Raw genomic sequence first — 57,671 nt, forward strand, 5'->3', positions numbered from 1 at the left:
AAGCAATACTCAGGCTGTACAGCCCGCCAATAAACAAAAGGAGGTGCAAATCCTTCTTCCCTCCCGCTTCACCCAACCATCTCTCTAAAATACCCATTGTTTTAACTCTCCTTTAAATTCCACTCTAGTGTTTGAAAAAACAAAAGAATTTATGTAAAAAAAGGTAAAGAAAACTCTTCGATTGGCGAGACAGGATGGCGAAGACAGAGAAGTAGTTGCCCTTATACTGTTTTCCTAAAAAGCTCTCTCTCGAATAAAATCAATAACAGTATAAAGAAAACTCTTCGATTGGCGAGACAGGATGGCGAAGACAGAGAAGTAGTTGCCCTTATACTGTTTTCCTAAAAAAAAGACCTCCTATTAATTCAGAAACAGTATAAAGAAAACTCTTCGATTGGCGAGACAGGATGGCGAAGACAGAGAAGTAGTTGCCCTTATACTGTTTCCTTAAAAGCCATTTATACAGAAACAAAAAAAGACGGGTTCCCCTGAAAAGGGCCCGTCTTTTGTTACTTATTTATATATTATTTTGCAGCGCTGTAACGTTTTGCAACTTCATCCCAGTTTACAACATTCCAGAAAGAATTGATGTATTCAGGACGGCGGTTTTGGTAGTTTAGGTAGTAAGCATGTTCCCAAACGTCCAATCCAAGAAGCGGTGTTTTTCCTTCTGATAATGGATTGTCTTGGTTCGGTGTACTTGTTACTTCCAACTCGCCATTGTTGACTGCAAGCCAAGCCCAGCCAGATCCAAAACGAGTAGTAGCCGCTTTAGCGAACTCTTCTTTAAAGCTGTCAAAGCTTCCGAATTTTGAAGTGATAGCATCCGCTAATTCACCAGTTGGTTGCCCGCCGCCGTTAGGTGAAAGGATTTCCCAGAATAAAGTGTGGTTAGCATGTCCGCCACCATTGTTGCGTACAGCTGTACGAACAGCTTCAGGTACTGCGTCAAGGTTAGCGACGATTTCTTCAACGCTTTTGCTTAGAAGTTCTTGGTTGCCTTCTAGAGCATTGTTCAGGTTTGTCACATATGTGTTGTGATGTTTAGTGTGATGAATGTTCATTGTTTCTTTGTCGATGTGTGGTTCTAATGCATCATATGCATACGGTAATTGTGGAAGTTCAAAAGCCATAATAAAATTCCTCCCTATGTAAGCTTTTTTTTTGAGGGCTTCAGTTCTCGAAAGATACCTAAAGCTCGCTAGCAATAGAGTATCAAATTTTTGTAACCGTTTCAAACCTTATGCCTCAATTTTTCATTTTTCGATTAAATTTCCTATGAGAATACCACGAATAGAAAATATCCAATCATCAGAAGTTGAATGATGCCTTTTGTGATGACGCTGCTTATAAAGCCTACAACGGAACCAAGGCCGATTTTGGAAGCAGTAACCGGGTCTTTTTTATGTACTAGGAGCTCTGCCAGGAATGCCCCGATGAATGGACCTATTAGTATTCCGACGAACGGAATCACGAATGGCCCGACCAGAAGCCCAATCGTACTGCCCCATATCCCTGCTTTCGTGCCGCCATACTTTTTGACCCCGACCATGTTCGCAATATAATCAGCTGCGAATAAAAGTATGACGAATAAAATTTGGACCGTCCAGAAAAACCAGCCAAATGTTTCAAAAGAATAAAATAGTCCATATAGCAATATTCCGCCGAAAATGAACAAAACACTTGGGATGATTGGAAAAATCAGACCGACAAATCCCATTATGAACATGAGGGTAATTATTATCCAAAATAGTGTATCCATAACTAAAACGCCCCTTTCTCATTTCATTTATAATTTGACTTTATCTCTCCATAATTACCTCATTACTGATGGTTAAAACCAATGAAGCAGAATACAGGTTGTTTTATTTTTCCCATATAGTTAAAATTGGTTAGGAATCTTATATAGTTAGGTGCTGAAAACATTGAACATATTCAAACAACTGTGGGTAAGCTTATATTCTCCTAAAGATATCGCTTCCTTTCAAAACCAAGGTATCGGGAAAACGATTTTATTCGTTTTCTTTATAAGTCTCATTGCCTTTCTCCCTTCAGCTTTTTATTTCGGGACAATGGTAGTTGACGGGATAGATGCCATGCACGAAACAGTATCCGAAGACTTACCGGCATTTGAAATCAAAAATGGCACGTTGACGACTGAACAAGATGAGCCATTTAGCCTGAATAAAAACGGATATCAAATATTTGTAGATGGCACGGGAGCCTTGACCCCGGAAGAAGTAGCTGCAAAAGCTGATGAGGCTGTCGCGCTTTTAAAGTCTGATCTGGTTTTCGTATCCGGAGGCAACGTGCAATCCTCTCCATATTCAGTTCTGGAGGGAGACAATCAGGAAATATCCACTTGGCTTGATTCAGTTGAATCTGTGCTTCCTATCATCCTTACATTGCTTCTAATTATATTATACCTGTTTACCGCTAGCGGAATCTTCATTAAAGTGACAATCCTTGCCGCTTTCGGTCTTTTTTTCAAAAATGCTCTTGGCCGTCCTCTTTCCTATAGGCATCTATGGAGAATCGGTGCTTACAGCATAACGCTTGCCACCGTATTCTTCACCATCATGGATGCTTTTCAAGCAATTGTACCATTCGCTTCCATCATTAGCTGGTTTGTGACACTGATGATGTTATATTTATCCATTAAAGAAACATCAGCCAATAAGATCACAAAATGACATTAAAAAAGATCCGGACTCAGACTGTAGGCAAACTCGATGAGAATCAAGTTTGCCTACAGTCTTTTAAGGATTTGTAAAATTCGAACGTTCTTTTGGAACGTAGGGCACTCACTCCAATCAACTTTGTTTTAAAATTCAGATGGAACTTTACTATGATTTCAGGACAAGATTCCTGGTTATTGACTGTCTTATTTAAACCCTCAATGGATTGAAGAAATTTGCGACACTCCTGCCGAATAACTGGCTAGCCGAGACACCGCAGGCGCTTGCGCGAGGAGGCATGGCAGACAGTCGGCGGCGGAAAGGGAGCGGATTTCTGAAATCAGCTGGAACGTTTTTAACTTGAGGGTTTGTAAAACTCAAACGTTCTTTTGGAACGTAGGGCACTCACTCCAATCGACTTTGTTTTAAAATTCAGATGGAACTTTACTATGATTTTAGGACAAGATTCCTGGTTATTGACTGTCTTATTTAAACCCTCAATGGATTGAAAAAATTTGCGACACTCCTGCCGAATAACTGGCTAGCCGAGACACCGCTGGCGCTTGCGCCGAGGAGGCTTGGCAGACAGTCGGCGGAAAGGGAGCGAATTTCTGAAATCAGCTGGAACGTTTTTTAACTTGAGGATTTGTAAAATTCGAACGTTGATTGGAACGTTGATTGGAGCGTAGGGCACTCGCTTTCCGGGACGGTCCGCACTCGGCGCTCTTTGCGCCTGCGGAGTCTCCATAGACGCGCTTTTCTAAACAGGAGTCTCGCACACCTGTTCCAATCAACTTGTTTAAAATTTAGATGAACCCCTTTTGTCTGCAAACTGAGATTCGACCACCTTGCTAAAGAATAAAATCGGGTATCCATGCCTTTGCAGCATATGACTATAGTCATCATTTTTTTATATCTACTTAATTCGACAAAATACTCACTAAGTTATTCCTATACTTATGGTTGAAATAGTATTTAAGAGGTGATAGACGTGAAGGAGAGTCATATTGATGTACAGTGGTTGTTACTCATAATGGAGGCAAAAAAGAGTGGTCTGACCCTAAAGGAAATTCGCTCCTTTCTTAGCACTAATTCAAATAATAAGAATGTTACTAAACTGAAATAGAAAATATGAATGGTCACTCTCACATTCCATTTGAAAAATCGCCCATTTTCAGGCATATTTTTTGACCCCTCCAAGTATAGATGAATTAAAGACAAGCTTGGGAGGATGGAAAATTGAAACGGCTACTGCTTTTTATCTCATTCTGTTTCACTTTATTTATTATTTATTTTGATATGACTACGGGTACCCTGCCGGCTTCCCATCCACCGGCCTCTACAGGCGAACCGGCCGTCCCGGCCAGCCAGCCTGCATCCGTACCATCTGCCGCTTATAAAGAAATTACCATGAAACCGGGTGATACCTTACTTTCCATCGTCGAAACGGAAAAAGGCGGATCCAATCAGCCAATCGAAACGATCATCTCTGACTTTCAAAGTTTGAATGAAGGATTGAAGCCCGAAGATATGCAGATTGGCAAATCATATAAGATTCCCGTTTATAAATAACCCCCTAATGGGAAACTGCCCCTTCACAAGAACCATTAAGGGGGATTTCCCCATACTGAGTATATCCAGAAAATAGGGAATGTCTCGTAATGAAAAAAGATTATGCGTCCTATTTCCTTGTCAAGCGGTATGTACATTGATACAATATTTCAGAGAAGCAAATTAAAAATCAAAACTGATTTTTTCCTAAAGGAGAGAATTCCACTTGAGTGAAATCATACATCGCACCAAGACGCGGCCAATCAAAGTCGGAAACTTAACGATTGGCGGCAATAATGAAGTTATAGTACAAAGCATGACAACGACAAAAACACATGATGTTGAAGCAACGGTTGCAGAGATCCTTCGCCTTGAAGAAGCGGGATGTCAAATCGTACGTGTCGCCTGTCCGGATGAAAGGGCAGCTGATGCAATCCCTGAGATAAAAAAACGGATAAACATCCCTCTTGTAGTCGATATTCATTTCGATTATAAACTTGCTTTGAAGGCAATCGAAGGCGGAGCGGATAAAATCAGAATAAATCCTGGTAACATCGGACGCCGTGAAAAGGTTGAAGCAGTCGTGAAAGCTGCGAAGGCTAAAGGAATCCCAATCCGCATCGGGGTCAATGCTGGTTCTCTAGAAAAGAAAATCATCGATAAATATGGCTTCCCGACTGCTGATGGAATGGTAGAAAGTGCTTTACACCATATCAAGATACTGGAAGATTTGGATTTTCATGACATTATCGTTTCCATGAAGGCATCCGATGTGAATTTAGCCATCGAGGCATATGAAAAAGCTTCTAAAGCATTCGATTATCCTTTACATCTTGGGATCACGGAATCAGGTACACTGTTCTCCGGAACCGTAAAAAGCGCGGCCGGACTAGGTGCCATCCTAAGTCAGGGTATTGGAAGCACGATGCGTGTTTCTTTAAGTGCCGATCCTGTCGAAGAGGTGAAGGTGGCAAGGGAGCTTCTAAAAGTATTTGGCCTTGCTTCCAACATGGCCACTTTAATTTCCTGCCCTACTTGCGGTCGAATCGAGATTGATTTGATTTCCATCGCCAATGAAGTTGAAGAGTACATCCAGACGGTTAAAGCACCAATCAAGGTATCAGTGCTTGGTTGTGCGGTAAACGGCCCTGGAGAAGCCCGGGAGGCTGATATTGGCATAGCCGGGGCCCGTGGTGAAGGTTTACTGTTTAGAAAAGGTCAAATTGTACGTAAAGTGCCTGAAGAAACGATGGTCGAGGAACTTAAAAAGGAAATTGACAAAATCGCTGAAGAGTACTATGAGAAACAAAGAGCCGAAGCAGCTGCAGCAGCTTTATTAAATAAATAAAACAAAGAATCCCGAATTTTCATCATCGGGATTTTTTGTTTTATGCCATTTGAAAAACCCTTTGATTCATTTTGAAAAATGACATCAAAGGGTTTAATGATGTTAAAAGAACGGCAGGATGAATATGCCAACGATGATGGAGATTGCACCAATGACGATGGCCCAAGTACCCAAGTTCGATCCCCTGCTTCTGGCCACTATCCCTACAATGATACCCACAATCCCTAAAATGAAAGGCATCATGAATAAAGATAAAATGGAGATGATCAAAGCTATGACACCAATCGCTTTCCCTCTTGATGCCACATCCCCAGAACCATCTGCACCTGCAGGCTCGTCATCCTTATAAGCCCTGATTCGCTGAGGCGGTGTTGAAATTTCGGCAGACGTTTCTTCCTGATACCGGTTATCCATATTGGTTATGGTTCCACGACTTTCATATCGTCTGTCATCTTCAGGTGTATCTTCATTATAATACCGCTCATGATGCTGATCATCCACAACGGTTGGTTCACTGCCCTCTTTCGCCAATTGCATTTCATCGTCAATACTGGAGTATTGATCTTTTTCCATTCGTGCATCCCTCACTTTCATTTGTGAAGCATTTATAGTGTATGTAAAAATTGCGGAACCCATCGTGAAAATGGTTTCATGTCTTGGAAAAAAATACGGGTTTTTACCAAAGCTATGATGGGATATGTTACACTATTACAAGTATTGAAAATGAGGGAGAGATTCATCATGAAAAAACGTTTTGGCATCGATATAGACGGGACTGTTACAAGACCTGACTCCATGGTCCCTTTTTTAAATAAAGCTTTTCAGCTGAATTTAGCTTATGAAGACATTACTGAATATGACTTATTACCCTTCGTGAATGTTCCAAAAGAGGATTTCACTAAATGGTTCATTGAGAGCGAGCCACTCATCTATTCCGAATCATTATTGGCTGAAGGTGCGAAAGATGTATTGGAAAAATGGACAGAACAAGCCAACCTTTATTTCATCAGTGCCAGGAGCAACCGTTTATTGGATGTAACCAAAAATTGGTTCACGGCGAATGAAGTCCTATATGATCATATTGAGCTTGTAGGTTCACACGATAAAGTGGCTGCAGCCAAAAAATTCGAAGTCGATCTCTTTTTAGAGGACAAGCACGATAATGCAGTGGCGATTTCGGAAGAGTGTAAAATACCCGTAATTTTATTTAATACTCCTTACAACCAAGATCCCGTGCCTGAAAGGGTGGTTCGGGTCAACAATTGGCAAGAAGCCTCTGTCTGGGTGAATAATTGGATGGCAGTGCAACCGGCAACCATAAAATGAATCAAGAAAAAACCATTGACTGGAGGTCAATGGTTTTTATGCTTCCAAAGATACGCTGCATGCGGGACAGCGTCCGTAAATTTCAAATTTATGTCCCGAAACATCGTAGTCCTTCAAGCTTTCCTGAAGTTCCTGCATCGGGCACAATTCGATTTCTTTCGTTTTTCCACAATTCAAACAGATGAAGTGGTGATGGTGGGAGGAATGACCGCATGTAAAACGAAAACGCTTTTCCCCTTCCAACTCGGTCGCTTCAAAGATGCCCAGTTCGACAAATAGGGAAAGATTTCTATAAATCGTATCGAAGCTTAAACCTGGATAATCCTGTTTCATATTCTCCAATACATCTTTGGCCGTTAAATATTTATCGCTTGAAGAGAAAAGCTGAAGCATTTCTTCCCTCTTTCCTGTATGCTTAAAACCTTTATCTTTTAATAATTGCATGGCAGTAGTTACGTTCATAATACATCACCCCATCTATCGATTTTTCCACTTATCAAACAAAATTGACAAGATGAGAATTAGTACAGCTATTACTACAATGGTCCCGCCAGGAGCCAGGTCAAGGTTGTATGATAAGAATAATCCGCCTATGACGGAAACTTCACCGAATAATACCGAATAACCTATCATCTGCTTAAAACCCTTCGCAAAGCGAAGACTAGCAGCTACCGGGAGAGTCATGAGCGAAGAAACAAGTAATATGCCAATGATTTTCATGGAAGCGGCAATGACCAATGCGACCATGACAATAAAAATAAAATGAATCGCTTTATAAGGTATTCCAGACGCTTTCGCATGCTCTTCATCAAAAGATAACAGAAACAATTCTTTATACAATAGGGTGAGCATCAAGGCTACGACTATCCCCACTGCCAAAATGACATACAAGTCCGCCCGGCTGACGGCACTGACACTGCCGAATAAATAACCGTATAAATCGGTATTGAAACCATCTGCAATGGATATGAAAATGACACTAAGACCCATGCCGCCTGACATTATGATCGGGATTGCAAGCTCTTGATAATGCTTGTACACCCCTCTTAATTTTTCAATGAATAATGAACCACCTACAGAAAACGCCATTCCTATATAAAGCGGATTCAATCCTGCTAAAGATAGAAAACTCTTCTGCAGCAATAAACTAAACGCTATTCCAGCAAGCGCTACATGACTGAGCGCATCGGAAATCATCGACATCCGCCTTACCACGACAAAAACGCCCACTAATGGCGCAATCGCTCCGATGATGATTCCGGTCAAGAATGCGTTCTGCAAAAATTCAAATTGCAATATCCCCGATATCATTGGGCTATCCTCCAAAACATATTAATGATCATGATTTAAAAATTGGACCCCATGTCCATAAATGGACGAGAGCTCACCTTCATCCAACTCATTATATTCACAGGCATCCCCGTGAAAATGAAGCTTTTTATTTAAGCAGGCGACATGTGTGACTTTATCGGTCACAGTACCAACATCATGGGTTACTAAAATCAGGGTTATTCCTAATTTTTTATTCAACATCTCAAGCATTTCATAAAATTGGTGGACGTTTTTTGAATCAACGCCAACCGTGGGTTCATCCAATATCATCAATTCCGGCTCGCTGACCAGTGAACGGGCGATGAACACCCTCTGCTGCTGGCCTCCGGACAATTCCCCGATATTGCGGTTCTGATACTCAAGCATATCAACGGATTCCAGAGCCTTCTTCACCTTTTGCTTATCCTCTTTGCCTGCAAACTTAAACAAACCGATTTTTTTGGTCAAACCGCTCTGAACCACTTCAAATACTGTGGCAGGAAACCCAGAGTTGAAGGAGTTCGCCTTTTGGGAAACGAAACCGACCTTTTGCCAATCTTTAAAGCGTCGTATGTCTTCCCCGAATATTTCTATTTTTCCCTTTTGGAGCTTGAACAGACCAAGCAGCAACTTCAAAAGTGTTGACTTACCGGATCCATTCGGCCCAACGATAGCTAAGAAGGCCCCTCTAGGGATTTCAAGCGAAACATGTTCCAGCACTAGATCTTTTGTATATTTGTAAGATATATCTTCAAATTTAACTATGGGGTTTACTGCATTATCCAAAGAGATCACCTTTTTTTTAAGAATCATTACGATTAACAATCGTTAGTATAAATCAAAGAAGCCCAGATGTAAAGAATCCGGTCCTCTGAACAAGTGCCGGTACGCCCTGAACCACAAAAAATGTTAGTTTAACCAAATTACCGTAATCTAACAAAGTTTCATGTTCACATACGTCTTACTCCTTCATATGTTTTAACAAAGGAGGAGATCGTTTGAAATTATTTGAAATGATGGTCAATCATAAAATCAACAGTATACGCCCCGATGAACTGCTTTCCCTTGCTAAACAGCATAAGGTTGCACTCACTCAAAAACAAGCACAGGATATCACTGCACTTCTAGCAGGTAAAAATATTAACATTTTTGATATACGTCAAAGACAGAACGTACTTGGTCAAATAACAAAAGTCGCCGGAGCAAGCACAGCCAGGGAAATAGAATCCCTCTTCAACAACCTTACTTCCACTTTTTAAAGATCTTAAGCCAGCTGCTTAAAGTCGTTATCAGAGCATACTTAATCCAAATGCAAAATGAAAGGACGATTCATCTTTATTTCGATGAATCGTCCCTTTCTTTTATGATTATTGTTGAAATCTGATCTTTTCCAATAAATCTTCATCAAATTGATTATTCTTGAACATATCAATTTCAAATTTATAAGGTGCCTTTTTGTCTTTTTTGTCTTCCCCTACATAAGGTGTTTCCAGGATTTTCGGAACAGAGCTTAATTGCGGATGGTGGACAATATCATTCAACGCCTTAAAACCGATATGGCCAAATCCAATGTTTTCATGGCGGTCTTTACGCATGCCGCGTTCGTTCTTGCTATCGTTTATATGAAGGACCTTGATGCGGTCAACACCGACCAATTTATCAAATTCATTCAGTACGCCATCAAAATCCTCGATGATATTATATCCTGCATCGTGAGTATGGCAAGTATCGAAGCATACCGATAATTTTTCATTATGGGTCACACCATCAATGATCATTGCCAGCTCCTCGAAAGACCTGCCACATTCAGAACCTTTACCCGCCATCGTTTCAAGGGCAATCTGAACTTTATCGTCGGCAGTAAGCACTTCATTCAAACCTTCGATGATTCTCTTGATGCCCAGTTCACTGCCTGCACCAACATGCGCACCTGGATGAAGTACGATCTGCCTGGCGCCAATCGCTTCGGTCCGGTCGATTTCGCTGCGTAGGAAGTTGACTCCAAGCTCGTATGTGGCAGGATTCGTGGTATTTCCAATATTAATGATATACGGGGCATGGACAACGATATCGCTGATCCCATTCTCCTCCATATGCAGTCTTCCGGCTTCGATATTTAAATCCTCGATTTTTTTACGTCTTGTGTTTTGAGGGGCCCCTGTATAGATCATGAATGTGTTGGAGCCATACGAAGCCGCTTCTTGACTCGCAGCAAGAAGCATACCTTTCCCGCTCATTGAAACATGCGATCCAATCTTCAACATCTGTTTTCTCCCCTATTTCTTTCTCTGTATACGACGTTCGCGTTTTTTAAAGTTCTCCACATCTCGTTGAATTTTCTTCTTGTATCCTGGTTTGACTTTAGTTGGCTTCTTGACGTGCCTGCTCGCTTTAACATCTATTTCAGATTTTTGTTTTTTACGGTTTTTCCGTTTATTACGTTCGTCGATATCCACCCAATCACCGTTTTGGATATCGGCATCACGGAATTCAATGCCCATTTTTTCAAGGCGGTTCAATGAATCTTCATCGGATGTATCATAAATGGTAGTGGCAATGCCGGAATATCCTGCACGAGCCGTCCTTCCCGTCCTATGGATGTAAAAATCCAAATCTGAAGGCAATTCATAGTTAATGATGTGACTTACACCTTCAATATCGATTCCACGGGAAGCCAGATCTGTCGCAACGATGAATTGATACTCCAAATCATTGATTTGCTTCATCATTTTTTTACGCTCACGAGGCGTTAAATCCCCATGAATACGGCCGACATTCAACCCTTTTTCGATCAAGGAATTCGCCACATGATCCGCCATTTTTTTTGTGTTCGTGAAAACAATCGCCAAATATGGATTATATCGAACGATGATATCATGAAGTAACTGCTCTCTGTTTCGGTGGCGAAGCGGTACCAGAACATGTTCAATTTTCGCAGCGGTCGCCTGCTTGGGATTCACTTGAACATACTTTGGGTTCTCCATATATTTATTCAAAAACGGCTTTAATTTTTCCGGGATGGTTGCCGAAAAGACAAGCATTTGAATTTTTTCAGCCATACGTGATGCAAATAAATCGACATCTTCAAGGAATCCCATGTCTAGCATAAGGTCCGCTTCATCGACTACAAGCATTTTTGCTGTATACACTTGAAGTGCCTGAGCTTCAACCAAATCCTTGATCCGGCCTGGCGTACCGATTACCAGTTGCGGTTGTGTCTTCAATTTATCAATCATTCGCTGTTTATCAGTACCACCGATGAAACAACGGACTTGAATCTGCTCATCCTCAGGGAAATGGTCAGCAATTTTCAAAGCTTCTTTGTAGATTTGGTTCGCTAACTCACGGGTTGGTGCGGAAATAATCGCTTGAACCTCATTTTTACCAGCATCAAGCCTGTTCATGATCGGCAGCAAATAGGAATGTGTCTTTCCTGTACCTGTTTGCGACTGTCCAATTAAGCTACTTCCCTTTAAAAGCGACGGAAGCACGCGCTCTTGAATTTCCGTCGGCTTATCGAACCCTAAAGTACGAACTGCATCTAGAATGTAGCTTTTCAAATTAAATCGTTCAAATTGATTTTGTTTCATCAAAAAACTCCTTTATCCTGTCATTCATTAGACATGTCCTGTTATTATAATAAATTTTACACAAAAAGCGCAAGCGCCTGGGTTGCTCGTGAAGAAAATAGGGATTGTCCCATAAGGCGCTTTTTGCCTTGTGAGGGCAATCCTCTTTTTCACAACGAGCTAGGCGCTGAAGCTGGATTACTCAAAAAGCGCAAGCACCTGGGTTGCTCGTGAAGAAAATAGGGATTGTCCCATAATGGGGCAGGCCATCTACTTTTTTCACGTTGACCCATTTACTTCAATCACAAAAGCGCATGCGCTGAGGCTAGTTCTCTTAAAATGGACTCTTGCAAACGAAAAGCCCCTGTCCTGGTCATAGCGTATCCCCCGCAGACATGGAGCTAAAAGACTACCGTTACCATCTTACCTTCTTTCCGGTTACTTCACAACTGCCCAGTCACTCTTTCCTCAAACCTTTTTTGTCGAGTTGCATAATTTATATAGAAGATAACACCAGCATATAAAAATCTCAGGAGGTGAAACCTATGTTCCCAAATAGAAATCGTCAACCCGGACCCGGTTTTCAGCCACCCAATGGTCGAAGGATGCAGCAACAGCCTGCTCCATTCAGACAGTCACCGCAAATCCACCACCCCTATCAGCAGATGCAGCGGCCGATGGTTCAAAACATACGGCAGGTGCCACAGGGACCTCAAGGTTTCCGCGGACCTTTCATCCACCCGCAGCGGCAGGAAATGCCGCCAGCAAAGAAAGAAGGGTTATTGTCGAAAATACTCGGTAAGTCGAAACAAAAAGCAGCTTCGCCAAATTTGTTTGCGCCAGCCGCTTCCACTAACCAAAGTTCTTCAAGAAGCAGCGGAGGCGGTATCTTAGAAACATTAAAGAACCCCGAGTCCCTTAATAATATGCTTTCCAACACGCAAAAAGTGTTGCAAGCAGCGGAGCAATTCACGCCTATGGTGGAACAATACGGACCAGTGATTAAAAACCTGCCTTCCATGTGGAAAGTTTTTCGGAGCATTTCATCAGCCGGTGCTAGCGAGGACGAGGGTGCTTCCGTTGAAAGCGGGCCAAATGTTGAGGCACAAAAAAACAGTAAAGTAAAAACGGATTCGAAGAAAAAAGAAAAAGCTAAAGAAGCTAACCCCATCTCCCAAGTCCGTACCGAAACCAAAAGGGAAAGGTCATCCGGTCCGAAGCTTTATATTTAAAGGCTACACAAATTTACACATAACTGATTTTATGTAAATATGATGTTTTGTAATATCATCTATGGTCTTATATAATAGAAAGGTATAAAAAGTGAGAGTTTCTTGCCTTGAAGGAGGACACATAGATGAAAGTGATTAAAATTTCCCCGCGCGGCTATTGTTATGGCGTTGTCGATGCCATGGTAATCGCCCGAAATGCGGCTTTAGATAAAACCTTGCCACGTCCCATTTACATTTTAGGAATGATCGTGCATAACAAACATGTGACGGATGCGTTTGAAGAAGAAGGCATCATCACGTTGGACGGCAGCAACCGCAACGATATCATCGAACAGGTGGACAGCGGAACCGTCATCTTTACTGCTCACGGCGTTTCCCCTGAGATCAGGAAGATTGCCGAGAAAAAAGGTCTTGTGACGCTCGATGCAACATGTCCCGATGTTACCGCAACACATGACTTAATTCGGGAAAAACAAGCGGAAGGCTATCAAATCATTTATATTGGCAAAAAAGGCCATCCGGAACCAGAGGGTGCTGTCGGAGTTGCTCCCGATGTCGTTCACTTGGTTCAAAAGGATGAAGATGTGGAAGCCTTGACTTTGAATAGTGATAAAATCATTGTCACCAATCAAACAACGATGAGCCAATGGGATGTTTTGGATATCATGGATAAGGTCAAGGAAAAGTTCCCACATGCCGAAGTCCATAAGGAAATTTGTTTAGCGACACAAGTTCGCCAAGAAGCGGTTGCCGAGCAAGCTGGTGAAGCTGATGTTTTAATCGTTGTCGGAGATCCCAAGAGTAATAATTCAAACCGCCTTGCACAAGTTTCCCAAGAGATTGCCGGCACGAGAGCTTATCGGATCGCTGACATTTCCGAGCTGAACCTTGAATGGCTAAAAGATGCAGAAACGGTTGCCGTCACATCGGGGGCTTCAACACCAACTCCGATCACGAAGGAAGTTATCGCATTTCTAGAGCAATATGAAGCAAATGATGAATCGACTTGGAATACCGAAAAGAAAACGCCATTGCATAAAATTTTACCTAAGATTAAAGTGAAGAAATGATGCACCAAAAAACAAAGGCAGCCATTAAGGGCTGCCTTTGTTATGTTATTTAAATGAAGCGGAAAGGGTCAGTATTCAGCCGGGATGGAATGAATTCAACATCGTAGTTCTTTTCGCGGCACATTTTTTCAAGGATTGTTGCCACACCTTTTTTCATCACCTTTTCAACATTGTGGCCTGGATCCACGATATTCAATCCAAGCATCATCGCGTCATGGGCTGTATGGTAATACATGTCACCTGTAACATATACATCAGCTCCCTTGAATTTCGCTGTCGTAAAGTATTTATTGCCGTCCCCGCCCAACACAGCCACTTTTTTGATCGTGCTTTGCAAATCGCCAACGACACGCACCTTTTCAACATCAAGTGTCCGCTTCACATGTTCGGAAAATTGTTCAAGTGTCATTTCTTCAGGAAGTACACCGATCTTTCCTAAGCCAAGAGACTCGCCTTTATTCTCCAGTTTATATATATCGTGAGCAACTTCCTCATATGGATGGGCTTTGATCATCGCAGATAGCACTTTCTTCTCGATATTTTCCGGGAATATCGTTTCGACCCGCATTTCAGCTACTTCTTCAAGCTTTCCTTGGGAGCCAATTACCGGCTCACTGCCTTCACCTGGCAAGAATCGTCCGGTACCTTCCCCCGAAAACGAACAATTGCTGTAATTCCCGATCGCTCCGGCCCCTGCCTTACCTAGGGCTTCCCTCACCTTTTGTGCGTCGGTCTTTGGAACATATACGACCAATTTCTTTAGAGCTGTCTCGTGAGTTGGTATCAATACTTCTGTGTCCTGCAATTTCAGCGCTTCGGCTAGTAAATCATTTACTCCGCCCTTAGCGACATCCAAATTGGTATGCGCAGCATAAACAGCGATATCATGTTTGATCAGCTTTTCGATGATGCGGCCTCCAGCAGTGTTTGTATCGATCCTTTTCAATGGTCGGTAAATAAGCGGATGATGGGCGATGATCAATTCCACGCCAAGTTCTATCGCTTCGTCTACTACCTCTTCCAGCACATCAAGGGCAACCAGTACTTTAGTAACCGGCTTATTGAGCTGACCGACATACAGCCCGATTGGATCTCCCTCCATTGCATAATGCTTTGGGGAGAATTGTTCAAACGTTTCAATGATTTTGTGGCCATTCACTGTCTTCAACCTTTAAGCACCTCCTCAATAACGGAAATTTGGGATTTTAATTCATTGCGCTTCGTTTCCAGTCCGCTTCTTCCGCTTTCGTCCAATTGTTCGATGATTCTTTCCAAATGTTTTTTCTCTAGCTGCCATTTTTTTATGAAAATGTCACTGAATTGCTCTCTTAAGTATGGACCGAATGTGATGCCCGCTTGCTTGTTTAACAGATAAGGGCGGAGCGGGTCCCCTTTTTCGGCAATTAGGATTTCGTAGATTTTCCCATCCTCCTCAAGGATTTCCTCTCCACTAAGCTCCCAGCCGTTTTCGATTAGCCAGCTGCGAACATTCGCTGCACCGACATTAGGCTGAAGGATAAGCCTTTCCGCCTTGCCAAGTTTGCCTTTTCCGCTTTCCAATATACTTGATATTAAAGTCCCTCCCATGCCTGCAATCGTAATGCAAGTCGCTTCATCTGGCTTCAATACTTCAAGCCCGTCTCCTTTACGGACCTCTATCTTGTCCCCAAGCCCCGTCATTGCCACTTGCTTGCGTGCTGACTGATATGGCCCTTCTACAACTTCGCCTGCTATTGCGCTGTCACACAAGCCGTTAGTCACCGCATAGCATGGCAAGTAAGCATGGTCGGAACCTATATCTGCAAGGATGCTTCCTTTTGGTATATGTATGGCAACACGTTCTAATCTCATCGATAGTTTTTCATGATTCATATTTATCAACTCTCTTAATTCAAATAATTTCTTACTATAATTAGTTTCCCTTTCGATTATACCAAGTTCAATCGAAAAATTACAGAAAGGAGAAATAGGACTCTTTCTAGTGGGCAGAAGAAAACTTCCATTCGGAATCTTCCTTTTCTGAATAAATGAAAAACTGACTCAAAAAGTTCGCTTTCCAACGATTTCTTGAGTCAGTTTCATGAATTACTTCAGTCCATGAATATATTCGGCCATGGCGTCAATGTTCTGTTCTTCGACTAAACCTGGTGGCATTGCACCTCGTCCATTAGTGATCACGTCTTTGACCTCGTCCACCGACAGACGATCGCCAACTCCTTTTAGGGCAGGCCCGACGCCGCCTTGATAGGCGTCACCATGACAAGAGATACAGTTTTGCTTGTAGATGTCCTCAGGTGATGCTGAGGCACTTTCTGATTCTTCTGTCTTTCCGCCGCCCTCTTTTTCCTTAGCAAGATCTTTGGCATCACCCAAACCTTTAAACGAAAGTAAAAACATAAGTCCAATACCAAAAACCATGATAATAATAAAAGGCATTACTGGATTGCGATTCATAGAATTTCCTCCCCTATGTAGAACCTAAACTTACCATATTTAATATTATATACAAACAGCTATATATTATTTTACTTGAAAAGAGTTTCAAGTAAAAGCCCAAAAATAGAAGATATTATATAATTTCTTAAAATTGTCAAAAACTTATGTATATTTCCAAACAATTTTACTTTTTCTTACATATATTTCATAATACCCTAAAATCACTAATTAAAACCGCTAGAATGTCCTTGAAAAAAAGTAAAGGGTGACCATTGCTCCCAGGCCTCCCGCTATGGAAAAATGGAGCAGCTTCAGTTTTTTGCCCATTAAAATCCAGAGTCCTAAATTAATGAACAAGACAATATAAAGGATCCCCACTTTGCCGGGTGCCATGAATTCGGCAAAACTGACTGTTAATAAAAGCAATGATAGCGCCATTCCAATCAACGCCATTTGAAAAATGATTTTCCTGCCGGTAAAGCGGCGGACTGCCAGCCCAAAGACAAGAATTGAAATTGTTGTCATAAGCATTTGCATTCTTATGGGTATTTCAGTAAAATAATTCAAAAATACAATAAATGCAAAAAGGGCCCCAATCAACGACCCGGAAAAGATATCGTTTTTTACGCTCCCGGCTTTAGTCGAATTGGATGGCGGCAATTCGCCTTGACAGTATAATGCAAGCAGGTAATTACAATATTGCTCTGGAAGCATACGACTTTCCTTCCAGGAGTTTATTTCTTGAATGATGATTTTCTTTCTCATCTCATTCATGAATCTCACATCCTCATGATGATCATTTCTTATAACGACTTAGTTTTTTAAAAAAATGTTTTTTCATTATTTAGATAAATGGTTAAGTATTGTTCTTACAGAAAATTTTTAAATCGGAATTGAAAAAAAGAGCCTCTCCCGAACGCTGGGCATTCAAAGAGGGCTCTGTAAAGGGCATATATTCTATTCCAGGAAATCTTTCAAGCGTTTGCTGCGGCTAGGATGTCTCAATTTACGCAGCGCCTTCGCTTCGATTTGACGGATACGCTCGCGGGTGACCCCAAATACCTTCCCTACCTCTTCAAGAGTACGGGTGCGGCCATCATCAAGTCCAAAGCGGAGTCTCAAGACGTTCTCTTCACGGTCAGTAAGAGTATCCAATACATCTTCAAGCTGTTCTTTCAATAGTTCATATGCTGCATGTTCCGATGGGGAAGTCGCATCCTGATCCTCAATGAAATCACCTAAATGTGAATCGTCTTCTTCACCTATTGGCGTTTCCAATGAAACAGGCTCCTGAGCTATTTTCAAGATTTCACGAACTTTTTCAGGAGTTAAGTCCATATCCTCCGCAATTTCTTCCGGAGAAGGTTCACGCCCTAAATCCTGAAGAAGCTGTCTTTGGACACGGATCAATTTATTGATGGTTTCCACCATATGCACCGGTATCCGAATCGTTCTTGCTTGGTCGGCAATGGCACGGGTTATCGCTTGGCGAATCCACCATGTTGCATACGTACTGAATTTGAATCCCTTGCGGTAATCAAATTTTTCCACTGCTTTGATAAGTCCCATATTACCTTCCTGAATCAAATCAAGGAAAAGCATTCCACGTCCGACATAGCGCTTGGCGATACTGACAACAAGACGAAGGTTAGCTTCTGCCAAACGACGTTTCGCTTCTTCATCCCCATCTTCAATTCTCGTCGCCAGAGAGATTTCCTCTTCTGCCGATAAAAGGTCGACCCGACCAATTTCCTTTAAGTACATGCGTACTGGGTCATTAATTTTAACGCCAGGAGGAACACTTAAATCATTTAAGTCAAACTCTTCTTCTTTTGCAAGTTTCTTCTCATCCGGATCATCTTCATCCTCGTCTTCCTCACCATCAGTGAGTATTTCGACGCCGTTTTCTGCTAACACCTCATAGAACTCATCCATTTGATCGGAATCCAACTCAAAACCGCCAATCATTTCAGCGATTTTTTCTAAAGTCAAAGAGCCTCGTTTTTTACCTAGCTCTAGTAATTTTTCTTTCACCTGTTCAAGGCTAAATTCATTATCAACTTGTTTGGAACGTGCTGGTTTTTCAGCCATTAGTTCCCCTCCTTCCAGGACTTACACCTAAACGACTACAACATTTTACGCAATTTAATGATTTCCATGGCAATTTGTGCAGCAGTGACATAATCACTTCGTCTGACTGCATCTTTTTCTTCAACTTGTTTTTCTTTTATCTTTAACAACTTTTCATATTTCAACACTTGATTTATACAATCGGTCAGTTCTTTATCGGTAACTTCCTCATTCACTGACATCATTTCTATTTCCGAAACGATCCTTCTCAAGTTTGGATCCGGTAAATAAGTAAGGAAAAAGCTTGTATCCGGTTCGTGTCCATCTTCATAGAACGCATATAAATAGGTGATGATTGCCTGATGTTCATCTACATGAAAAACCGTTTGTCCAAGCAACTGCTGAATTTTGAAAGTCATATCCCTGCTTTTTAGCATATGGGCGATCAACTTCATTTCAGCATTATGGTGAGCAGGCTTTAACTTATGCTCATATTGCAGGGACATTTTCTTTTGGGCTGCAGGCTGCGGCAGTGTCCCCTTCTTGCGTTCCGTAAAGAACACTTGACGCTGCTGCTGTTCCAGCGCATCCAATGATAGGGAAAATTCAGAGGATAGCTGGCGAAGATAATGATCCCTCTCCACTGCATTGGGCAATCGTGAAATTTCTTTAAGGACTTCTTCGATATATTGAATTCGATCTCCTTCATTATTTACATTTTTCCCTCGACGCAAATAATGCATTTTGAATGCCATGTAGGTTAAACTGGCCCCTATTACTTCAGAAACAAAGCTTTTTTCACCGAATTCCTTTATGTAGTCATCGGGGTCCAAGTTATCAGGCATGAGAGCGACTTTCACGGAAAACTCATGATCCTGCAGCATATTAACTGCACGATTGGCAGCGTTCAATCCCGCAGAGTCCGAATCGTAGCATATAAATATCTGGTCAGTATTTCTTTTTAAAAGCTGGATATGCTGGTCCGTCAGGGCAGTACCCATTGTAGCGACCGCATTCTCCACACCTGCGCCAACAGCTGAAATGCAATCGGCAAAGCCTTCAAAAATGACTGCTTGTTCTTTCTTTCGTATGTGTGGTCTTGCATGATGGAAATTATATAAAGTTTTACTTTTATTAAAGATTGGCGTTTCAGGACTATTCAAATATTTGGGCTCATCGTCCCCCATCGCTCTTCCTGAAAATGCAATCGTATTTCCTTGATGATCCATAATTGGAAACATGACTCTATTTCTGAAACGGTCAAAATATGACTCGTCTTTTTCCCTGTAAATAATAAGCCCTGCCTGCTCCATGTATTCCGCTGGAAACCCGCGCTTTAAAAGAAACTTGGACACGAAGTCCCATGAATCCAAAGAGTAGCCAATTTGGAACTTTTCTATCGTCTCTTCAGTAAACCCGCGTTTAAGTAAATATTCGAGAGCATCCTGCCCCTCTTTCGTATTAACGAGGAGATGATGATAAAACTTCCTTAGCAGGTCATGTGCCTCAATCATTTGCTGCGAGCCTGCCGGCATGTTGGAACGCTTGGAATCCTTATTGATTTCAACATCCAAAGGAACATTTCCTTTTTCGGCTAAAACTTTTGCAGATTCCACAAAGCTGTAGCCTTCTATATCCATCAAGAAGGTAAAAATATTTCCGCCTGCCCCGCAACCAAAACAGTGAAAGATTTGTTTTTCCGTTGAAACGGAAAACGAGGGCGAGTTTTCACCATGAAAAGGACATAGGCCAAAGTAATTGCGCCCCTGCTTCTTCAGCTGGACATACTCCCCAATTAAATCAACAATGTCAACAGCTTCACGAATTTGATTAATTTTCTCATCTTCTATACGGCCATTTATCATTTTTCCACCTTGCAATATTGGTGATAGTTTCTAATTCGATACTGTTTCCTAATTCCCTGCAAAGTTCGACAATGTTTTCAAAAGTTTATTTGTAAAACATGCACGATCTTCCTTTGTGAATGCTTTCGGCCCTTTCGTATGCTTCCCCTGCCTGCGGAGTTTCGCCGACTGATAACGCATATCCAAAAGCATGAAAATATTCTCGTCAGTGTATTCTTTTCCCCTTGGCGAAAGGACATAAACGTTTTTAGGAAGCAGGGTCCCAGCCAAACCAATATCTGCAGTAATGACAATATCACCCTTTTTTACTGAGTTTACTATATAAAGATCTGCCGCTTCTTTGTCTGCATCGACATATACCCATTTACCTTCAGGGTTATTCATCATATTTTTATATGATGCAACAAAACAGACTTCAACATCGTGCAAACTTGCACAATGAAGGATTTCGTCTTTCACCGGGCATGCATCGGCATCGACGTGTATCGTAGGTTTATTATTCATACCTTCTAATTCTACATCTTTCTGCATAATCCTTTTTCTCCCCTAAACTTTATGAAGATATGGTGAATTTCCAGCATTCATTCAGAGGGTTTCCTCTAATAGAGCACACATTAATTCTTCAAGGAATACCTGCCCATTTAAGTGAAAGCGCCTCTTTTGCCTTGAAAAAGACCAGCCCCTCCTGAATTATACGGAACATGTCGAATTATTTTTATGATAAAAACCTTGACATCTCATTAACCTTTAGTTTATTCCTTATTAATTAAGTCTAAACCTTAAGATTACTTTTTTCTCACAATTTTTTATTATAGTCTATTTGATTAGAAGATGCCAACATTTAAATTCCGAATTTTTTTTCATGCAAATCAATGGATTTACAGTTGGAAACATAGAGGAATTTTATGTAATTATTTTGAACTTATTCTTTTTATTCCCTATTGGACCTTGGCATTAAAATGTGAGCTGACACATAAAGTGCCTAGCTCACATTTTGATTTGCCTTAATTATAAGGATCAACGGTTTTTGTTTTGAAGGATATTGATTATCAAATTGGCTGTTTCTTCAACAGCTTTATTGGTTACATCAATGATAGGACAGTTCAACCTTGAAATGATTGTATCAAAGTATGTCAATTCTTCTTTTATGCGCTCCACATTTGCATAAATCGCATGATCATTGAGCCCAAGTGACTTTAATCGTTCTTTACGAATATGGTTCAGCTTTTCCGGGCTGATCTTTAAACCAATGCATTTTTCAGGAGGCACCAGGAACAGCTCTTCTGGAGGTTCCACTTCAGGCACTAAAGGTACGTTCGCCACCTTATAGCGTTTATGGGCTAAATACTGTGATAATGGCGTTTTGGAAGTGCGTGAAACACCGACAAGGACGATATCTGCACGTAAAATGCCCCGTGGGTCACGTCCATCATCATATTTTACAGCAAATTCAATGGCTTCCACACGCTTGAAATAGTCATCATCCAGCTTTCTTACAAGACCAGGTTCATTAAGCGGCCCTTTTGGCGCCCTTTCCTGAAGGATGTCCATGAGCGGCCCTAAAATGTCATAAGCAGACAGGTTTTCTTTCTCGACCTGTGCTTTCATATACGCTCTAACAGCTGGCTTCACAAGAGTATAAGCAATGATTGCCCCATCCAACTTAGCGAGTGATATCACTTCATCCACGTTTTGTTCATCTTCAATATACGGTATTCTCTTTATGGAAAATGCAGATCCCGAGAACTGGCTTGCAGCGGCTTTTGTAACCAATTCCGCTGTTTCCCCCACCGAATCCGATACAACATATATAATAGAACCGTTCATATTCTCCGTCATTCCTTTTGCAAGCCCCCTAATAGCCTTCATCAGCCAAAGCTACGAATGCTTTCGTAATATTGGTTTTTGTAATCCTTCCAATTACTTCATAGCCTTTTTCTGTGTCTTTGACGACCGGTAATGAGTCGATTTGTTTATCAATCAATTTTTTGGCAACATCAATCAAAAGGTCTTCTTTTGAACACATTGTAATATTGGGCATCCTAGTCATGATGATATTGACTGGAATGGAGTTAAGCTCTTGTTTCCCAATACTCGCACGCAATAAGTCTTTCCTTGATAAGACACCAACAAGCAATGCATGCTTATCGACGACGAACATTGTTCCGACATCTTCTAAAAACATCATGACGATTGCATCATATACGGAAATGCCCTCATCAACAACGACAGGTATCGATTGGTAGTCTCTTACATAAAGATGGTTAAGGCTGTCGGTCAAAAGCTGTGTCCCTGACCTGCCTGTATAGAAATAACCCACACGGGGCCTGGCATCAAGAAAACCTGCCATCGTTAAAATGGCTAGATCTGGACGAAGTGTCGCCCTGGTAAGGTTCAATCTATCCGCAATATGTTCTCCAGTAATCGGTCCGTTTTCTTTTACAATTTGTAAAATTTGTTCCTGACGCTTATTCAATTGGATTATAATCACCACCCCACTGCTTTCGCAGAGTAAAGTAACAAAAGTTATTCATTTAATAATTATATACTAAATTATTTAATTAGGGCATTTTTGTCCTATTTATTGACCATTATCTTTTTAAGAAATCGGAAACCCTATTTAAAGTGTTCCCGATTTCCATACATCCTTTCGATCATGTAAGGATGATTTTATTCATGGCAGCAAAACCTGCAACCAAATCACTGATTTCCTTCATCAAGGATAAACGGTTATTACGGATTGCTTCATCATCTGCCATGACCATTGTATTCTCGAAATATGACTCTATTTCCGATTGAAGCGAAACAAGCTGTTCAAACCGCTCATTCTCATCTTTAGATTCCATATAATGGATTGCCACTTTTTGATATTTTACATATAACGCATTTTCTTGATCATTTTCAAAGGCACCAGGGTCAACTGTCACCTTATTGTCACATTTTACGGCAATGTTCATGACCCGGCTTAATGCTTCCAGGCTTTCTTTAAACCCTGCTTCATCCTTTTTAGCATCCAAGACATGTGCACGTTCGACGATGGAGTGGATATAACCGATTTCATTGAACAGAACTGCATCAATCAAATCGTAACGGATTTGCTGTTCTTGAAGCAGATGTTTGACACGGGCTTTAAAGAATGTGAACATATCCGCTTTAACTTCTTCAAGATCACGTTTTAAGATGCCTTTTGATTCCAGTCCTTTAAGGCCTAAAGCAATAAGCTCCTCTAATGAAATATTCCATTTCTTCTCCGCTAGGATTTGGACGACACCGCTCGCCTGCCTTCTTAATGCATAAGGATCCTGGGAACCTGTCGGAATGACGCCAATGGCGAAGAACGAAGATAAAGTATCAATTTTTTCAGCTAAACTCACAACCGCTCCAATGACTGAAGGCGGTACATTGTCATCCGCATGTCTTGGCATATAATGTTCATTGATAGCCGCGGCCACTTCTTTTGCTTCGCCTTTTAAGAGCGCATATTTTTCACCCATATACCCTTGCAATTCAGGGAATTCATAAACCATTTGACTCACCAAATCGAACTTGGCAATTGCCGCTGTACGAAGCGCCATTTCTTTTTCCGCCTTTAAATTCAAAGCATCCGCAAGGGCACCCGTCACTGCAGTTACCCGGGCCGTTTTCTCGGCTAATGTACCAATTTCTTCATGATAAACGATGCTGTCAAGCTTTTTCAAAGCATCCGAAATCTCTTTTTTCTGATCTTCTTTATAGAAGAATGCTGCATCCGATAGGCGGGCACGCAATACTTTTTCATTACCTTTAGAAACCTTATCCAAATGGCGGTCATCACCGTTACGCACGGTTACAAAGTAAGCAAGCAGTTTCCCGTCCTGATCTTTAACAGGGAAATAACGTTGATGTTCCTTCATTGATGTGATAAGCACCTCAGCTGGAAGCTCAAGGAATTCTTCTTCAAAATGTCCAAATAACACCGTTGGATACTCTACCAAATTATTTACTTCTTCAAGCAGATCTTCATCGACTGGGATGATCCAGCCTTTGTCCTGCTCAAGCTCTTTAATCTGATCCAATATAACTTGTCGGCGTTTATCTGGATCCGCCATAACAAATTGCTCTTTTAGCGTATCTTCGTACAGTTCCGGCAACTCGATGCTTGCGCTATCGCCCAAGAAACGGTGTCCCTTTGTTTCACGGCCCGTTTCCACATCAGCAATGCTGAATGGCACTATGTCATTGCCGAATAAGGCAATCAGCCATTTAATCGGACGGACGAAGCGAAGCTCCTGATTGGCCCAACGCATATTTTTCGGGAAAGTCATGCCGCTGATGATATCCTGCAGCTCAGCTAAAAGCTTAATGGTCTGCTGTCCTTTTATGAATTTATTCACATGGACATATTCCACACCCTTGATTTCTTTAAAATAAATATCCTCTGAAGTCATGCCTTGACCCCTGACGAATCCCAATGCGGCTTTAGACCAATTGCCTTCTCCGTCCAAAGCGATTTTCTTGGCAGGACCTTTTGCTTCTTCTTCGATATCCTTTTGCGATTCTTCCACGTCTTTCACCAATACGGCCAAACGTCGTGGTGTGGAAAAAGCTTCAACCGTTCCGAATTCAATCGCTTTTTCCGTTAGCCATTGCTGCACTTTATCTGACAGTTGTTGCATTGATGCTGTCACAAAACGGGCAGGCAGCTCTTCCAATCCAATCTCCAATAACAAATCACGCTTGCTCATTTGTATTCTCCCCTTTCACTTTCAGAATCGGGAAGCCTAATTTTTCCCGCTCTTCATAGAAGGTTTTGGCAACCTTGCGCGCTAGGTTACGGCATCGGGCAATATAACCCGTTCTTTCCGTCACCGAGATGGCACCCTTTGCATCCAAAAGGTTAAATGTATGTGAACATTTCAAGACATAATCATATGCGGGATGTACAAGACCTTCTTCCATTTGGCGATGCGCTTCCTTTTCATACATCGTGAAAAGCTGGAACAGCATATCAAGGTCGGAGGTTTCGAACGTATATTTCGAATGTTCGTATTCCGGCTGTCCAAATATATCCCGAACTGTGAATCCATCTGTCCATTCCAGGTCAAATACGTTTTCCTTATCTTGAATGTAAGAGGCGAGACGTTCGATCCCGTATGTAATTTCAACGGAAACCGGCTTGCACTCAAGGCCGCCCACTTGTTGGAAATATGTAAATTGCGTGATTTCCATTCCATCTAGCCACACTTCCCAACCGAGACCAGCACACCCTAGTGATGGATTTTCCCAGTTGTCCTCCACAAAGCGAATATCATGCTCAAGTGGATTTATTCCTAAAGCGCGTAAAGAATCCAAATATAACTCTTGGATATTGTCAGGCGACGGCTTCATGATCACTTGGAACTGATGGTGCTGATACAGTCGGTTAGGATTCTCACCATAACGACCGTCAGCAGGACGGCGGGAAGGCTCCACGTAAGCAACGCTCCAAGGCTCCGGTCCAATGGCTCTCAGGAACGTGTATGGGCTCATCGTTCCTGCCCCTTTCTCGACATCATAAGCATTCATTAATATACAGCCTTGTTCAGACCAATGCTTTTGTAACGTTAAAATCATATTTTGAATATTCATCGTACACCTCCAGGTTATTTAAAACGTCTCTTTTTAAAATTAAGGATCGGGACCCATCACATTTTGGCAAACAAAAAACTCCCGTCCCTATGCGAAATGCATAGGGACGAGAGTATACCCGCGGTTCCACCCTAATTGCCGTTTGTAAAACGGCCTCTTTTCAAAGCAACATGCTCCGGAAACGCCCTTCCCTGTAAATCCATATCCCGGCTTCCACCGTCCCGGGTTCGCTTTTTATGGAGAATCACAGATACTCTTTTCCATCAACGCAATCTTCTTATTTTGATGATTAGAATTTTATACAAACTAGCATGGAATGTCAATAGGTCAGATCCTAAAACATATCCTTCATCGTATCAATCTGTTTCAGGAACTTTTTTGATTTCAAATTCAGACCAGAATATTCCTCATAATAAGCATCGATGATCTTCCTCAGTTCATTTTTCGTTTCAGGCTTGACGGAAATGTTTCCGAGCCTTGATAAATCGAAATAATAAAAGATCCTCAGCAATTTGACGGCTGCAGGTGAAATTTTATAATGATAAGGGTCCTTCCCCAGGCAGCGGTGACAGATAAAGCCCGCTTCCCGAAGCGAGAAGGAGAATTCCCCTTCCGTTTCACCACATACAGCACACTGATTCAGCACTGGGTTAATTCCATTGACGGGCAGCATCTTCATTTCAAAAATGAATTTCAAAACCTCTGCGTCATATTCCTCGTTTATGTAATGCAAGGTTTGCGAAAGCAACTCATACAAATATGGATTCGGTTTCTTATCCTCGACACTTTTATCAAGCAATTCAACAATATAAGAAGCATAAGCAGTGGCAAAAAGATCCTCCCTTATGAAACGGAGTGAATCGACCATTTCGCCTTGCTGAAGACTCCCAAGTCCAGTTGATGTGGTTACAAGAAAATACCCGGAGCAAAAAAGCTGTGTGACGGCAGAAAGCCTGCTGTTAGGTTTACTGGCTCCTCTAGCCATTACGCCAATTTTTCCTAGCTCACGGGTATATATAGTAATGATTTTGTTATTTTCTCCATATGCAGTTCGCCTTATGACAATGCCCTCACATTTTTGGAGCATACCAAGACACCACCCATGCTCGCCAAGACTAACCTATGAAACAGGAAAATCAATTTCTGCTAGCTCATCATTCAATACCAAGTGTCTTTCCTGTCTCTCGACTTCTATCTCCTTAAACAGCAAATAGGTGTCCACATTACCTGTTTCACTAAATAATTCCCAGGTAAAATCCAACATATAAAGCCCACCTTTCATTTTTAACTAGCAATATGAATATCCGACCATATGATTAGCTTGACCGTTTTCCAAACTTTCATGACGCGTAAATTTTGTTAATTAATACTCGCTCTCATTGAAACCATAATCGCGGAGCTGGCTTGCTTTGTTACGCCAATCCTTTTGTACCTTCACCCACAGTTCCAAGAAAACTTTCGATCCCAATAAGTTTTCGATATCCACCCTGGCACGGCTACCGACTTCTTTAAGCATTTTCCCTTGCTTTCCAATGACAATGCCTTTTTGTGAATCACGTTCGACAACGATCGTCGCCATGACATTAATGGTGTCGCTGTTGTCCATTTTTTTAATCGAATCGATGACAACAGCCACCGAATGCGGAATTTCTTCCCTTGTCAGGTGCAGTACCTTCTCACGGACCAATTCGGAAATGATAAAACGTTCCGGGTGGTCGGTCACTTGGTCAGCAGGATAAAACTGGGGACCTTCAGGCAGATGTTCCTTGATTTGTTCAAGCAGTGTATCAACGTTATTTCCTTCAAGCGCTGAAATCGGAACGACTGCCGCAAAAGGGTAAAACTGTTGGTATTTTTCAATGATCGGAAGTAAATCATCTGGATGCATCGCATCGATTTTATTTACAACCAGGAAAACAGGCGTTTTTACGGATTGAAGTTTTTCAATGATAAACTCGTCACCACGTCCGTAACCTTCAGTCGCATTGATCATGAAGAGAATCAAATCGACTTCCTTCAATGTATTCGTGGCCACTTTCATCATGAAATCACCAAGCTTATGCTTTGGTTTATGAATGCCGGGTGTATCGATGAAAATCATTTGTGAATCGTTTTGCGTAAGTACACCCTGGACCTTATTTCTTGTAGTTTGCGGTTTATCGCTCATAATGGCGATCTTTTGACCGATGACCCGATTCAGAAATGTACTCTTTCCAACATTAGGTCGTCCAATAATCGAAATGAAACCTGATTTGTAACCTTTTACTTGTGCATCATCAAATAGTTTATCCATTTAAATCCTCCGGTGAAAAAGCTCCTGGAAGCAATTCCTGTACTGTTAGTTCTTTTATATCCCCATTTAAGTTGGTCAAAACAACCGGCATATCCTTTTCGCACAGTTCTGAAATAACCTGCCTGCATGCCCCGCATGGAGAAACGGGACCATCGGTATCTGCCACGACTGCAAGTTTAGTGAATTTTTTATCGTCATGGGCATAAGCGCTGAATAAAGCTGTCCTTTCGGCGCAATTACACATGCTGTATGCAGCATTTTCTATATTACAACCATGATAGACCTTTCCATCAGCGGTTAAAAGGGCAGCCCCAACCTTAAATTTGGAGTAAGGCACATAAGCTTTATCCCTTGCTTTTTTAGCTTCCTCAATCAATTCTTTTGTATTCAATTCACATCTTCCTTTCAAATTGAGTGCCATTTCGGCAACCTACAGGCCAAACTTGGGCAAAAAGATAATCAATCCAACTATTATAGAAAATATAGCATATATGAATACAGCTCCCGCTGCAATATCTTTTGCCTGCTTGGCAAGCGGATGGATTTGATCCGTTACCAGGTCCACTACCCTTTCAATCGCTGAATTAACGAGCTCCAACGTAATCGTACCGGCTATGGCCGCCAAAATGAAAAGCCACTCCATCCCATTCAATGAGAAGTACCAGCCAAAGAATACGACGATTGCCGTTAACGCGAAATGAATCTTGATATTGCGTTCAGTCCGAACAGCCTCCAAAATTCCCTGACAGGCAAAAGAGAAACTTTTTAATAAAGGATACCTTTTTTTACCCTTCTCTTGAAAGTCCATATTCTTCCAAGATCTCCTTTTGTTTTGTGAACATCACTTTTTCATCTTCTTCATTCATGTGGTCGAATCCTAATAAATGAAGAAAACCATGCAGTGCTAAAAATCCAAGCTCCCGGTCAAATGAATGACCATATTCTTCAGCCTGTTCTTTCGTGCGTTCAATCGAAATGATGATATCCCCTAACATGCGGGGCATTTCCGCCCCGACAATTTCCACTTCATCTTCTCCCATTTCTTCAAGCGCAAAAGAAATGACATCTGTAGCTGAATCTTTATTACGATATTCTTTATTGATTTCCCGAATCCTATCATTGTCAACAAATGTAACGGACAGCTCGGTGTCTTTTTCAATGTTTTCTTTTCTTGCCGCAAATTGCAGAATGCTTTCAACAAGGTGCTGGGCTTCCTCCGTTACTTCATTCGTTTCATCCATTAAATCGATAGCTAAAATCATTCTTTCACCTTCTGTCCTAATTTATCCGACTCCGGATATTCAATCCTGGAGTGGAAGATACCATTAAGCGATTCACATAAGGAATGCTTCACGATACTCAATTCTCTCATAGTAATGTCACATTCATCAAATTGACCATCAGAAATCCTGTCCTGAATGATGAAACTTACCAGCTCTTCAATCTTCTCCGGAGTTGGGTGCTTCATCGATCTCACTGCAGCTTCCACGCTATCGGCTATGCCGATGACGGCTACTTCCTTCATTACCGCCCTCGGTCCGGGATATCGGTAGTCCGCTTCGAGTGTGGACTCATCCAGTTTTTTTGCCTTATGGTAGAAAAATTTCAATAAGGTGGTCCCATGATGCTGCTCTGCAATATCCACAATCTCTTTCGGGAATTTGTGACTGCGAAGCATCTCCCCGCCATCTACGGCATGGGCAATGATGATATCCCTGCTCGTTTCCGGCTGCAGCCGATCATGCGGGTTCTCTTCATTCATCTGATTTTCGATGAATAAATGCGGCCGCTTCGTTTTACCGATATCATGATAATAACTGCCGACCCTTGCCAGCAATCCATTCGACCCGATGGCTTCACAAGCCGATTCCGCCAAATTGGCGACCATCACGCTATGATGATATGTCCCCGGAGCCTCAATCAAGATCCTCCGCAGTAAAGGATGATTGGGATTCGCGAGCTCGATAAGCTTAATCGATGATAAGATCCCGAAACCAGCCTCGAAAAACGGTAAGAGGCCCATTGTCAAAACGGCTGCACCCACTCCAGAACCCATCGCAGCAGCAGCATAATACAAGTACTCCATTCTAGTATAATGGCTGTCCATAATAAAGATGAGCGAAAAAACAAATGCCATATTGATTAAAGCCAATAGCAGCCCTGCTACCAGCACCTTTGATTTGAAATTGGGCCTGGATAGAATGATGATTGCCGTCAATCCCCCGAAAATGATATATAGCCCCATAGAGAAATCCAGATTTCCAGGTGTATCACCATTAAATATAATCGTACCATACGAACCTAACAAGATGATCATTGCTACCGCTAACTTATCATTCAATAATATCTTGATGAGCATCGCCGCCATGGCACCCGGGAAAATGTATTCCAAGTTCGAGTTTTTCAGGTCTGCCAGAATGCTGACCGTTTTCATGGTAGCCATTGAAAGGATGAAGACAAGACTGAAGATCAATAACTGATTGTACTTGTTATCCTTTTTGGAAATGGAATAGGAGAAAAAGTAATAAAAAGCGGCAAAAGTCAGGAATATGAATAACAGCAGGCCGATATACGGGTAAATGGTAGACTCCGTATTTAAGAATCCTGCCAGTTCAAGCTGCCTATATACTTCCCTGTCCACTAATTGATTTTCTTCAACGATGATCTGACCTTGAAGGATCCTGATCGGCTCCACGCTTTCAACCGCTTTCCTTCGCTGTTCCTCGGTTTTGTCCTTATCGAAAAATACATTCTGGATGATTGCCGTACGCGCAAGGGAAGTCGAGGCTTTTATCATATCGCCGCTAATGCTCATATAACCCAATTCCTCTACAACCTTTTTCTTGGCATTTTCGACGTCACTTGCAGCGATTCGGGAGCTCATCACATTATTCACGGCAGTAATGGTTGAATCTTTCGCTATTTTCAACTCATCTTCATCAGCCTGCACTAATGCTAGGAAAACGGATTCCTCGATATTTTTATTCACTTCATCGGTCAATTTTTCTTTTAATATGGAAACTTTTTGAGCATCCGTCTTTACGGTCTCTTTTTTATCCTCATTTTCTTTATGATCTTCATCGGGGTCCGTTTCTTTATTCACCTCTATCGCTGAATCGAAAATGGATGAAATCAGATCGACTTTATTTTTGGCATATTCTTTTTTTAAAGAATAAACATCAGCCACCTGTTTTGAAATCTCTTCTTTTTCCTGTTCCGTCTTATAGGTATCTTCCACAGTCTTGGTTGAACGGATCGTTTGTTCTGCAGGCTTAAACAGCTCTACCTGGACCCTTTCCGGCTTAACATTGGAGAACATTAACACATAAGCAAACAAACCAAGTATGATGAACAATAGCACCTGAAAAAAGCGATGGACCAACAGCCCTTTTATTTGAGTGAAAAATTTCTGGATACGATTCAAGGAAGGTCCTCCTAATAAAAATGATGTTTATTATTCTAGATATGTAAAATCATAACAGTTTTTATGTGAATTTTCACCTTCGTATCGATAAATGTAAAGCTTCTTTCATTCCAAATCCACTTTTTCACCATAAATTTTTTTATTCAGGCACATCACGAAAAATCCGCCGATTGAAATGGCGGATTTTTTCTTATGACTTCGCCTGCTCGTAAGCAGTAATGATTTTGGCGACAAGCGGATGTCTTACAACATCACTTTGTTCAAAATAAACAAAGGAAAGGCCTTTAACATTCTTCAAGATCTCTTCCACCCTGACAAGACCCGACTTCATGCCTTTTGGAAGGTCAATCTGGGTCCGATCTCCCGTAATGACCATTTTCGATCCGAAACCAAGCCTGGTCAAGAACATCTTCATTTGGGCTTCCGTCGTATTCTGGGCTTCATCCAATATGACAAAGGCATCTTCAAGCGTACGGCCCCTCATATAAGCCAGAGGAGCTATTTCGATCGTTCCGCGCTCTATCATCCTTTGCGTCTGTTCCATCCCTAGAAGGTCATGGAGAGCGTCATACAGCGGACGTAGATAAGGATCTACCTTTTCCTTCAGATCACCTGGCAGAAAACCAAGGCTTTCCCCTGCTTCGACGGCAGGCCGTGTCAGGATGATCCGTTTAACATGTCCATTTTTCAATGCATTGATGGCCATCACTACAGCAAGATAGGTCTTCCCGGTTCCGGCAGGCCCAATTCCAAATACAAGGTCCTGTTTCTTTATTGCCTGGATATAGTATCTCTGCCCGATTGTTTTGACTTTAATGGATTTCCCCTTAGCCGTTTTAGCGATTTCCTCATCATATAATTCACCGAAATACTCCAATGTGCCTTTTCTTGCCAATTCAATTGCATAAAGCACATCTCTGGAACTGATTGCAATTCCTTTTCTCACCACTGTCAATAATGCCTTGAGGATTTCCTCACCCATCGTCACCCGCCCGATATCCCCGGCAACACTAACCGCTTCACCTCGGGTTATGACGGAAATGCCTAACTCCTCTTCGAGCACTTTTACATTTGAATCTCCATTGCCCAATAAAGCGATCGCTTCATTGGGTGATTCTATTTCGAGCTTAATTACTTTCACATCATCTGCCATTCGTTAGTCTCCTTGAATGATTGGCTGGCCAATCGCTATATCTTCAATAACTTGGTAATGTATAGATAATTTAACTTTACCATTCTCCATGCTTTCGTGCAAAATTTTTTCTTCGACGATTTCATCTTCCTCGTCTAAGTGCTTTTTCAATTCAGCTTTAGCCATTTTCCTGCCTTCCTCCACGGCTTGTTTCTCCGTATAACTGCGTACAATATCTTCCTTGCTCCTTAAGGTCACTTGTTTATAGGAAATGGGCAGTTCCCATTGAAGAAAGTGAAACGGCCTCACTGTCGTTTCTTTTTCCTGTTTTTCATATCCCGGATCCTTGAAACCCCATACCGGAAGGGAAAAGCCCCCCATTTTTAAAAAGTGCCTGCTCGTTTCATCTCCGTTAAAAACAGAAAACTTGGTTTTTAACGGAACCTCCACTTTCGCTTTATACCACGTTTTCCCTTTTATTACTCCCTGTGCGGATACAATTTCCTGTTTATCCTCTTTTCCAATCAATCCTGAAACAAGAAGCTGTCCCTTTCCTACATAATCATTCACATTAACAATAGATTGTCCTTTTTCAACGAACATATCAGTGATGATCGCTTTTTTTGAAGCTACCAAATTCTGTGGAGATGTTTTCTCGACCTCTTTAGGCTGCCGTTTTTCTACAACCCGAAAATGGTATGTCGTTCCCTTTAGCTCTACCCCTACCCATGTCAATGCACCAATCCGGTCCGACAGCTTACGCTGAATCGTATCCACATCATCAACAAAGAATTGCACTTTACCGATCTTCACGCCCATCTTGTCCAATTCTTTCCGGATGGCATGCTCGGTTGCCGGTTTGGCATCTTGAACCTCGATGCCCCATACCATATTGGAAAGCACAAATATGCAAAGCAGGAAAGCGATCATCCCCGCTAAAAACCCGCTGTTTTTCATGACTCTCTTCAATAGGAAAGGGAAACCCTTTCCCTTCATGAACTTTACTTTACAATCGCTCTTACGCATGACCTGACGGAGTTTTGGGATATCCCTGACATCCATATGGAAAATCAGGGCTTCACTTCCGACACGCTTCACTTCCCAGATATGAAGTCCCCTTCTCGTCAGCATATTAATCAGCCGTTCTGAACCTTTGCCATAAGCCTTCACCTTTACATAGCCTGTATAATAGTTTGTCCATTGGTTTTTCATGGAGACCTCCCGGGATCATTCATTGATAAAATAAACCTTGTCAATTTTGCCTTCGAGCATGATTTCTTCCGGCAAAATCGTCTTTATGACAAAGGCATTTCCCTTTATCAGCAACTGCCCATTTTTCAGCATCAATCGCACTTCGCTGTCTGTAAAAGCCAATAAGCCACGATGGTTTTCAATATAAATATGTAATTGTCCGATCATTGTAATTCGCGGCAGGTCCATCATGACATCTTGCGGAAGGTCCATTGTTTTGGTCATAAGCTGTTTCACTTTTTTTCCCCAATTGCGTGCCATAAAAAAGAACCCCCTTTCATCTCAATGTATGAAATGAAAGAGGGTTCTAGCACAAAATTATAAGTGAATGAAAGTCTATTTTTTCATGCTCATTTAATGACGGGCCTAAAAAAGCCCGGGGCTCCGAATCACCTTCTGGACCTCTGAAGACTTCTCTTCGCCCTTGGCGGTCCCAGCACTTCTGACATGATGATGCCATCAATCAGCTGCTTTTTGCCAAAAGACGTTCCTTTGCGATAGACCGGACTGTTATTATCAGAAATCGTTGATGTAAGTTGATCTGCCTTCGCTTTTTGATATAAACGCTCTTGATCGTACTTCTGCTGAATCCGTCTAAGCTCCGCAATCCTTTCATTCGCTTCGTTCTTCGTCTCATCGATCACTTCAACAGCCTGTGTTGCCTGCTGATCGACTTTCCTTACGGGAGCGGGTGCAGGCCTTTGCTGCTGATCCCCTTGCATTTCACCTTGAAGCTCCCGCATGACCTCCTGCCATTTCTTTTTCGGAGGCGTGTTAGGATCTTGAGCCTGTTTTTTCTTTCCTAACATGGACGTTAAAATACCGATCAAGACAATGATAAGGAATGGGTTCTTGAGAAAGAAATCAATAAAATCTCCCATTTAAAGACCTTCCTTCCCTGACCTAATTATTATTATGGTTATTGTTGTTATCTTTTGGATTTTCGGATATTTTACTGATGGAACCGCGCATATCCGTATCGGCCGTGATATTTTGGATATTCATATAATCCATCACTCCAAGGTTTCCGCTTTTCAGTGCATCGGCCATGGCCAGCGGAACTTCCGCTTCGGATTGAACAACCTTCGCTCTCATTTCCTGAACTCGGGCAACCATTTCCTGTTCAAGTGCAACAGCCATCGCACGGCGTTCTTCGGCCTTTGCCTGGGCTATTTTCTTATCCGCCTCGGCTTGGTCCGTTTGTAATATGGCCCCGATATTTTTACCGATATCCACTTCAGCGATATCAATGGAAAGAATTTCGAATGCCGTCCCTGAATCCAATCCTTTTGATAAAACCGTTCTTGAAATCAAATCGGGATGTTCCAGTACATCCGTGTGCATTTTAGAAGCACCGATGGTCGATACGATCCCTTCCCCTACACGGGCAATGATCGTCTCTTCACCGGCACCACCGACCAGGCGTTCAATGTTGGCACGGACCGTAATCCTTGCCTTCGCTTTCACTTCAATACCATTCATCGCTACACCTGAGATGAACGGAGTTTCGATCACTTTCGGATTAACGCTCATTTGAACAGCCTGCAAGACATCACGACCGGCAAGGTCAATAGCTGCACCCCGTTCGAAAGGTAACGTGATATTGGCGCGTTCTGCAGCAATTAATGCATTCACCACTCGATCGACATTACCGCCTGCAAGGTAATGGCTCTCCAATTGATTCGTTGAAACATTTATCCCAGCCTTATGGGCCTTGATAAGAGGATTGACGACCCTGCTTGGTATAACACGGCGAAGCCTCATCCCAACTAATGTAAATATACTGATTTTGACTCCTGCCGCTAAAGCGGAAATCCATAACATTACTGGTACGAATGTGAAAAACACTGCCAATACGATGATAGCAGCAATCACTGCCAGTACAATAAATATCGTTCCTGAAGTTATCACTTAATGATTCATCCTTCCTGTATCTTTTAATTTTAATTTGAATCCGGAATTTCCCGGACGACTACCCTTGATCCTTCAACTTTAACGATAATGATTGATGAACCTTTGGAAATAAAGCTTCCTTCGGTCACGACATCCACTCTTTCCTCTTTGACCAAAGCTGTTCCTGAAGGCCTCAAATCTGTAAGGGCCTTCCCTTCTACACCTAATAAATCCAAACGATTCGGATTGCTCACATACCCTTGTTCCGTTTTTGTTGCATCGGTTAATATCATTTTCCTGAAAAATTTCATCTGTTTTCCAAACACCTTTACAAGTAGGATGAATACCAAAATGGATACGGTGACCGCAATTAGCAAGGATATCGTCATATGGACCGGATCTCCTGTGGCGAGGAACAGACTCCCCACTATCGCTGTAAATCCGAGCAGCCCGATAATCCCCCCTGGGATAAAAAATTCAATGAGTACGAGTATGACCCCAATGATGAACATCGCTAACGATTCGTATCCGGTGATACCTGCGACAAGATGGCCATAGAAGAATAAGACAAGACTGGTGATTCCAATGACCCCCGGAATTCCAAAACCGGGTGAAAACAATTCCATCACAATCCCGATTCCCGCAATCGTCAATAAAATGGGAACGACGATCGGGTTAGTCAAAAAGCGGGCAAGTTTCTCGGGAAAGCTTTCTTCGGTTGACCGAATATCAGCATCCTCAACTCCAAGTATACTATACAGCTCCGCTTTCCCAGAGACGGTGCCTTCACTATATCCAGCTTTTTTTGCCTGTTCAGCTGTAAATGTCAGCAGCTTCCCTTTTTCCGCTCCATATTCGGGTAGATCGATGTCAACATCCGCCATCGCCTGGGCGTATATGGGATCACGTCCATTTTGTTCTGCAGCAGTCTTCATGGCAGCTAACCAATAAGATTGCGCTTTCTTACCTGCAGCGTTCCCTGTTGAATCAATCACAGCCGCAGATCCCATGGTGGCACTCGGAACCATATAGATCTCATCTGCACTTAGAGAAATGTATGCCCCTGCAGATAAAGCCCTGTTATTGACGTAGGCAACTGTCTTGATTGGTGAATCGGACAGTAACTTTGCAATTTCCCCTGCTGCATCCACAGCACCTCCAGGGGTATTCACCTCGAAAACGACAAGATCTGCATCAGCTGCTTCAGCAGTGGTCAGCGCGCGTTCCAAAAAGGCCGAGAGTCCCTTTTCCACCGTTTCTTCAATTGGAACATGGTAAACGATCTTCCCATTTGCAGATACCGTCGATCCCCCAAAAGAACACATGGTGAACAGCAATCCAAATAAGAGTACAGATAAATAACGCCAAATTTTCAACGGAACGCCCCCTTTCCCGTATTAAACGCGGTAGGTGCCTCCAATATTCAGGAGGAAAACATACCAGTAAATTCAGCACTCAACTAAATTCGAATAAGGAGCAAATGAAGCAACCCTCTACTCTGTTCTTTAGTTATTACGTATGTATATGAAAAAGGTTTCAAAAAAAGCAGATAAAATTAAAAGTGCCCCTATTATCTTGGGCTTCGTTTCAATAATATACGCATAAAATTCATGAAATACACAAAAACCACAGGCAATTTGCCTGCGGTTAGGTTTCGAGTTTTAAGTTTAGAGTTTAAGATAGATGTTGTTGTACTAATTTGTTTACTAGAGAACCATCCGCTTTACCTTTAACTTTAGGCATTAAAGCTCCCATAACTCGGCCCATATCTGCTTTGGATGTTGCATTGACTTCCTCAATCGTTTGTTTAACGATTTTAGAAATGTCTTCTTCTGAAAGTTGCTCAGGCATATATGCCTCTACGTATACTAGTTCGGTGCGGACTTTATCCACGAGATCTGAACGACCTGCGTTTTCAAACTCCTGGAGGGAGTCTTTGCGTTGTTTTAATTCGCGAGAGAGCACTGTCAATTCTTCATCATCTGTTAAATCTTGTCTCTGCTTCAGGGCTTCGTTTTGAATAGAAGCTTTCAGCATCCGAATAACAGATAGTTTGTCCTTTTCCTTGTTCTTCATCGCTTGTTTCATATCATTATTTAAACGCTCGAGAAGACTCATCTTTCCACCCTCTCTTAGAATTTACGTTTTCTTGCAGCTTCAGACTTTTTCTTACGTTTTACGCTTGGTTTTTCATAAAATTCACGCTTCCTAGCTTCCTGAAGCGATCCTGCTTTAGATACAGTACGTTTGAAACGACGAAGAGCATCTTCAAGCGATTCGTTTTTACGAACGACGGTTTTAGACATCTCTTTCCCTCCCTCCGAAAACAACACACTAACTCAAGTTGTCAACATGTTATACATGTACTAAACAATTATAATATATCATCTTTAGCAGGTCAACCAATAAAATCAAACTTATTTTGAATATCATCATGTTATTATCATAATTTTTCACTAAAATATCATTCAACTTGCATGGTAATCCAATTTATGGCATGTCTCCCGTTAATGGGCCATAAGCTTACTAAGAGGTGACAGTCATGCATGAGCTATTTTTATTCCTATTATTCATTGCGATTTTTTTGGCAGGTATGTCAGTTTTACGAATCGGACTGTTCAATATGTCCGGTGCAGCATTAAAAACTTTTCTCTCGAAGGTTACGGATAAGCCATGGAAAGGCTTCATGGCCGGAACCATCTTTACGGGGATCCTGCAGAGCAGCTCGGCGGTCATGGTCATGACGGTCGGCCTCGTTTCCGCAGGAAGCTTAACGTTCCCGCAAACTATCGGGATTATTCTTGGAACGAATGTCGGATCTACCTTTACAGCAGAGTTCATGGCCTTCTCCTTGGATCGTTGGATCATTCCCGGTGTCGTAAGCGGCGCTTTCCTTTGCTTCATGCCAAAAGCATTACCGAGAAGCTTAGGGATGTCCCTGATCGGAATCTCGGCCATCTTCGCGGCAATGAGTGGTTTTAAAACGCTTTCGACTCCGATTGCATCCTATCCATCCATACAAACGCTCATCCATTACATAGAGGACCATATGAGTTATGCCCTATTAGCCGGGATATTATTGACGGCACTCATTCACTCAAGTTCGGCAACCATCGGGATAGCCATGAGCTTTTTGATGAACGGGGAGTTATCCGTCCCCTCCGCAATCATCATCATGCTCGGATCGAATATAGGCACTTGCATCACCGGATACATGGCTAGCATCGGTTCTGGTAGACAAGCTGCCTTCACAGCTTATGCACATATTTGGCTAAACGTCATCGGGGTTGCCGCATTCCTGCCTTTTGTGGACATCCTGGAAAGCGCTGCCGCCTTTTTCACCGAAAACAAGGGGACACAGCTCGCCCATGCCAGTGTCATTTTCAATATCTTGACTTCTTTGGCCGTCTTGCCATTCGCACGGCAATTCTCCAACCTCATTCTTTTGGTGCATCGGCCACACTTAAAAAAATAAGGAGCTGTCCAAAAGTCATTAAAGACTTTCTTTTTGGAATTATCATCCGTTTTAATAAAAAACAGGCGGAGAAAAATATTTATTTTTCTCCGCCTGTTTTATTTTAAGGACCTGTTATACGGTTCCTTACAAAATCAATAATCGGAATCAGCCGTTAAGCCCTTTACGATGGAGACACCAGCACTCGCTCCAATTCTTGTTGCACCAGCTTCAATCACTTTCTGGGCATCGCTCGTGTTGCGGACTCCGCCTGAAGCTTTGACACCGATATCCGGGCCAACCGTTTTTCTCATAAGCGTGATATCTTCAACAGTCGCTCCGCCAGTCGAAAAACCAGTTGATGTTTTCACATAATCCGTTCCGGCTTTTACGGCCAATTCACATGCACGGACTTTTTCTTCATCAGTCAATAAAGAAGTTTCAATGATCACTTTTGACAGAGCCTTACCAGTGGATGCCGCTACAACAGCACGAATATCCCGCTCTACCAACTCATCATCTCTGTCCTTCAATGCGCCGATATTAATCACCATATCGACTTCGTGAGCGCCATTGGAGATGGCATCTTTCGTTTCAAAAGCTTTGGTTTCCGGTGTGGTTGCACCTAGAGGGAACCCGATAACCGTACAAACTTTCACATCTGAACCTTCCAAAAGTTCGCTTGCATATTTCACCCAAGTCGGGTTCACGCATACGGAAGCAAAGTTATACTCTCTCGCTTCTTCGCATAATACCTTTATTTGCTCTTTGGTTGCATCTGCTTTTAATAACGTGTGGTCAATTAAACCTGCTACATTTTGTGACATTAATAAATCCTCCTCAAAAACAATCTATACCTAGTTGTACGTACCTCTCATGATACCATAGTTTATTTACTTTGACGATATATATAGTCTTTACCCGAAAGTGCCAAGAAAACACATTTAAAGAGGATAAAAAAAAGACAGCGATTAACCGCTGTCTTAGATATTGGATGCTTGTTGCAACTGAAAATCCTTAATGACCGTCACGAACTGACCTTCACTAAATGGATAGCCAGACTTCGTAATCTTAACTTTGACGATTTCACCGACCATTTCTTCCGAAGCCGGGAAGACGACTTTCATGTAATTATCGGAGTAGCCCTCATAAAGGCCATTTTCCAACTTCGTTTCAGGAATGACTTCCAGAACTTCCCCCTCGAATTGGGAGGCATACTCTTTTGCCAGCTGATCCGACAACGTGATAAGGCGATGGACGCGTTCATTTTTGACATCTTCATCCACTTGATCTTCCATTCGGGCAGCCGGCGTCCCTGTCCGTTTTGAATAAGGGAAAACATGAAGTTCTGAGAATTTATATTTTTCGATAAAGTTATATGTCTCCATGAATTCTTCTTCGGTTTCACCTGGGAAACCTACGATGACATCAGAGGTGACAGCAAGACCCGGAAGCGCAATTTTCAACTTTTCGATTCGATCACCGAAGAAATCCATTGTATATTTACGTCTCATCCGTTTTAGCACTGTATCGGAACCCGATTGGATTGGTATATGCAAATGACGTACCACTTTTTTCGAATTCGTCAGCACTTCAATGATTTCATCTGTAATTTGGCTGGCTTCAATGGATGAAATGCGGATACGCTTCAGTCCATCGACTTTTTCCAAGTCCCGCAGCAGCATCGCCAAATTATAGTCTTTCAAATCGTCTCCGTAGCCGCCAGTATGAATTCCGGTGAGGACTAGCTCTTTATAGCCTGCCTCGACAAGCTGTTCAGCTTGGTGAACGACTTCTTTTGGATCGCGGGAACGCATCAAGCCACGGGCCCAAGGGATGATGCAGAAAGTGCAGAAATTATTGCAACCTTCCTGAATCTTAAGGGAAGCTCGTGTACGGTCTGTAAAAGCAGGTACATCCAACTCTTCGTAGACACGGTTTTTCATGATATTTCCTACGGCATTGATTGGCTCACGTTCAACCTTGAATTGCTCGATGTAATCAAGGAGTTTAACCCTGTCCTGTGTTCCTACAACAATATCCACACCTGGTATTGCCATGATTTCTGCCGGCGACGTCTGTGCGTAACATCCCGTTACCGCTATGACGGCATTCGGATTTTTACGAATGGCACGACGGATGACCTGACGGCTTTTCTTATCGCCAGTGTTTGTCACCGTGCATGTGTTGATGACATATACATCAGATGTATTTTCAAACTCAACACGATCATATCCCCCAGTTTTGAATAATTGCCAAATAGCCTCTGTTTCATAATGATTCACTTTACAGCCTAATGTATGGAAAGCGACCGTTGCCATTTTTCATCACCTCAAAAGTTCTACATGATAAGAAACAGCGGAAAGTGCATATAAAGGTGCTGTTTCAGTTCTTAATATTCTTGGTCCAAGACCGCAAGCCATAAAACCGGCATCAGTCAGCTTTTCAATTTCCTTATCTGCTAAACCACCTTCAGGCCCAAAAACGAATAGGATGGATTGCCCAGCAGTGATATCTTTCAAGACAGTAGCGAGTACAGAAGTTTCCCCCCGTTTTGCCTCTTCTTCAAAAGCGATTAATTTATGATCGAAACCGGAAGCATAACCAGCTAGCTGATCTGCCGTCATCGGTTCCTTGATGGCAGGGATAACCGTGCGGTGAGATTGCTCAGCCGCCTCTTTTGAAATCTTCTGGAGCCTCTCCAATTTCTTACCTACCTTTTTGTGGTCCCATTTTACCACCGAACGAGCAGCAATAAAAGGGATAAATTCAACGGCACCCAGTTCAGTACCCTTTTGAACGATATATTCCAACTTATCCCCTTTAGGCAGACCGCTCGCTATCACAACCCTTACAGGAAGTTCCTTTTCTTCATTCTTCCATTCCGTAACGGTCCCTATAACAGCATCATCAGTAATTTCCGAAATTTCTGCGATAGCTGTCATACCATTACCTTTCACCGTGATGATCCGCTCCCCTGGTCCCATTCTCATCACCCTGGCGATATGGTGAAAATCATCGCCTGATATCGTCACCGTGTTTCCATTGATGTCCACTTCGTTAAGAAAATACCGTTGCACACTGCCACCTACTTCGTCTAGTCTAAAAAACTCACAGGCTAACAGTCAGGAATCCAGAATGCAAGCCATGCAAAGATTCAAGCTAAAAAAAGGTACTCTGACTATCAAAATACCCGATAATCAGAGTAACTTTTTCAATTAATCATTTCTTTTCGCGATTATTGCCACCCAATCTTCCATCAAGATCGTTTCCTCAACGGTGAAACCAGATGCTATAATCGCATCCTTCACATCTTGTTTCTTAGTTTGAATGATTCCGGAAGCGATGAAATATCCGCCAGGTTTAACGACTTTCGCTACATCATCCGTAAAACGCATGATCACTTCGGCAAGAATATTAGCCACGACGATATCCGCTTGTTCATTAACACCATCCAGCAAATTGCCTTGTGAAACGGACACTTTATCCTGCACGTTATTGATTTCCACGTTTTGTATGGCTGACTGTACTGCCACTTCATCCAAATCAAGGGACTGGATTCGTTTAGCGTCCAATAAAGCAGCTGCAATGCTCAGAACACCAGAACCCGTTCCTACATCAACGACTAAATCCCCAGGCCGTACCGTACGCTCCAGCGCTTGGATGCACATGACCGTCGTCGGGTGTGTACCTGTTCCGAAAGCCATGCCTGGATCAAGTTCAATGATCAATTCGTCACTGCTTACTGGAGTGTAGTCTTCCCATGTCGGCACGATGGTAAAACGTTCGGATATCTTGACGGGGTTATAATATTTCTTCCAAGCCGTCGCCCACTCCTCCTCATTCACTTCACTAATTGAAACAACATTTTTCCCAAGGTCTATATCAAAAAGAAGGAGATTATTGATCGATTCCTTAATAGCATCAACGGTATCGTTAAGGAAGCTGTTAACGGGCAGATAAGCCTTAATGACTACACCTTCATCCGGATAATCATCTGGGTTTAAGTGGTAGATTTCGCCAAAAACATTTTCACGTTCCTTGACTAATTCTAGAGGATCCTCAATGACAACACCACTCGCACCTGCCTCATGAAGAATATTCGAAACAGGTTCAACCGCTTCATTCGTTGTTTGGATTGCAAATTCAGACCACTTCATAATCTACCAACTCCCAATTTGTTCTTTTACTTTTATTCACCTATCTTTAAAAGCACGCTTTACTTTTGAGAAAAAACCATCTTCTTGTTCATCTACACCTTGTCCGCTGATATCACTGAACTCACGAAGCAGGTCCTTTTGTTTTTCCGTCAATTTCTTAGGGGTGACCACTAATACGACCACATGCTGATCTCCTTGGCCATATCCTCTTACATTCGGAACCCCTTTTCCTTTTAAACGGAAACGAGTGCTTGTTTGTGTACCTGCAGGAATTTTCAGCTTCACTTTTCCATGCAGCGTCGGAACTTCTATTTCATCACCCAATGCTGCCTGGGCAAAAGTAACCGGCATTTCACAATAAATATCATCGCCATCCCGCTCAAAGAATTCATGGCTGCGCACATGGAAGACTACATACAGGTCTCCTGCCGGACCGCCATTGATACCTGGCTCTCCTTGACCGGTTACACGCAACTGCTGGCCATCATCAATTCCTGCTGGCACCTTGACTTGGATCTTTTTGCGTTTTTGGACTTTTCCGTCGCCGCCGCATGTTGAACATTTATTAGGAATGATTTTTCCTGTACCTTGACAATGGTGACATGCTCTCCGGTTCACAATCCTTCCGAACGCTGTGTTTTGTTCAACATTCAATTGACCGGTTCCATGACAATGTGAACAGTTTTCCACTTTTGTACCAGGTTTGGCACCGGATCCTTTACATGTATCACAATTCTCTTCACGCGGAATTTCGATCTCAGTATCTTTTCCGAATGCAGCCTCTTCAAATGAAAGGGTCATCGTATACTGTAAATCCGCCCCTTGACGCGGTGCATTAGGATCTCTCCTGCGGCCGCCGCCGCCAAAGAAGCTACTGAAAATATCTTCAAAACCGCCGAAACCTCCAAAGTCCTGACCGCCAAAGCCCTGATTGGGATCTGTATGTCCGAATTGGTCATAATGCGCCTTTTTCTGTTCGTCACTCAATACTTCGTAAGCTTCCTTGATTTCCTTGAATTTATCCGCAGCATCGTCCGCTTTATTAATATCAGGGTGATATTGTTTGGAGAGCTTTCGATACGCTTTTTTGATTTCATCCTTCGAAGCACTTTTCGAAAGGCCTAACACCTCATAATAATCGCGTTTACTCATATCTAAAATCCACTCCCGATTCGATTCACATAAAGGTAATATTATCACTGAACGAAGATAATAATCAACTAGAAAAGTACAAACGGTTTTAACACATTTTTGTAAATGGTAATGCCAGCCCCGATTTGCACACATTTTTCTCTAAAATCCCATGATTCCCCACCAGCGATTGTAACACTTCCCGACAATGATTCCATCCACTGTAAAAAAAGCCAAAGTCAAGATAACCTGACTTTGACTTTTTTACAATGGCAGGCAGAAATTAACTGCCCAATATATCAGTGTCCCAATTGGGCCACTTTTTATTTTTTCTCTTCTTCGTTAACTTCAGTGTATTCAGCATCAACCACATTATCGTCTTGAGCAGACTCGCCAGCACCGGCTTCGCCAGCTTGCTGAGCTTTTGCCGCTTCTTCATAAAGCTTCATTGTCAAAGCTTGAACGATTTCGTTAAGCGCATCTTTTTTCACGCGGATTTCTTCAAGCTCATTTTTCTCGATTGCAGCTTTCAGTTCATCCTTCGCTTCATTCGCTTTTGTTACTTCCGCTTCGTCCACTTTGCCTTCTAGATCTTTAAGCGTTTTTTCCGTTTGGAAAACTAATTGATCAGCTTCGTTACGAAGTTCAACTTCTTCTTTACGTTGTTTATCGCTATCGGCATTTTCTTCCGCTTCACGTACCATGCGTTCGATCTCTTCATCAGAAAGTCCTGAAGATGATTTGATGGTGATCGCTTGTTCTTTGTTCGTGCCAAGATCTTTCGCACGAACGTTCACGATACCATTTTTATCGATATCGAAAGTCACTTCAACTTGCGGAACTCCACGCGGTGCCGGTGGAATGTCACTTAATTGGAAACGGCCAAGCGTTTTGTTATCCGCTGACATTGGACGCTCACCTTGAAGGACATGGATATCAACTGCCGTTTGATTATCAGCAGCTGTCGAGAACACTTGTGATTTACTTGTCGGAATCGTAGTATTACGGTCAATCAGTTTCGTGAATACTCCGCCCATCGTTTCAATTCCAAGTGAAAGTGGAGTTACATCAAGAAGGACAACGTCTTTAACATCCCCTGTTAATACGCCACCTTGAATTGCAGCACCCATTGCCACTACTTCATCAGGGTTTACACCTTTGCTTGGTTCTTGACCGATTTCCTTTTTGATCGCTTCAACAACCGCAGGAATACGTGTAGATCCACCAACAAGGATTACTTTGTCGATTTCAGATGCGGAAAGACCAGCATCTTTCAATGCTTGACGAGTTGGTCCCATAGTGCGTTCCACAAGACCTGTAGAAAGCTCATCGAATTTAGCTCTAGTCATCGTTACATCCAAGTGAAGCGGGCCAGCATCTCCAGCTGTGATGAATGGTAATGAAATTTGAGTTGACGTTACGCCGGAAAGATCTTTTTTCGCTTTTTCAGCTGCATCTTTCAAACGTTGAACAGCCATTTTGTCTTTAGAAAGGTCGATTCCGTTTTCTTTCTTGAATGCTTCAACAAGGTAATCGATGATGACTTGGTCGAAATCATCCCCACCTAGACGGTTGTCACCGGCAGTGGACTTAACTTCGAAAACGCCATCTCCAAGTTCCATGATCGATACGTCAAATGTACCGCCACCAAGGTCGAATACAAGGATCGTTTGATCTTCTTCCGTTTTATCCAAACCGTATGCAAGTGCAGCAGCTGTCGGTTCGTTGATGATACGTTCCACTTCAAGGCCGGCAATTTGCCCGGCATCCTTAGTTGCTTGACGTTCAGCATCATTGAAGTAAGCAGGTACAGTGATGACCGCTTTAGTGACTTTTTCACCAAGATACTCTTCAGCGTATGATTTCAAGTATTGAAGGATAATTGCAGAAACTTCTTGAGGAGAGTATTCTTTTCCTTCAATTACTTCTTTATGGTCGGTACCCATATGGCGTTTAATGGAAATGATCGTGTTAGGGTTTGTTATCGCTTGGCGTTTTGCCACTTCCCCCACTTGCCTTTCTCCATTTTTGAATGCAACTACGGATGGAGTTGTACGGTTTCCTTCCGGATTCGGGATTACTTTTGGTTCCCCGCCTTCAAGTACAGATACACAAGAGTTTGTTGTACCTAAGTCAATACCAATAATCTTGCTCATAGTTTCACTACCTCCCAATTATTTATATGTAAAATTCCTATTCGTTCACTTTTACCATTGCAGGTCGTATCACACGGTCTTTAAGAAGGTATCCTTTTTGGAATTCCTCGACGACGATGTTCGAACCGAAGTTTTCATCTTGAACTTGCATGACCGCTTGATGCAGACGCGGATCGAACTCTTCGCCAACCGAACTGATCGGTTCAATGCCTTCTTTAGCCAATGCATCAGTAATCGCTTTATAGACCATTTCCATGCCGGATAGCAAGGATTTCGTCTGTTCATTTTCCGCTTCGATTTTTGTAGCTCTTTCAAAATTATCAAGAGCCTCCACTAAATCACTAGCAATGCTTTGAACTCTATATTTTTGAGCCGCCTCCATATCAAGCTTGGCACGGCGTCTTGAATTATCAAAATCGGCCTGCAGACGAAGATAACGGTTATCCATTTCTTCGATTTTCGCCTCAAGTTCGGCAATCTTTTCATGAGCCAATTGAAGTTCATCCTTTTCAACCGGATTTTCCTCGTGGTTTTCTTCCGCTTGAATTTCTTCTTCAGCGAAAACTGATTCTGCAGCGCTTTCCCCGATTGTTTCATTTTCCAATGTTTGTTCTTCGTTTTTATTTTCTGTCACAATCTCACCTCCCTAAAAGGGTTATACAATTTATGCTAAAGTAATATGCCAGGCCGCGGAATATGCTCCTCCGCCACCTTAACAATATTACCTTTGCTACTATTTTTGATACAGTTTTGTCATCAGGGCCGTTAAATCCTTCGAGAAAAACGAAAGCAAACTGATCACTCTCGAATATTCCATTCTCGTTGGACCCAATATGGCCAATGTGCCAACTTGCTCCTGCCCGATTGAGTAGGTTGCCGTAATCAAACTGCAGTCATCGAGCACTGTGTTTTGATTTTCACGGCCGATCTTGACGTGGATGCCCGATGGATTTTGAGTGATCAAATCATAAAATCCCTGTTCCTGTTCAATCATCGATAAAAGCGTGCTTACTTTAGCAATATCATGGAACTCCGGCTGCCTCAGCATATTCGTTTTCCCGCCGAAAAATATCTTTTCGGGCTTTGTGTCCGTCAGGGTCTCCGCAAGGATAGAGACCATCGATCCATAGTTTTGAATGTGGCGGCTCAATAGAACTGCCACTTCCTTATAGATCTTATCCTTTAGATCAACTAGCGGAACATCGACCAAACGGGAATTCAATATGTTCACCATCTTTTCAATTTCGTTTATATCTAAAGAAGGCGGTAAGGAAATCATTCGATTTTCCACATGACCTGTATCGGTAATGATGATGGCTATTGCCGTTTCAGGACTCAAAGGAATGATCTGGATTTTTTTCAGCTTATGCTCATTCACTTTTGGCCCCAGTACAATTGCCGTATAATTCGTCAGCTCCGAAAGTATTTTCGCTGACTTCTGAACGATCTTTTCCAATTCATAAATTCGTTCTACAAAAACGGATTTTAATATCTTCATTTCATTCTTTTTCGGAGCTTGAGGAGAAAGTAAATGATCCACATAATATCTATACCCTTTTTCAGAAGGGATCCTACCGGAAGAGGTATGGGTTTTTTCTAAAAATCCCATTTCTTCAAGATCGGACATTTCGTTGCGAATTGTGGCAGAGCTGAACGTAATTTCATCTTTCTTCGACAAGCTTCGTGACCCGACTGGCTGGGCAGAATGGATGAAATCCTCGATTATCACTTGTAGAATCAATAATTGACGATCAGTTAGCATGTATGATCACCTCTGTTAGCACTCTGTCTCATCGAGTGCTAATATACTAATAAATTATCAAATGAAGCTTATGATGTCAACAATGAAAACCGCTAATTCATCGTTAAAATAACATAGATTTCCTTCAGTCGGAATCAATAACGCCTAAAAATGATTGGAACACATCATTTCCGAGCAGTTTGCCCTGCTCAGTCAAGTGCACGAACCCGCCTTCGACCTTAAGCAGACCCTTTGCCGATCCTTCTTCGAGCGGTTTCCTGAAAATCTCCGTCATTTCAACAAAAAATTTATTCTTGAAGATTTCCAATGAAACTCCTTCCGTTTTCCGGAGACCCAAAAACATCTCCTCTTCCATCCGTTCATGAAGCGGTACCGGGTGTTCATCCAATACAGGCAGCTCGTTCGCAAGCAATGGCGTGATATATTTCTTCACAGGACCATGATTGGCCACCCTTTTACCTCCAGTATAGCCATGTGCACCGGCACCAATCCCATAATACTCCACATTATCCCAATATGTCAGGTTGTGCCTGCTTTCAAACCCAGCTCGGGCAAAATTACTGATTTCATATTGATGCAGACCATGCTTCTCCATCTCTTCCATCAGCCTCTCATACATCGAAGCCTCGAGCTCCTGCGGCGGCAGGTTCAATTTACCCCTTCTCATCTGATTATAAAAAACCGTCTTCGGCTCAACGATCAATGAGTAGCTGGAATAGTGCGGCAACTGAAGGGCAATCGCTTTATCCAGCGTATCCTTGAAATCTTCCATCGTTTGGCCCGGCAATCCATAAATCAAGTCGATGCTGATATTCGTAAAACCAACCTCTTGAGCCAAATGAATCGTTTCATATACTTCTAGAGCCCGGTGAGTCCGGCCAATTCGTTTTAACAATTCATCATTGAAGCTTTGCACTCCAAAGCTAAGTCTATTGACCCCTGAATCAAAAAGTATCTCGAGTTTCTCCCTCGAAAGATCCCCTGGATTGGCTTCGAATGTATATTCTCCCTTTTTAGGATCAAAGGGCAGGGTTTCATTGATTGCTTCACATAAGAATGCAATCTGCTTTTCACCCAGAGAGGTCGGTGTCCCTCCACCGACGAAAACCGTATCCAAACCTGCAGTCGGGTATTTGGAAAGCTGCATCTCCATTTCCCTTTTCATCATCTGTAAATATTCGTCAACCGGCTGTCCCTGCAAAAATACTTTATTGAAATCACAATAGTGACAAATATGTTCACAAAATGGTATATGGAGGTAGGCGCTTTTGATCATTGTGTTCACAACCTTTTATTCGAATGAGTCGATAGAAAAAGAGGCTAGATCTCCTCTACCCTCTTTTTTCTATCTATCGTTTATTTTATTTATTTTTTTGGTGTCGTATCATCCATTTTCAAAACAGCCATGAAAGCTTCTTGCGGAACTTCAACGGAACCTACCTGTTTCATCCGCTTTTTACCTTCTTTCTGTTTTTCAAGCAACTTACGTTTACGGGAAATATCGCCGCCGTAACATTTAGCCAATACGTTTTTGCGCATTGCACTAATCGAAGAACGAGCTATGATTTTTTGCCCGATTGCCGCTTGGATCGGTACTTCAAATTGTTGTCTCGGAATCAGTTTCTTCAATTTTTCAACGATGACTTTACCGCGCTCATAAGCAAAGTCCTTATGAACGATGAAACTTAAAGCATCGACAGTTTCAGCATTCAGCAAAATATCCATCTTCACAAGCTTGGACGGTTTATAGCCGATCAGCTCATAATCGAATGAAGCATAGCCTCTTGTATTGGATTTCAATTGATCGAAGAAATCATACACGATTTCCGATAATGGTATTTCATAATGAATGCTCACACGAGTCTCATCGATATATTCCATATCAATGAAGTTACCGCGTTTATTTTGACAGATTTCCATGATCGTCCCGACAAACTCCGTCGGTGCCATCATCGTCGCTTTGACATATGGTTCCTCGACCCGTTCGATCTTTTGAGCATCAGGCATATTAGACGGGTTATCCACTTTCAGGACCGTTCCGTCTGTTTGGACCACATCATAAATAACACTCGGGGCTGTGGTGATCAGGTCGATTTTAAATTCACGTTCAATCCGTTCCTGGATGATTTCCATATGAAGAAGTCCAAGGAATCCGCAACGGAAACCGAAGCCCAATGCTTGCGATGATTCTGCTTCGAACTGCAGCGCTGAATCGTTCAATTCCAATTTCTCCAATGCATCCCGTAAATCATTGAATTTCGATGCGTCAATTGGGTATAAACCGCAATATACCATCGGATTCATCTTCCTGTAACCCGGCAATGGTTCTGTCGCACTATTCACGGCACTTGTAATCGTATCACCAACAGTCGTATCACCAACGTTTTTAATGGATGCCGTAAGGAAACCTACATCACCGACGTTCAGTTCATCCAACAGCTGGGTTTTAGGGTTGAAGACGCCCAATTCGGTAACATCGAATTCCTTGCCAGTGGACATCATTTTGATTTTGTCGCCCACTTTAACAGAACCCTCAACAACACGGATATAGGCAACTACACCGCGGTACGCATCAAACAGTGAATCGAAAATAAGCGCCTTGAAAGGAGCATCCGGATCACCTTGTGGAGCTGGAACCAATTCAACGACCTGTTCCAGAATCTCCTCGATTCCGATTCCCGCTTTAGCCGAAGCCAAGACTGCATCGGAAGCATCCAATCCGATCACTTCCTCGATTTCACCACGCACCCGTTCCGGATCTGCACTCGGCAAATCAATTTTATTGATGACCGGAATGATTTCCAGGTTGTTGTCCAAAGCTAAATACACGTTTGCAAGCGTTTGGGCCTCAATACCCTGTGCCGCATCGACAACAAGGACAGCGCCTTCACAAGCTGCAAGGCTTCGTGACACTTCATACGTAAAATCGACATGTCCCGGTGTATCAATAAGATGGAAGATATATTCTTCTCCATCTTTCGCGTTATATTTCAATTGAATCGCATTCAATTTAATCGTAATTCCACGCTCGCGCTCTAAATCCATGGAATCCAACAGCTGACTCTTCATTTCACGTTGAGTCATGGCGTTCGTTTTTTCAATGATACGATCCGCCAATGTAGATTTACCATGATCTATATGAGCGATGATGGAAAAGTTACGAATTTTTGATTGTCTTTTTAATTTTTCTTCTCTATTCATGACGTTCACTCCCACTAGTCGACACAATACACTATTTTTTATTATATCAATAGAAAATGCAAGATTCAACAGAATAGTTACAAAAGAAGCATCATTGCAGGGCAACGGATAAAAAAAGGCTGCATTCCGGATTCGGATGCAGCCTTTTGGCAGGGCACACTCAACTTATTTCACACCTAAATCATATCAATAAGTGCTTGAAAGGCACCTGATATGGTCTCTCCAAGCGTTTTGCCGATCGATGAGAAAAAGTTGAAGGCCTTCATTTCTTCAAGCTTTTCTTTTTTCGTCTCCAAATCATGACTCGTTACTTTTTCGCCAAGGATATCCGCCTCCATCTCCCCTTGGTCCGATTGGTTAATAATGAATGCACTATTCAAAGAGGGATCTTCATACCCCTTCATTTTTTTCATCCCGTCGTTCGCTTGCTGCATCCCGATTAGAACACCTAAAAATAATACGAGCACAATCCCTGTACATTTCAACCAAAATCGAACCATGATAAGAGAACTCCTTTCAAATTACTTCGCTTCCGAATCTCCGGTCGTTTTATCCACTGCTTTGGCATCCCAGTAAAATTCACTGAAAACATCGGTAAAGGCATCAACGGTCAAGTACATTTCCTCGAAGGTATTATCAACACCGCCAATTTCTATAAGCATGGCATTGCCTGATAAATCCTGATTATATATACCATTATGGCTAGATCCGCCCTGTTTCATAACCCCTCGTGAAATACCTGGGTATTTTTTCTCCAAAGCTTTATGAAGGTTATTGGCAAGCGCCGCATTTTTTTCAAAGTTCGGGTTATTCCCCCCGATCACGAAGGCGATCTTGGCATAGTCTTTACCTTTGATTGAGATTGTCGTATCTTTTTTCCGCTTTGAATCGCGGTGAATATCGATCAGATATTCCAAATCTTTATTAGTGGCCAATGCCGTCTCGACGGACTTTCGTGATTCTTGATAGGATTTGGCATAATTCAATCCTTTATTATTCAGATTTCCCATGATATCCGTTTTATCGAGCGAGGAGCCAATCCCCTTATCAGCCAAATCCTCAACCATCCGTTCCCCGAGTTTCGTAATATTGATTTTAGAATGGTAGGCTAGGTCCGGATTGGTCACTCCTTTTAAATATGGAAGATATGATTCCCGGTTATGGCTATGGTATATCTCGACCACTTTCCGTCCATTGGTCGTTTGTTTCGGCTGATCGGCCACTCCTTTTTCAGGTTCTTCAATTTCATCCAGGTTTTGCAGGGATGCATCCCTTTCTTCATTCAGGACGTCTACTGGCGGCGAGGATTCGTATGGCATATTCGTATAATTCGTTCCTTCCCCAGCAACCAGGATTTCATTATCAAAAATCGAAAAGCCAGGAAGTTCCCTGCCAAGTAAACTTCGCGGGTCCTCCAGCGAAATGTTGGTCGAGACTTTTATCAACTGATTCGCGATCATCGATTCCTGCTTACCTTCCGGCAGGGCATTAAATAGATAATGATTTTCGTTGGCCAGCATCGAGAACAGCATTTTCCCCGAGAATTGGTTGGCTACAGTATGTACGGAATTAGAAGATATCCGATACTCCGGTCTTAGGGAAGTCATGACCCCACTGACCGAAAAAACAAAAAGAAGCAAGGCGAGAATACCTAGAAAAGTTTTTATTATTGTTGATCCGTGAACGGCTGTTATGATTCCTGGGGAATTTCTTCTTTTCATCCTTCCACCCTCTCTATAGCTTGTCTATTAATACCTATGACTTTGCTAGAGAGGGTAGAACCCCATTTTTGGGCACTGAAAATGATTTAACGGGTGTAGTAGCCGGTATTTTCTTGGTTTATTGAATGATGCAAGGCTGCATTTAACCCATTGGCTATTAAATTGGCCATATCCTCAATGAAAACATCGACTTCTTTCGGTGTAACCATTAAATTTTGACCAAGCGGTGACAGTACCTCATAAATCAATTTCCGTTTCTCTTCATCAGGGAGGACACCTATCATTCCCAAGAAGGTTTGGCGCTCCTTTTCACCTGGCATATCCTCTTCGGTCAGCTTTGTGCGCTTTCCAAAACTGAATCCAGCCGGTGCCAACGAACGTGATGGTCTGTCCCCTTCATTCAATTCCTTGCCAAAGTGCTTCAAAATATAATCTATCGTATCGCTGGCAATTGATACGGCATCCACGACGGTAGGTATTCCAATCGCTATAACAGGAACTCCCAGTGTATCCTGGCTCAATTCTTTTCGTTTATTCCCAACGCCAGACCCTGGATGGATGCCTGTATCCGTAATTTGAATCGTCGAATTCACTCGTTCGATCGAACGGGCAGCCAATGCGTCAACGACGATCAGGAAATCGGGATTACTTTTTTCGATGACTCCTTTTATGATGTCACTCGTCTCGATTCCCGTAATCCCCATCACCCCGGGGGAAATCGCACTGACCGGCCGATAGCCTTCCTTGACGGACTCCGGCTGCAATTCGAACAAATGTCTTGTGACTACAAGGTTCTCAACGACAGCAGGCCCGAGAGCATCGGGAGTAACATTCCAATTACCAAGACCGACAACCAAACAACTGCTTTCAGTGGTGATTTTATTCCGTTTCAAGAAGTAAGCCAGTTCGTTGGCGAACACCTTTTCCACCCGTTGCTGCGTATCGGTATCCTGCTGGCGGATCCCCTGCACTTCGATGGTCAAATAGCTGCCCTGCTTCTTACCGATTTCTTTTTCACCCTCAGCCGTGACCTCGACTAAGGATACCTTCAGATCATCCACTTCTTTTTCCTTAATAATGACCCCTTCGATACGGGATACATCCACTTCCTCTACAACGCCTTTATGTTCAAGGGCAATTTCCTTTGCTTCAATCGCCAAATCTGTACGAATTCCGTATTCACTAAGGTCCAAATTATTTTCCATAACGGCCTCCTGATGTTTGAATTGAATCTAATCTAGTATTTTCACTAGTCTCTCTTAAACATTCTGTCGTTTTTGCTTTTTTATTATTCATTTTTTTGGTACAATGAGTGATGACGAGATGAATTTATTACCGAAATCATAATTCCTTTTCGATTCTCAATCTGAAGTATTGCATATTTATGAGCAGTCTGATAGAATATCACTTGTGCTATTTGATATGGATTTGAAAAGTCGAGTTCATATAATCTCGATTTCTTTGTAGGAGGTGAACGGAATGCCAAACATTAAATCTGCTATTAAACGTGTAAAAATTAACGACAAAAAACGCGTTCATAACATTACTGTTAGATCAACTATGCGTACTACAGTGAAAAACGCTGAAGTTGCATTAGCTGGTGAAAACGTTGAAGCTGCTAAAGAAGCTCTTTTAACAGCTGCTGTGAAATTAGACAAAGCTGCATCTAAAGGATTAATCCATAAAAATGCGGCAGCCCGTAAAAAATCTCGTTTAGCGAAAAGACTTAACGCTCTTAACGCATAATGACAAAAAATTAAACGGTCCAATCGGATCGTTTTTTTTGTGCCGTTTTTTGCATAAAAAAAGGTGACAGGATATCTGCCACCTTTTTTTATCATCTAATTTTTAAAAGCAGCAGCTCAAGCGTGATTGCCTTATCGGCTTGGCCGGTCTTCATTTTATAATCCGCTTCCGCTAAATCGTTCATGATGCTCAACAGCTCGCGTTCCTGGAATTTCCCCGTCTTTTCAAGTGCCAGCTTCACCCTGTAAGGGTGCACCTTCAGTTGACCTGCAATTTTTTGCTGGCTATAGCCCTGACGGGAAAGCTCCTTCACTTGATACATGAGCCTGACCTGCCCCGCCATGACACTCAAGATTTTGATCGGCTCTTCATTCTGCCTGAGAAGATCGTGCAGTATCGTCATGGCACTCTCCATCTTTCGCTGTAACACATGATCAACAAGCGTGAAGATATTTTGTTCAAGGGATTTAGCAACAAGCTTTTCCACTACCTCGACCGTAATGTATTTTTCAGCTTCTGCATAAAGCACCATTTTATCCAGTTCATTCGTCAGCATCATCAAATTCGTTCCTGCAAGTTCAAGTAAAAGCTCTGTAGCCTGCTCATCTATATGGACTGAAGAAGCTTCGACCCTCTCCTTCACCCACCCCTTTAACTCATGATCACCAAGCTTCTTCGCTTCAACGAGAACCGCCTTACGCTTCAGTTCCTTGGTGATTTTTTTCCGTTCATCCAGTTTCTCATAAGGTGCGGTCAATACGACAATAGAATAAGGAACCGGGTCAGCCAAATACGCTTCCAGTCTTTTCACATTATGTTCAACTCTTGACTTCGTTTTTTCAGCTGTCAAAAAAAATGGGTTTTGCATGAAAACAAGACGCCTTTCCCCGATAAACGGGAGGGTTTCGACATCTTCAAGTGCAGTTTCAACAGGCGTCTCTTCTAAATCAAATTGAGAAAAGTTAAAATCCATCTCATCTTCGTTAAGGACATTCTCGATCAACAGCTGCTTCGTTTCATTAATTAAATAGGCTTCCGTCCCATATAACAAGTATACTGGCGCGAATTGCCCTTTTTTTATACTTTTCCAAACGTCTAATACCAATAGAATCCGCCTCTTTACTATGTATTCTTCTCTAATGGTATAGGTGGATGGACCATTTGACAAGCTATAAAGGGAACTAGCCCTTTAAAAGGGCTAATTCCGGATCTATATGAACACTTTCAAGAAAGGCCCGGGTAATCTTCCTTGAAAGCGGGTAGAGTATTCATGTAGAACAAAATTTGAGCTTTTCTTTTTCGCTTGCTTTGTTTGTACTGTTATTTTGACCTCAAAATCCCAAACTATTTGTGACAACTCTTGTCAGTAAAGGAAATGAAGGAATGAAGCCTGTAGATTTTTTTTTGGTAATGTTTTATACTATTAGCAGAAATAGGAGGGGTAAATAATGAACGAATTCGAAAAGAATGTTCAATCAAAGACAGATGACGTCGCTGATTCCGCTATAGGATTCATCGGTTCTTTTGTATTTTTCGCTGCCATGTTCACCATAGCTGTCGTCATTAAAGCTGTCGGATCCTGATTTCATTTACTACATGCACTTATTTTTCCAGATGGAGGCTGCCGCTGCAGTCTCTTTCTTTTTGATTTTCTACATACTATGGGAGAGTCTTCCGAAAGGTTCCACTGCTTTTGTAATACTTGTAAATAATAGAACCATCTTCATCCGTCCTGAAGACCTTTATGCCATTTCTCTCCAGATTCCCAATTACGTCTCCATGAGGGTGACCGAAGCCGTTATCTTTTCCAACTGAAATAAGCGCCGCTTTAGGCTGTAGCTGTTCAAGGAAGGGCGTGGAAGAAGAAGTTTTACTGCCATGGTGACCGACCTTCAGGATATCCGCCTGCAACTGCGGAAATGTGCTCATTAGTTCCCTTTCCCCTTCTTCGCCCATATCGCCGGTTAATAACCATGACAATCCCCCAAGCTCAGTGAATAGAACAATGGAGGAATCATTCTTATCTTCTTCTTTCTCAAATGGACTTAGTACGGCAAAGGGCGCTCCGCCCTCCACCCAATGGTCCCCCCTTTTCAGGACCTTCATTTTCATTTTTTTATCTCTTGCCACGGACACAAAATCCAGATCCCTATATTGCTCTTCACTCCAGCCTCCAATGTTGATCTCCCCAACTTTAAAATTTTCAATTAATTCTTTTGCACTTCCCATATGATCTGCGTCCGGATGGGTTAAAATCAGTTTGTCCAATTGGTGGATTCCCTTA

Annotated in this window: 61 protein-coding genes and 1 other annotated feature (2 of these 62 running past the window's edge); of the genes, 11 read left to right on the forward strand and 50 right to left on the reverse strand. The window is 42.2% G+C overall.

From position 1 onward, the window contains the following. The 3 genes from J7E52_RS04305 to J7E52_RS04315 all read right to left on the reverse strand — a co-directional run. A protein-coding gene (locus J7E52_RS04305) for an MFS transporter (RefSeq protein WP_214743855.1) crosses the window boundary here: on the reverse strand, positions 1–97 show its beginning. The gene continues 1,124 nt to the left of window position 1, outside the view; only the first 97 of its 1,221 coding nucleotides appear in the window; the start codon lies at positions 95–97; the stop codon falls past the left edge of the window. Positions 98–524: 427 nt separating this feature from the next. Further along, positions 525–1,133: a superoxide dismutase SodA gene (sodA, locus tag J7E52_RS04310; protein ID WP_034308436.1), complete on the reverse strand. Its 609-nt coding sequence runs from the start codon at positions 1,131–1,133 to the stop codon at positions 525–527. Positions 1,134–1,276: 143 nt separating this feature from the next. Beyond that, a complete protein-coding gene (locus J7E52_RS04315; RefSeq protein WP_214743856.1) occupies positions 1,277–1,762 on the reverse strand; it encodes a DUF456 domain-containing protein in 486 nt (161 codons plus the stop codon). Positions 1,763–1,925: 163 nt separating this feature from the next. Between J7E52_RS04315 and J7E52_RS04320 the strand changes: the two genes are divergently transcribed. The 4 genes from J7E52_RS04320 to ispG all read left to right on the forward strand — a co-directional run bounded on the left by J7E52_RS04320 (position 1,926) and on the right by ispG (position 5,577). Then, positions 1,926–2,693 (forward strand): DUF1189 domain-containing protein, encoded by a 768-nt coding sequence (locus J7E52_RS04320; protein ID WP_214743857.1) that lies wholly within the window; start codon positions 1,926–1,928, stop codon positions 2,691–2,693. Between the two features lie 976 nt (positions 2,694–3,669). Further along, entirely contained in the window at positions 3,670–3,804 is a 135-nt protein-coding gene (locus J7E52_RS04325) for an anti-repressor SinI family protein (protein WP_309476850.1), read from the forward strand. 113 nt (positions 3,805–3,917) lie between these two features. Continuing rightward, complete coding sequence (locus tag J7E52_RS04330; RefSeq protein ID WP_214743859.1) at positions 3,918–4,250, forward strand: LysM peptidoglycan-binding domain-containing protein; 333 nt, start codon at positions 3,918–3,920, stop codon at positions 4,248–4,250. 205 nt (positions 4,251–4,455) lie between these two features. Further along, positions 4,456–5,577, forward strand: a complete 1,122-nt coding sequence (ispG, locus tag J7E52_RS04335; protein WP_214743860.1) for a flavodoxin-dependent (E)-4-hydroxy-3-methylbut-2-enyl-diphosphate synthase — start codon at positions 4,456–4,458, stop codon at positions 5,575–5,577. A 102-nt stretch (positions 5,578–5,679) separates the two neighbouring features. Here ispG and J7E52_RS04340 read toward each other — a convergent pair whose 3' ends face one another. Further along, positions 5,680–6,150 (reverse strand): DUF308 domain-containing protein, encoded by a 471-nt coding sequence (locus tag J7E52_RS04340; protein WP_286197436.1) that lies wholly within the window; start codon positions 6,148–6,150, stop codon positions 5,680–5,682. Between the two features lie 168 nt (positions 6,151–6,318). On the opposite strand from J7E52_RS04340, the gene J7E52_RS04345 reads away from it, so the two are divergent. After that, on the forward strand, positions 6,319–6,903 hold the full coding sequence (locus J7E52_RS04345; RefSeq protein WP_214743861.1) for a 5' nucleotidase, NT5C type: 585 nt from the start codon (positions 6,319–6,321) through the stop codon (positions 6,901–6,903). A gap of 36 nt (positions 6,904–6,939) precedes the next feature. On the opposite strand, the gene J7E52_RS04350 is transcribed toward J7E52_RS04345, so the two are convergent. From J7E52_RS04350 to J7E52_RS04360, 3 genes are read right to left on the reverse strand one after another with little or no spacing between them, the layout of a single operon-like run. Next, positions 6,940–7,365, reverse strand: coding sequence for a Fur family transcriptional regulator (locus J7E52_RS04350; RefSeq protein ID WP_034308449.1), 426 nt, complete (start codon positions 7,363–7,365; stop codon positions 6,940–6,942). A gap of 15 nt (positions 7,366–7,380) precedes the next feature. Then, positions 7,381–8,214, reverse strand: coding sequence for a metal ABC transporter permease (locus J7E52_RS04355; RefSeq protein WP_214743862.1), 834 nt, complete (start codon positions 8,212–8,214; stop codon positions 7,381–7,383). 21 nt (positions 8,215–8,235) lie between these two features. Next, complete coding sequence (locus J7E52_RS04360) at positions 8,236–9,000, reverse strand: metal ABC transporter ATP-binding protein (protein ID WP_286197438.1); 765 nt, start codon at positions 8,998–9,000, stop codon at positions 8,236–8,238. 212 nt (positions 9,001–9,212) lie between these two features. Between J7E52_RS04360 and J7E52_RS04365 the strand changes: the two genes are divergently transcribed. Next, positions 9,213–9,473, forward strand: coding sequence for a DUF2624 family protein (locus J7E52_RS04365; RefSeq protein ID WP_063233031.1), 261 nt, complete (start codon positions 9,213–9,215; stop codon positions 9,471–9,473). Positions 9,474–9,581: 108 nt separating this feature from the next. Here the strand turns inward: J7E52_RS04365 and J7E52_RS04370 are convergent, their stop codons facing one another. Together J7E52_RS04370 and J7E52_RS04375 are read right to left on the reverse strand one after the other, a co-directional pair. After that, complete coding sequence (locus tag J7E52_RS04370) at positions 9,582–10,478, reverse strand: deoxyribonuclease IV (protein WP_214743864.1); 897 nt, start codon at positions 10,476–10,478, stop codon at positions 9,582–9,584. Positions 10,479–10,490: 12 nt separating this feature from the next. Then, positions 10,491–11,804: a DEAD/DEAH box helicase gene (locus J7E52_RS04375; RefSeq protein WP_214743865.1), complete on the reverse strand. Its 1,314-nt coding sequence runs from the start codon at positions 11,802–11,804 to the stop codon at positions 10,491–10,493. Positions 11,805–12,328: 524 nt separating this feature from the next. Here J7E52_RS04375 and J7E52_RS04380 point away from each other — a divergent pair. Beyond that, on the forward strand, positions 12,329–13,015 hold the full coding sequence (locus J7E52_RS04380) for a YqfQ family protein (RefSeq protein ID WP_214743866.1): 687 nt from the start codon (positions 12,329–12,331) through the stop codon (positions 13,013–13,015). 125 nt (positions 13,016–13,140) lie between these two features. After that, a complete protein-coding gene (locus tag J7E52_RS04385; protein WP_048685698.1) occupies positions 13,141–14,085 on the forward strand; it encodes a 4-hydroxy-3-methylbut-2-enyl diphosphate reductase in 945 nt (314 codons plus the stop codon). Positions 14,086–14,134: 49 nt separating this feature from the next. Here J7E52_RS04385 and J7E52_RS04390 read toward each other — a convergent pair whose 3' ends face one another. The 26 genes from J7E52_RS04390 to rpsU all read right to left on the reverse strand — a co-directional run bounded on the left by J7E52_RS04390 (position 14,135) and on the right by rpsU (position 38,362). Continuing rightward, positions 14,135–15,253 carry a Nif3-like dinuclear metal center hexameric protein gene (locus J7E52_RS04390; protein WP_214743867.1) on the reverse strand — a complete coding sequence of 373 codons (1,119 nt, stop codon included), beginning with the start codon at positions 15,251–15,253 and terminating at the stop codon, positions 14,135–14,137. After that, a complete protein-coding gene (locus tag J7E52_RS04395) occupies positions 15,250–15,957 on the reverse strand; it encodes a tRNA (adenine(22)-N(1))-methyltransferase (RefSeq protein WP_214743868.1) in 708 nt (235 codons plus the stop codon). The genes J7E52_RS04390 and J7E52_RS04395 overlap by 4 nt, the downstream gene beginning before the upstream one ends. Positions 15,958–16,170: 213 nt before the next feature. Beyond that, positions 16,171–16,539 carry a cytochrome c550 gene (gene cccA, locus J7E52_RS04400; RefSeq protein ID WP_214743869.1) on the reverse strand — a complete coding sequence of 123 codons (369 nt, stop codon included), beginning with the start codon at positions 16,537–16,539 and terminating at the stop codon, positions 16,171–16,173. Positions 16,540–16,758: 219 nt separating this feature from the next. Beyond that, on the reverse strand, positions 16,759–17,295 hold the full coding sequence (locus J7E52_RS04405) for a hypothetical protein (RefSeq protein WP_214743870.1): 537 nt from the start codon (positions 17,293–17,295) through the stop codon (positions 16,759–16,761). Positions 17,296–17,478: 183 nt separating this feature from the next. Next, a complete protein-coding gene (gene rpoD, locus J7E52_RS04410; RefSeq protein WP_034308477.1) occupies positions 17,479–18,612 on the reverse strand; it encodes an RNA polymerase sigma factor RpoD in 1,134 nt (377 codons plus the stop codon). 35 nt (positions 18,613–18,647) lie between these two features. Beyond that, positions 18,648–20,453: a DNA primase gene (gene dnaG / locus J7E52_RS04415; RefSeq protein WP_214744115.1), complete on the reverse strand. Its 1,806-nt coding sequence runs from the start codon at positions 20,451–20,453 to the stop codon at positions 18,648–18,650. Positions 20,454–20,504: 51 nt separating this feature from the next. Next, positions 20,505–20,960, reverse strand: coding sequence for a YaiI/YqxD family protein (locus J7E52_RS04420; protein WP_214744116.1), 456 nt, complete (start codon positions 20,958–20,960; stop codon positions 20,505–20,507). Between the two features lie 513 nt (positions 20,961–21,473). Then, on the reverse strand, positions 21,474–22,283 hold the full coding sequence (locus J7E52_RS04425) for a pyruvate, water dikinase regulatory protein (protein WP_214744117.1): 810 nt from the start codon (positions 22,281–22,283) through the stop codon (positions 21,474–21,476). Between the two features lie 28 nt (positions 22,284–22,311). Beyond that, positions 22,312–22,947: a transcriptional regulator CcpN gene (ccpN, locus tag J7E52_RS04430; protein ID WP_161784850.1), complete on the reverse strand. Its 636-nt coding sequence runs from the start codon at positions 22,945–22,947 to the stop codon at positions 22,312–22,314. Positions 22,948–23,110: 163 nt separating this feature from the next. Continuing rightward, positions 23,111–25,180 carry a glycine--tRNA ligase subunit beta gene (gene glyS / locus J7E52_RS04435; protein ID WP_214743871.1) on the reverse strand — a complete coding sequence of 690 codons (2,070 nt, stop codon included), beginning with the start codon at positions 25,178–25,180 and terminating at the stop codon, positions 23,111–23,113. Continuing rightward, positions 25,167–26,063, reverse strand: coding sequence for a glycine--tRNA ligase subunit alpha (glyQ, locus tag J7E52_RS04440; protein ID WP_034308488.1), 897 nt, complete (start codon positions 26,061–26,063; stop codon positions 25,167–25,169). Before glyQ ends, glyS begins: the two co-directional genes overlap by 14 nt. A 99-nt stretch (positions 26,064–26,162) precedes the next feature. Continuing rightward, positions 26,163–26,339: a binding site (T-box leader), on the reverse strand. A 58-nt stretch (positions 26,340–26,397) separates the two neighbouring features. Beyond that, a complete protein-coding gene (recO, locus tag J7E52_RS04445) occupies positions 26,398–27,150 on the reverse strand; it encodes a DNA repair protein RecO (protein WP_214743872.1) in 753 nt (250 codons plus the stop codon). Between the two features lie 33 nt (positions 27,151–27,183). Continuing rightward, on the reverse strand, positions 27,184–27,327 hold the full coding sequence (locus tag J7E52_RS04450) for a YqzL family protein (protein WP_101222596.1): 144 nt from the start codon (positions 27,325–27,327) through the stop codon (positions 27,184–27,186). A 99-nt stretch (positions 27,328–27,426) separates the two neighbouring features. After that, entirely contained in the window at positions 27,427–28,356 is a 930-nt protein-coding gene (gene era / locus J7E52_RS04455) for a GTPase Era (protein ID WP_214743873.1), read from the reverse strand. Next, positions 28,349–28,747: a cytidine deaminase gene (locus J7E52_RS04460; RefSeq protein WP_214743874.1), complete on the reverse strand. Its 399-nt coding sequence runs from the start codon at positions 28,745–28,747 to the stop codon at positions 28,349–28,351. Before J7E52_RS04460 ends, era begins: the two co-directional genes overlap by 8 nt. Positions 28,748–28,786: 39 nt before the next feature. Continuing rightward, complete coding sequence (locus J7E52_RS04465) at positions 28,787–29,164, reverse strand: diacylglycerol kinase family protein (protein ID WP_089361538.1); 378 nt, start codon at positions 29,162–29,164, stop codon at positions 28,787–28,789. Further along, on the reverse strand, positions 29,142–29,618 hold the full coding sequence (gene ybeY, locus J7E52_RS04470; RefSeq protein WP_101222600.1) for an rRNA maturation RNase YbeY: 477 nt from the start codon (positions 29,616–29,618) through the stop codon (positions 29,142–29,144). Before ybeY ends, J7E52_RS04465 begins: the two co-directional genes overlap by 23 nt. Continuing rightward, positions 29,615–31,780 carry an HD family phosphohydrolase gene (locus J7E52_RS04475; protein WP_214743875.1) on the reverse strand — a complete coding sequence of 722 codons (2,166 nt, stop codon included), beginning with the start codon at positions 31,778–31,780 and terminating at the stop codon, positions 29,615–29,617. Before J7E52_RS04475 ends, ybeY begins: the two co-directional genes overlap by 4 nt. A gap of 190 nt (positions 31,781–31,970) precedes the next feature. Continuing rightward, positions 31,971–32,933: a PhoH family protein gene (locus J7E52_RS04480; RefSeq protein ID WP_214743876.1), complete on the reverse strand. Its 963-nt coding sequence runs from the start codon at positions 32,931–32,933 to the stop codon at positions 31,971–31,973. A gap of 3 nt (positions 32,934–32,936) precedes the next feature. Then, a complete protein-coding gene (gene yqfD / locus J7E52_RS04485) occupies positions 32,937–34,124 on the reverse strand; it encodes a sporulation protein YqfD (protein ID WP_214743877.1) in 1,188 nt (395 codons plus the stop codon). A gap of 15 nt (positions 34,125–34,139) precedes the next feature. Further along, a complete protein-coding gene (gene yqfC / locus J7E52_RS04490) occupies positions 34,140–34,424 on the reverse strand; it encodes a sporulation protein YqfC (protein WP_034308511.1) in 285 nt (94 codons plus the stop codon). Between the two features lie 128 nt (positions 34,425–34,552). After that, positions 34,553–35,044 carry a hypothetical protein gene (locus J7E52_RS04495; protein ID WP_214743878.1) on the reverse strand — a complete coding sequence of 164 codons (492 nt, stop codon included), beginning with the start codon at positions 35,042–35,044 and terminating at the stop codon, positions 34,553–34,555. 22 nt (positions 35,045–35,066) lie between these two features. Continuing rightward, complete coding sequence (floA, locus tag J7E52_RS04500) at positions 35,067–36,056, reverse strand: flotillin-like protein FloA (RefSeq protein WP_370694102.1); 990 nt, start codon at positions 36,054–36,056, stop codon at positions 35,067–35,069. A gap of 50 nt (positions 36,057–36,106) precedes the next feature. Further along, on the reverse strand, positions 36,107–37,381 hold the full coding sequence (locus J7E52_RS04505; protein ID WP_214744119.1) for an NfeD family protein: 1,275 nt from the start codon (positions 37,379–37,381) through the stop codon (positions 36,107–36,109). 349 nt (positions 37,382–37,730) lie between these two features. Continuing rightward, entirely contained in the window at positions 37,731–38,174 is a 444-nt protein-coding gene (locus tag J7E52_RS04510; RefSeq protein ID WP_063233003.1) for a GatB/YqeY domain-containing protein, read from the reverse strand. Between the two features lie 14 nt (positions 38,175–38,188). Then, positions 38,189–38,362: a 30S ribosomal protein S21 gene (gene rpsU, locus J7E52_RS04515; protein WP_028391853.1), complete on the reverse strand. Its 174-nt coding sequence runs from the start codon at positions 38,360–38,362 to the stop codon at positions 38,189–38,191. Positions 38,363–38,598: 236 nt separating this feature from the next. Between rpsU and J7E52_RS04520 the strand changes: the two genes are divergently transcribed. After that, complete coding sequence (locus J7E52_RS04520) at positions 38,599–39,531, forward strand: Na/Pi symporter (RefSeq protein ID WP_214743879.1); 933 nt, start codon at positions 38,599–38,601, stop codon at positions 39,529–39,531. A 134-nt stretch (positions 39,532–39,665) separates the two neighbouring features. Here the strand turns inward: J7E52_RS04520 and deoC are convergent, their stop codons facing one another. From deoC to gpr, 13 genes are all read right to left on the reverse strand, one after another. Next, entirely contained in the window at positions 39,666–40,337 is a 672-nt protein-coding gene (deoC, locus tag J7E52_RS04525) for a deoxyribose-phosphate aldolase (protein ID WP_214743880.1), read from the reverse strand. A gap of 156 nt (positions 40,338–40,493) precedes the next feature. Further along, entirely contained in the window at positions 40,494–41,831 is a 1,338-nt protein-coding gene (mtaB, locus tag J7E52_RS04530; protein WP_214743881.1) for a tRNA (N(6)-L-threonylcarbamoyladenosine(37)-C(2))-methylthiotransferase MtaB, read from the reverse strand. A 6-nt stretch (positions 41,832–41,837) separates the two neighbouring features. Continuing rightward, a complete protein-coding gene (locus tag J7E52_RS04535; protein ID WP_214743882.1) occupies positions 41,838–42,590 on the reverse strand; it encodes a 16S rRNA (uracil(1498)-N(3))-methyltransferase in 753 nt (250 codons plus the stop codon). A 138-nt stretch (positions 42,591–42,728) separates the two neighbouring features. Continuing rightward, entirely contained in the window at positions 42,729–43,670 is a 942-nt protein-coding gene (gene prmA, locus J7E52_RS04540) for a 50S ribosomal protein L11 methyltransferase (RefSeq protein WP_214743883.1), read from the reverse strand. A 36-nt stretch (positions 43,671–43,706) separates the two neighbouring features. Further along, the gene (dnaJ, locus tag J7E52_RS04545; RefSeq protein WP_063232996.1) at positions 43,707–44,822 is read right to left on the reverse strand and encodes a molecular chaperone DnaJ; all 1,116 of its coding nucleotides are present in this window, start codon (positions 44,820–44,822) and stop codon (positions 43,707–43,709) included. A 302-nt stretch (positions 44,823–45,124) separates the two neighbouring features. Continuing rightward, positions 45,125–46,957, reverse strand: a complete 1,833-nt coding sequence (gene dnaK / locus J7E52_RS04550) for a molecular chaperone DnaK (RefSeq protein WP_214743884.1) — start codon at positions 46,955–46,957, stop codon at positions 45,125–45,127. 37 nt (positions 46,958–46,994) lie between these two features. After that, positions 46,995–47,591 carry a nucleotide exchange factor GrpE gene (gene grpE, locus J7E52_RS04555; protein ID WP_214743885.1) on the reverse strand — a complete coding sequence of 199 codons (597 nt, stop codon included), beginning with the start codon at positions 47,589–47,591 and terminating at the stop codon, positions 46,995–46,997. A 99-nt stretch (positions 47,592–47,690) separates the two neighbouring features. Continuing rightward, positions 47,691–48,719, reverse strand: coding sequence for a heat-inducible transcriptional repressor HrcA (gene hrcA / locus J7E52_RS04560; protein ID WP_214743886.1), 1,029 nt, complete (start codon positions 48,717–48,719; stop codon positions 47,691–47,693). 124 nt (positions 48,720–48,843) lie between these two features. Beyond that, positions 48,844–49,995: a radical SAM family heme chaperone HemW gene (hemW, locus tag J7E52_RS04565; protein WP_214743887.1), complete on the reverse strand. Its 1,152-nt coding sequence runs from the start codon at positions 49,993–49,995 to the stop codon at positions 48,844–48,846. 89 nt (positions 49,996–50,084) lie between these two features. Further along, a complete protein-coding gene (gene lepA, locus J7E52_RS04570) occupies positions 50,085–51,920 on the reverse strand; it encodes a translation elongation factor 4 (protein ID WP_214743888.1) in 1,836 nt (611 codons plus the stop codon). Between the two features lie 176 nt (positions 51,921–52,096). Beyond that, a complete protein-coding gene (locus J7E52_RS04575; protein ID WP_053535740.1) occupies positions 52,097–52,420 on the reverse strand; it encodes a YqxA family protein in 324 nt (107 codons plus the stop codon). Positions 52,421–52,441: 21 nt separating this feature from the next. Continuing rightward, the gene (gene spoIIP / locus J7E52_RS04580) at positions 52,442–53,641 is read right to left on the reverse strand and encodes a stage II sporulation protein P (RefSeq protein WP_214743889.1); all 1,200 of its coding nucleotides are present in this window, start codon (positions 53,639–53,641) and stop codon (positions 52,442–52,444) included. Between the two features lie 86 nt (positions 53,642–53,727). Next, positions 53,728–54,846 (reverse strand): GPR endopeptidase, encoded by a 1,119-nt coding sequence (gene gpr, locus J7E52_RS04585; protein ID WP_214743890.1) that lies wholly within the window; start codon positions 54,844–54,846, stop codon positions 53,728–53,730. Between the two features lie 274 nt (positions 54,847–55,120). Between gpr and rpsT the strand changes: the two genes are divergently transcribed. Continuing rightward, positions 55,121–55,387, forward strand: a complete 267-nt coding sequence (rpsT, locus tag J7E52_RS04590) for a 30S ribosomal protein S20 (protein WP_034308554.1) — start codon at positions 55,121–55,123, stop codon at positions 55,385–55,387. A gap of 91 nt (positions 55,388–55,478) precedes the next feature. Here rpsT and holA read toward each other — a convergent pair whose 3' ends face one another. Further along, positions 55,479–56,492, reverse strand: coding sequence for a DNA polymerase III subunit delta (gene holA / locus J7E52_RS04595; RefSeq protein ID WP_214743891.1), 1,014 nt, complete (start codon positions 56,490–56,492; stop codon positions 55,479–55,481). Between the two features lie 343 nt (positions 56,493–56,835). On the opposite strand from holA, the gene J7E52_RS04600 reads away from it, so the two are divergent. After that, positions 56,836–56,970: a YqzM family protein gene (locus J7E52_RS04600; RefSeq protein WP_034308559.1), complete on the forward strand. Its 135-nt coding sequence runs from the start codon at positions 56,836–56,838 to the stop codon at positions 56,968–56,970. A gap of 76 nt (positions 56,971–57,046) precedes the next feature. Here the strand turns inward: J7E52_RS04600 and J7E52_RS04605 are convergent, their stop codons facing one another. Beyond that, positions 57,047–57,671: the 3' portion of a DNA internalization-related competence protein ComEC/Rec2 gene (locus J7E52_RS04605; protein WP_214743892.1), read on the reverse strand. Its footprint extends 1,682 nt past the window's final position; 625 of the gene's 2,307 nt are visible here — the last part of the coding sequence; its start codon lies off the right edge, out of view; its stop codon occupies positions 57,047–57,049.

Source organism: Bacillus sp. ISL-34 (assembly GCF_018613325.1).
In the GTDB taxonomy this organism is placed as follows: domain Bacteria; phylum Bacillota; class Bacilli; order Bacillales; family DSM-1321; genus Peribacillus.

Excerpts from the sequence above, each read along its gene's own strand:
- J7E52_RS04380 (WP_214743866.1), top strand. The coding sequence starts at position 12,329 with ATGTTCCCAAATAGAAATCGTCAACCCGGACCCGGTTTTCAGCCACCC.
- J7E52_RS04355 (WP_214743862.1), bottom strand. The coding sequence starts at position 8,214 with ATGATATCGGGGATATTGCAATTTGAATTTTTGCAGAACGCATTCTTG.
- J7E52_RS04345 (WP_214743861.1), top strand. The coding sequence starts at position 6,319 with ATGAAAAAACGTTTTGGCATCGATATAGACGGGACTGTTACAAGACCT.
- lepA (WP_214743888.1), bottom strand. The coding sequence starts at position 51,920 with ATGAATAGAGAAGAAAAATTAAAAAGACAATCAAAAATTCGTAACTTT.
- J7E52_RS04465 (WP_089361538.1), bottom strand. The coding sequence starts at position 29,164 with ATGGACTTTCAAGAGAAGGGTAAAAAAAGGTATCCTTTATTAAAAAGT.
- J7E52_RS04375 (WP_214743865.1), bottom strand. The coding sequence starts at position 11,804 with ATGAAACAAAATCAATTTGAACGATTTAATTTGAAAAGCTACATTCTA.
- J7E52_RS04505 (WP_214744119.1), bottom strand. The coding sequence starts at position 37,381 with ATGTGTTCTTTTGGGGGATCGACGGTATCTGCAAATGGGAAGATCGTT.
- ybeY (WP_101222600.1), bottom strand. The coding sequence starts at position 29,618 with ATGATTTTAGCTATCGATTTAATGGATGAAACGAATGAAGTAACGGAG.
- rpsT (WP_034308554.1), top strand. The coding sequence starts at position 55,121 with ATGCCAAACATTAAATCTGCTATTAAACGTGTAAAAATTAACGACAAA.
- era (WP_214743873.1), bottom strand. The coding sequence starts at position 28,356 with ATGGATAAACTATTTGATGATGCACAAGTAAAAGGTTACAAATCAGGT.
- J7E52_RS04350 (WP_034308449.1), bottom strand. The coding sequence starts at position 7,365 with ATGAACGTAACTACTGCCATGCAATTATTAAAAGATAAAGGTTTTAAG.
- J7E52_RS04450 (WP_101222596.1), bottom strand. The coding sequence starts at position 27,327 with ATGTTGGATTTTACCTGGGAATTATTTAGTGAAACAGGTAATGTGGAC.
- J7E52_RS04425 (WP_214744117.1), bottom strand. The coding sequence starts at position 22,283 with ATGAACGGTTCTATTATATATGTTGTATCGGATTCGGTGGGGGAAACA.
- J7E52_RS04370 (WP_214743864.1), bottom strand. The coding sequence starts at position 10,478 with ATGTTGAAGATTGGATCGCATGTTTCAATGAGCGGGAAAGGTATGCTT.
- yqfC (WP_034308511.1), bottom strand. The coding sequence starts at position 34,424 with ATGGCACGCAATTGGGGAAAAAAAGTGAAACAGCTTATGACCAAAACA.
- cccA (WP_214743869.1), bottom strand. The coding sequence starts at position 16,539 with ATGAATCGCAATCCAGTAATGCCTTTTATTATTATCATGGTTTTTGGT.
- J7E52_RS04315 (WP_214743856.1), bottom strand. The coding sequence starts at position 1,762 with ATGGATACACTATTTTGGATAATAATTACCCTCATGTTCATAATGGGA.
- J7E52_RS04385 (WP_048685698.1), top strand. The coding sequence starts at position 13,141 with ATGAAAGTGATTAAAATTTCCCCGCGCGGCTATTGTTATGGCGTTGTC.
- J7E52_RS04520 (WP_214743879.1), top strand. The coding sequence starts at position 38,599 with ATGCATGAGCTATTTTTATTCCTATTATTCATTGCGATTTTTTTGGCA.
- dnaJ (WP_063232996.1), bottom strand. The coding sequence starts at position 44,822 with ATGAGTAAACGCGATTATTATGAGGTGTTAGGCCTTTCGAAAAGTGCT.
- glyQ (WP_034308488.1), bottom strand. The coding sequence starts at position 26,063 with ATGAATATTCAAAATATGATTTTAACGTTACAAAAGCATTGGTCTGAA.
- prmA (WP_214743883.1), bottom strand. The coding sequence starts at position 43,670 with ATGAAGTGGTCTGAATTTGCAATCCAAACAACGAATGAAGCGGTTGAA.
- dnaK (WP_214743884.1), bottom strand. The coding sequence starts at position 46,957 with ATGAGCAAGATTATTGGTATTGACTTAGGTACAACAAACTCTTGTGTA.
- J7E52_RS04510 (WP_063233003.1), bottom strand. The coding sequence starts at position 38,174 with ATGAGTCTTCTCGAGCGTTTAAATAATGATATGAAACAAGCGATGAAG.
- deoC (WP_214743880.1), bottom strand. The coding sequence starts at position 40,337 with ATGTCACAAAATGTAGCAGGTTTAATTGACCACACGTTATTAAAAGCA.
- yqfD (WP_214743877.1), bottom strand. The coding sequence starts at position 34,124 with ATGAAAAACCAATGGACAAACTATTATACAGGCTATGTAAAGGTGAAG.
- J7E52_RS04480 (WP_214743876.1), bottom strand. The coding sequence starts at position 32,933 with ATGGCAGATGATGTGAAAGTAATTAAGCTCGAAATAGAATCACCCAAT.
- J7E52_RS04405 (WP_214743870.1), bottom strand. The coding sequence starts at position 17,295 with ATGAATGAGATGAGAAAGAAAATCATCATTCAAGAAATAAACTCCTGG.
- J7E52_RS04395 (WP_214743868.1), bottom strand. The coding sequence starts at position 15,957 with ATGAATCATGAAAAACTATCGATGAGATTAGAACGTGTTGCCATACAT.
- glyS (WP_214743871.1), bottom strand. The coding sequence starts at position 25,180 with ATGAGCAAGCGTGATTTGTTATTGGAGATTGGATTGGAAGAGCTGCCT.
- sodA (WP_034308436.1), bottom strand. The coding sequence starts at position 1,133 with ATGGCTTTTGAACTTCCACAATTACCGTATGCATATGATGCATTAGAA.
- gpr (WP_214743890.1), bottom strand. The coding sequence starts at position 54,846 with ATGGAAAATAATTTGGACCTTAGTGAATACGGAATTCGTACAGATTTG.
- rpoD (WP_034308477.1), bottom strand. The coding sequence starts at position 18,612 with ATGGCTGAAAAACCAGCACGTTCCAAACAAGTTGATAATGAATTTAGC.
- J7E52_RS04600 (WP_034308559.1), top strand. The coding sequence starts at position 56,836 with ATGAACGAATTCGAAAAGAATGTTCAATCAAAGACAGATGACGTCGCT.
- mtaB (WP_214743881.1), bottom strand. The coding sequence starts at position 41,831 with ATGGCAACGGTCGCTTTCCATACATTAGGCTGTAAAGTGAATCATTAT.
- hemW (WP_214743887.1), bottom strand. The coding sequence starts at position 49,995 with ATGATCAAAAGCGCCTACCTCCATATACCATTTTGTGAACATATTTGT.
- J7E52_RS04420 (WP_214744116.1), bottom strand. The coding sequence starts at position 20,960 with ATGAATAATAAACCTACGATACACGTCGATGCCGATGCATGCCCGGTG.
- J7E52_RS04575 (WP_053535740.1), bottom strand. The coding sequence starts at position 52,420 with ATGGTTCGATTTTGGTTGAAATGTACAGGGATTGTGCTCGTATTATTT.
- recO (WP_214743872.1), bottom strand. The coding sequence starts at position 27,150 with ATGCTCCAAAAATGTGAGGGCATTGTCATAAGGCGAACTGCATATGGA.
- J7E52_RS04340 (WP_286197436.1), bottom strand. The coding sequence starts at position 6,150 with ATGGAAAAAGATCAATACTCCAGTATTGACGATGAAATGCAATTGGCG.
- rpsU (WP_028391853.1), bottom strand. The coding sequence starts at position 38,362 with ATGTCTAAAACCGTCGTTCGTAAAAACGAATCGCTTGAAGATGCTCTT.
- hrcA (WP_214743886.1), bottom strand. The coding sequence starts at position 48,719 with ATGCTAACTGATCGTCAATTATTGATTCTACAAGTGATAATCGAGGAT.
- spoIIP (WP_214743889.1), bottom strand. The coding sequence starts at position 53,641 with ATGAAAAGAAGAAATTCCCCAGGAATCATAACAGCCGTTCACGGATCA.
- J7E52_RS04495 (WP_214743878.1), bottom strand. The coding sequence starts at position 35,044 with ATGGGAGATTTTATTGATTTCTTTCTCAAGAACCCATTCCTTATCATT.